Annotated in this window: 56 protein-coding genes, 1 tRNA gene and 3 pseudogenes (2 of these 60 running past the window's edge); 11 read left to right on the top strand and 49 right to left on the bottom strand. The window is 63.9% G+C overall.

Annotated features, from left to right (window positions below):
- From FOM02_RS41950 to rpsL, 32 genes are all read right to left on the bottom strand, one after another.
- On the bottom strand, positions 1-700 hold the 5' portion of the coding sequence (locus FOM02_RS41950) for a c-type cytochrome (protein WP_028146250.1). Its footprint begins 137 nt before the window's first position; 700 of the gene's 837 nt are visible here — the first part of the coding sequence; the start codon lies at positions 698-700; the stop codon falls past the left edge of the window.
- 120 nt (positions 701-820) lie between these two features.
- Positions 821-1,237, bottom strand: a complete 417-nt coding sequence (gene rplQ / locus FOM02_RS41945; RefSeq protein WP_025036979.1) for a 50S ribosomal protein L17 — start codon at positions 1,235-1,237, stop codon at positions 821-823.
- A gap of 145 nt (positions 1,238-1,382) precedes the next feature.
- Positions 1,383-2,414, bottom strand: a complete 1,032-nt coding sequence (locus tag FOM02_RS41940; protein ID WP_035729592.1) for a DNA-directed RNA polymerase subunit alpha — start codon at positions 2,412-2,414, stop codon at positions 1,383-1,385.
- A 112-nt stretch (positions 2,415-2,526) separates the two neighbouring features.
- Positions 2,527-2,916 carry a 30S ribosomal protein S11 gene (gene rpsK, locus FOM02_RS41935; RefSeq protein ID WP_007603045.1) on the bottom strand — a complete coding sequence of 130 codons (390 nt, stop codon included), beginning with the start codon at positions 2,914-2,916 and terminating at the stop codon, positions 2,527-2,529.
- A 128-nt stretch (positions 2,917-3,044) separates the two neighbouring features.
- Positions 3,045-3,413 (bottom strand): 30S ribosomal protein S13, encoded by a 369-nt coding sequence (gene rpsM / locus FOM02_RS41930; RefSeq protein WP_027564395.1) that lies wholly within the window; start codon positions 3,411-3,413, stop codon positions 3,045-3,047.
- A 187-nt stretch (positions 3,414-3,600) separates the two neighbouring features.
- Complete coding sequence (locus FOM02_RS41925) at positions 3,601-4,455, bottom strand: adenylate kinase (protein WP_027564396.1); 855 nt, start codon at positions 4,453-4,455, stop codon at positions 3,601-3,603.
- Positions 4,456-4,732: 277 nt separating this feature from the next.
- Positions 4,733-6,064: a preprotein translocase subunit SecY gene (secY, locus tag FOM02_RS41920; RefSeq protein WP_027564397.1), complete on the bottom strand. Its 1,332-nt coding sequence runs from the start codon at positions 6,062-6,064 to the stop codon at positions 4,733-4,735.
- Positions 6,065-6,215: 151 nt separating this feature from the next.
- Positions 6,216-6,701: a 50S ribosomal protein L15 gene (gene rplO, locus FOM02_RS41915; RefSeq protein WP_011088136.1), complete on the bottom strand. Its 486-nt coding sequence runs from the start codon at positions 6,699-6,701 to the stop codon at positions 6,216-6,218.
- A 73-nt stretch (positions 6,702-6,774) separates the two neighbouring features.
- Positions 6,775-6,981, bottom strand: coding sequence for a 50S ribosomal protein L30 (rpmD, locus tag FOM02_RS41910; protein WP_027564398.1), 207 nt, complete (start codon positions 6,979-6,981; stop codon positions 6,775-6,777).
- Between the two features lie 24 nt (positions 6,982-7,005).
- Positions 7,006-7,599, bottom strand: a complete 594-nt coding sequence (gene rpsE / locus FOM02_RS41905) for a 30S ribosomal protein S5 (protein WP_008136332.1) — start codon at positions 7,597-7,599, stop codon at positions 7,006-7,008.
- Between the two features lie 44 nt (positions 7,600-7,643).
- Complete coding sequence (rplR, locus tag FOM02_RS41900) at positions 7,644-8,006, bottom strand: 50S ribosomal protein L18 (RefSeq protein WP_007603036.1); 363 nt, start codon at positions 8,004-8,006, stop codon at positions 7,644-7,646.
- Positions 8,007-8,017: 11 nt separating this feature from the next.
- On the bottom strand, positions 8,018-8,551 hold the full coding sequence (gene rplF, locus FOM02_RS41895; RefSeq protein WP_027564399.1) for a 50S ribosomal protein L6: 534 nt from the start codon (positions 8,549-8,551) through the stop codon (positions 8,018-8,020).
- 16 nt (positions 8,552-8,567) lie between these two features.
- Positions 8,568-8,966 (bottom strand): 30S ribosomal protein S8, encoded by a 399-nt coding sequence (gene rpsH, locus FOM02_RS41890; RefSeq protein WP_018322269.1) that lies wholly within the window; start codon positions 8,964-8,966, stop codon positions 8,568-8,570.
- A 14-nt stretch (positions 8,967-8,980) separates the two neighbouring features.
- Complete coding sequence (rpsN, locus tag FOM02_RS41885) at positions 8,981-9,286, bottom strand: 30S ribosomal protein S14 (protein WP_018322268.1); 306 nt, start codon at positions 9,284-9,286, stop codon at positions 8,981-8,983.
- Between the two features lie 46 nt (positions 9,287-9,332).
- Positions 9,333-9,890, bottom strand: coding sequence for a 50S ribosomal protein L5 (gene rplE, locus FOM02_RS41880; RefSeq protein ID WP_018647250.1), 558 nt, complete (start codon positions 9,888-9,890; stop codon positions 9,333-9,335).
- Complete coding sequence (rplX, locus tag FOM02_RS41875; protein ID WP_027564400.1) at positions 9,883-10,197, bottom strand: 50S ribosomal protein L24; 315 nt, start codon at positions 10,195-10,197, stop codon at positions 9,883-9,885. Before rplX ends, rplE begins: the two co-directional genes overlap by 8 nt.
- The gene (gene rplN / locus FOM02_RS41870) at positions 10,197-10,565 is read right to left on the bottom strand and encodes a 50S ribosomal protein L14 (protein ID WP_027564401.1); all 369 of its coding nucleotides are present in this window, start codon (positions 10,563-10,565) and stop codon (positions 10,197-10,199) included. The genes rplX and rplN overlap by 1 nt, the downstream gene beginning before the upstream one ends.
- 84 nt (positions 10,566-10,649) lie before the next feature.
- The gene (rpsQ, locus tag FOM02_RS41865; RefSeq protein ID WP_007603028.1) at positions 10,650-10,898 is read right to left on the bottom strand and encodes a 30S ribosomal protein S17; all 249 of its coding nucleotides are present in this window, start codon (positions 10,896-10,898) and stop codon (positions 10,650-10,652) included.
- A gap of 13 nt (positions 10,899-10,911) precedes the next feature.
- A complete protein-coding gene (rpmC, locus tag FOM02_RS41860) occupies positions 10,912-11,118 on the bottom strand; it encodes a 50S ribosomal protein L29 (RefSeq protein WP_011088144.1) in 207 nt (68 codons plus the stop codon).
- 5 nt (positions 11,119-11,123) lie between these two features.
- Positions 11,124-11,537 carry a 50S ribosomal protein L16 gene (rplP, locus tag FOM02_RS41855; RefSeq protein WP_008136349.1) on the bottom strand — a complete coding sequence of 138 codons (414 nt, stop codon included), beginning with the start codon at positions 11,535-11,537 and terminating at the stop codon, positions 11,124-11,126.
- Positions 11,538-11,567: 30 nt separating this feature from the next.
- Complete coding sequence (rpsC, locus tag FOM02_RS41850) at positions 11,568-12,293, bottom strand: 30S ribosomal protein S3 (protein WP_027564403.1); 726 nt, start codon at positions 12,291-12,293, stop codon at positions 11,568-11,570.
- 18 nt (positions 12,294-12,311) lie between these two features.
- A complete protein-coding gene (rplV, locus tag FOM02_RS41845) occupies positions 12,312-12,701 on the bottom strand; it encodes a 50S ribosomal protein L22 (RefSeq protein WP_035729589.1) in 390 nt (129 codons plus the stop codon).
- Between the two features lie 10 nt (positions 12,702-12,711).
- Entirely contained in the window at positions 12,712-12,990 is a 279-nt protein-coding gene (gene rpsS / locus FOM02_RS41840) for a 30S ribosomal protein S19 (RefSeq protein WP_007603021.1), read from the bottom strand.
- A 12-nt stretch (positions 12,991-13,002) separates the two neighbouring features.
- Positions 13,003-13,836, bottom strand: a complete 834-nt coding sequence (rplB, locus tag FOM02_RS41835; RefSeq protein WP_027564405.1) for a 50S ribosomal protein L2 — start codon at positions 13,834-13,836, stop codon at positions 13,003-13,005.
- Positions 13,837-13,848: 12 nt separating this feature from the next.
- A complete protein-coding gene (locus FOM02_RS41830; protein ID WP_027564406.1) occupies positions 13,849-14,151 on the bottom strand; it encodes a 50S ribosomal protein L23 in 303 nt (100 codons plus the stop codon).
- On the bottom strand, positions 14,148-14,768 hold the full coding sequence (gene rplD, locus FOM02_RS41825) for a 50S ribosomal protein L4 (RefSeq protein ID WP_018647243.1): 621 nt from the start codon (positions 14,766-14,768) through the stop codon (positions 14,148-14,150). The genes FOM02_RS41830 and rplD overlap by 4 nt, the downstream gene beginning before the upstream one ends.
- 1 nt (position 14,769) lies before the next feature.
- Complete coding sequence (gene rplC / locus FOM02_RS41820) at positions 14,770-15,483, bottom strand: 50S ribosomal protein L3 (protein WP_027564407.1); 714 nt, start codon at positions 15,481-15,483, stop codon at positions 14,770-14,772.
- Between the two features lie 51 nt (positions 15,484-15,534).
- Positions 15,535-15,843 (bottom strand): 30S ribosomal protein S10, encoded by a 309-nt coding sequence (gene rpsJ, locus FOM02_RS41815; RefSeq protein WP_002712302.1) that lies wholly within the window; start codon positions 15,841-15,843, stop codon positions 15,535-15,537.
- Positions 15,844-15,924: 81 nt separating this feature from the next.
- On the bottom strand, positions 15,925-17,115 hold the full coding sequence (tuf, locus tag FOM02_RS41810; RefSeq protein WP_027564408.1) for an elongation factor Tu: 1,191 nt from the start codon (positions 17,113-17,115) through the stop codon (positions 15,925-15,927).
- A gap of 41 nt (positions 17,116-17,156) precedes the next feature.
- On the bottom strand, positions 17,157-19,229 hold the full coding sequence (gene fusA / locus FOM02_RS41805; RefSeq protein ID WP_027564409.1) for an elongation factor G: 2,073 nt from the start codon (positions 19,227-19,229) through the stop codon (positions 17,157-17,159).
- A 33-nt stretch (positions 19,230-19,262) separates the two neighbouring features.
- Complete coding sequence (rpsG, locus tag FOM02_RS41800) at positions 19,263-19,733, bottom strand: 30S ribosomal protein S7 (RefSeq protein ID WP_018647239.1); 471 nt, start codon at positions 19,731-19,733, stop codon at positions 19,263-19,265.
- Positions 19,734-19,748: 15 nt separating this feature from the next.
- Positions 19,749-20,120, bottom strand: coding sequence for a 30S ribosomal protein S12 (gene rpsL, locus FOM02_RS41795; protein WP_007603006.1), 372 nt, complete (start codon positions 20,118-20,120; stop codon positions 19,749-19,751).
- Positions 20,121-20,804: 684 nt separating this feature from the next.
- Here rpsL and FOM02_RS41790 point away from each other — a divergent pair.
- Positions 20,805-22,055: an FAD-dependent oxidoreductase gene (locus FOM02_RS41790; protein WP_265441035.1), complete on the top strand. Its 1,251-nt coding sequence runs from the start codon at positions 20,805-20,807 to the stop codon at positions 22,053-22,055.
- On the opposite strand, the gene FOM02_RS41785 is transcribed toward FOM02_RS41790, so the two are convergent.
- The 6 genes from FOM02_RS41785 to rplJ all read right to left on the bottom strand — a co-directional run bounded on the left by FOM02_RS41785 (position 21,971) and on the right by rplJ (position 36,274).
- Positions 21,971-24,004, bottom strand: coding sequence for an ABC transporter ATP-binding protein (locus tag FOM02_RS41785; RefSeq protein ID WP_027564411.1), 2,034 nt, complete (start codon positions 24,002-24,004; stop codon positions 21,971-21,973). The two genes, FOM02_RS41790 and FOM02_RS41785, sit on opposite strands and share 85 nt — an antisense overlap.
- Before the next feature lie 134 nt (positions 24,005-24,138).
- On the bottom strand, positions 24,139-26,199 hold the full coding sequence (locus tag FOM02_RS41780) for an FAD-dependent oxidoreductase (RefSeq protein WP_027564412.1): 2,061 nt from the start codon (positions 26,197-26,199) through the stop codon (positions 24,139-24,141).
- Between the two features lie 193 nt (positions 26,200-26,392).
- Complete coding sequence (gene rpoC, locus FOM02_RS41775) at positions 26,393-30,589, bottom strand: DNA-directed RNA polymerase subunit beta' (RefSeq protein WP_028146248.1); 4,197 nt, start codon at positions 30,587-30,589, stop codon at positions 26,393-26,395.
- 130 nt (positions 30,590-30,719) lie between these two features.
- Positions 30,720-34,838, bottom strand: a complete 4,119-nt coding sequence (gene rpoB, locus FOM02_RS41770; protein WP_027564414.1) for a DNA-directed RNA polymerase subunit beta — start codon at positions 34,836-34,838, stop codon at positions 30,720-30,722.
- 485 nt (positions 34,839-35,323) lie between these two features.
- On the bottom strand, positions 35,324-35,701 hold the full coding sequence (rplL, locus tag FOM02_RS41765; protein ID WP_018647233.1) for a 50S ribosomal protein L7/L12: 378 nt from the start codon (positions 35,699-35,701) through the stop codon (positions 35,324-35,326).
- A gap of 54 nt (positions 35,702-35,755) precedes the next feature.
- Positions 35,756-36,274, bottom strand: a complete 519-nt coding sequence (gene rplJ / locus FOM02_RS41760) for a 50S ribosomal protein L10 (protein ID WP_018322254.1) — start codon at positions 36,272-36,274, stop codon at positions 35,756-35,758.
- Between the two features lie 731 nt (positions 36,275-37,005).
- Here rplJ and FOM02_RS41755 point away from each other — a divergent pair.
- Positions 37,006-38,655: a hypothetical protein gene (locus FOM02_RS41755; protein WP_027564415.1), complete on the top strand. Its 1,650-nt coding sequence runs from the start codon at positions 37,006-37,008 to the stop codon at positions 38,653-38,655.
- Here FOM02_RS41755 and FOM02_RS41750 read toward each other — a convergent pair.
- The 6 genes and pseudogenes from FOM02_RS41750 to FOM02_RS41725 all read right to left on the bottom strand — a co-directional run bounded on the left by FOM02_RS41750 (position 38,652) and on the right by FOM02_RS41725 (position 42,073).
- Positions 38,652-39,601 (bottom strand): annotated as a pseudogene (locus FOM02_RS41750) (2-hydroxyacid dehydrogenase). The gene FOM02_RS41755 and the pseudogene FOM02_RS41750 sit on opposite strands and share 4 nt — an antisense overlap.
- A 90-nt stretch (positions 39,602-39,691) precedes the next feature.
- A pseudogene (rplA, locus tag FOM02_RS41745) lies at positions 39,692-40,383 on the bottom strand (50S ribosomal protein L1).
- Positions 40,384-40,389: 6 nt separating this feature from the next.
- A complete protein-coding gene (rplK, locus tag FOM02_RS41740; protein ID WP_027564418.1) occupies positions 40,390-40,818 on the bottom strand; it encodes a 50S ribosomal protein L11 in 429 nt (142 codons plus the stop codon).
- Positions 40,819-40,950: 132 nt separating this feature from the next.
- Positions 40,951-41,505 carry a transcription termination/antitermination protein NusG gene (gene nusG, locus FOM02_RS41735; RefSeq protein WP_027564419.1) on the bottom strand — a complete coding sequence of 185 codons (555 nt, stop codon included), beginning with the start codon at positions 41,503-41,505 and terminating at the stop codon, positions 40,951-40,953.
- Positions 41,505-41,696 carry a preprotein translocase subunit SecE gene (gene secE / locus FOM02_RS41730; RefSeq protein WP_027564420.1) on the bottom strand — a complete coding sequence of 64 codons (192 nt, stop codon included), beginning with the start codon at positions 41,694-41,696 and terminating at the stop codon, positions 41,505-41,507. Before secE ends, nusG begins: the two co-directional genes overlap by 1 nt.
- 301 nt (positions 41,697-41,997) lie before the next feature.
- Positions 41,998-42,073 (bottom strand) — tRNA-Trp (locus FOM02_RS41725).
- Between the two features lie 151 nt (positions 42,074-42,224).
- Between FOM02_RS41725 and FOM02_RS41720 the strand changes: the two genes are divergently transcribed.
- On the top strand, positions 42,225-43,448 hold the full coding sequence (locus FOM02_RS41720) for a serine hydrolase domain-containing protein (RefSeq protein WP_027564421.1): 1,224 nt from the start codon (positions 42,225-42,227) through the stop codon (positions 43,446-43,448).
- Positions 43,449-43,621: 173 nt separating this feature from the next.
- On the opposite strand, the gene FOM02_RS41715 is transcribed toward FOM02_RS41720, so the two are convergent.
- Complete coding sequence (locus tag FOM02_RS41715) at positions 43,622-44,389, bottom strand: SDR family NAD(P)-dependent oxidoreductase (RefSeq protein ID WP_027564422.1); 768 nt, start codon at positions 44,387-44,389, stop codon at positions 43,622-43,624.
- Between the two features lie 70 nt (positions 44,390-44,459).
- The gene (locus FOM02_RS41710; protein ID WP_027564423.1) at positions 44,460-45,155 is read right to left on the bottom strand and encodes a histidine phosphatase family protein; all 696 of its coding nucleotides are present in this window, start codon (positions 45,153-45,155) and stop codon (positions 44,460-44,462) included.
- Positions 45,156-45,290: 135 nt separating this feature from the next.
- On the opposite strand from FOM02_RS41710, the gene FOM02_RS41705 reads away from it, so the two are divergent.
- The 5 genes and pseudogenes from FOM02_RS41705 (at position 45,291) to FOM02_RS41685 (ending at position 48,585) form a co-directional block, all read left to right on the top strand.
- Positions 45,291-46,076 (top strand): SDR family NAD(P)-dependent oxidoreductase, encoded by a 786-nt coding sequence (locus FOM02_RS41705; protein ID WP_027564424.1) that lies wholly within the window; start codon positions 45,291-45,293, stop codon positions 46,074-46,076.
- A 602-nt stretch (positions 46,077-46,678) separates the two neighbouring features.
- Positions 46,679-47,087, top strand: a pseudogene (locus FOM02_RS41700) (DNA polymerase III subunit gamma/tau); the annotation flags it as partial.
- 105 nt (positions 47,088-47,192) lie between these two features.
- Complete coding sequence (locus FOM02_RS41695) at positions 47,193-47,513, top strand: YbaB/EbfC family nucleoid-associated protein (RefSeq protein ID WP_027561563.1); 321 nt, start codon at positions 47,193-47,195, stop codon at positions 47,511-47,513.
- 1 nt (position 47,514) lies between these two features.
- On the top strand, positions 47,515-48,117 hold the full coding sequence (gene recR, locus FOM02_RS41690; protein WP_027561562.1) for a recombination mediator RecR: 603 nt from the start codon (positions 47,515-47,517) through the stop codon (positions 48,115-48,117).
- Between the two features lie 30 nt (positions 48,118-48,147).
- Entirely contained in the window at positions 48,148-48,585 is a 438-nt protein-coding gene (locus tag FOM02_RS41685; RefSeq protein ID WP_027561561.1) for a hypothetical protein, read from the top strand.
- A gap of 126 nt (positions 48,586-48,711) precedes the next feature.
- Here the strand turns inward: FOM02_RS41685 and FOM02_RS41680 are convergent, their stop codons facing one another.
- From FOM02_RS41680 to FOM02_RS41670, 3 genes are all read right to left on the bottom strand, one after another.
- The gene (locus tag FOM02_RS41680; RefSeq protein WP_027561560.1) at positions 48,712-50,076 is read right to left on the bottom strand and encodes an AmpG family muropeptide MFS transporter; all 1,365 of its coding nucleotides are present in this window, start codon (positions 50,074-50,076) and stop codon (positions 48,712-48,714) included.
- A 191-nt stretch (positions 50,077-50,267) separates the two neighbouring features.
- Positions 50,268-50,570, bottom strand: coding sequence for a GIY-YIG nuclease family protein (locus tag FOM02_RS41675; protein ID WP_027561559.1), 303 nt, complete (start codon positions 50,568-50,570; stop codon positions 50,268-50,270).
- Between the two features lie 130 nt (positions 50,571-50,700).
- The gene (locus tag FOM02_RS41670; protein ID WP_027561558.1) at positions 50,701-51,900 is read right to left on the bottom strand and encodes a DNA recombination protein RmuC; all 1,200 of its coding nucleotides are present in this window, start codon (positions 51,898-51,900) and stop codon (positions 50,701-50,703) included.
- 171 nt (positions 51,901-52,071) lie between these two features.
- Between FOM02_RS41670 and def the strand changes: the two genes are divergently transcribed.
- The 3 genes from def to truA form a co-directional block, all read left to right on the top strand.
- Positions 52,072-52,599: a peptide deformylase gene (gene def / locus FOM02_RS41665; protein ID WP_027561557.1), complete on the top strand. Its 528-nt coding sequence runs from the start codon at positions 52,072-52,074 to the stop codon at positions 52,597-52,599.
- A gap of 204 nt (positions 52,600-52,803) precedes the next feature.
- Positions 52,804-53,739, top strand: coding sequence for a methionyl-tRNA formyltransferase (gene fmt, locus FOM02_RS41660; RefSeq protein WP_027561556.1), 936 nt, complete (start codon positions 52,804-52,806; stop codon positions 53,737-53,739).
- A gap of 112 nt (positions 53,740-53,851) precedes the next feature.
- Positions 53,852-54,364, top strand: partial view of a tRNA pseudouridine(38-40) synthase TruA gene (gene truA, locus FOM02_RS41655; RefSeq protein ID WP_027561555.1) — the 5' portion only. It continues 225 nt past the right edge of the window; only the first 513 of its 738 coding nucleotides appear in the window; its start codon is at positions 53,852-53,854; its stop codon lies beyond the right edge, outside the window.

The raw sequence follows: 54,364 nt of genomic DNA, 5'->3' as shown, positions 1-54,364 counted from the left end.
GTTTGATTTCGTCGTCGCTCCAGTTGCCGAGACCGGTCGCGGGATCCGCGGTGATGTTGGGAGATACGGATTCACCCCACGGACCCCTAAAGGTGCGACCGCCCTTGCCGCTCGCCGCGGTGAAATCGTGCACGGCGGACGGGCCTTCCGGCGTGTGGCATTCGAGGCAATGGGCGATGGTCAGGAGATAGCGGCCGCGCGCGAGCTTGTCGGAGAGCTCGGCCTCGCTCGCCTGCCTGCCGGCATAGGTCGGCACTTCCGGCTTCAAGGCGATCCTGTATTCCGGCGCCGGCGTTTCGTGGCGCACCGGCGGCACGGAGCGCAAGTACGCCGCGAGCGCGTCGAGATCGCGGGCCGTTAGCACCGTGTAGAACTCGGTCGGCATGATCGGCGCGGCCTTGGTTCCGTTCGGCTTGATACCGCTCACGAGAAACCGCTTCAGCTCGGCATCGGTCCAATTGCCGATGCCGGTGTCCTTGTCCGGCGTGATGTTGGAGCCGGTGACCTTGAAGGCGGGCTCGTCGAACGTCTGGCCGCCGGAAAGCGCGCGAGAGAGATCAAGCCCTTGCGGACCCCGCGGCGTGTGGCAGTTGTGGCAGACCATGACGCTACCAACGAGATAGGCGCCGCGCTCGGTCAGCGTCTCGCCCATGGCCGGCGCCATCAGCAGCGCGAGCGCAATTGAAACCGCAGCTCTCATGGAATCCCCCAAACGAAATCAATTCTGCAAAATCATCGTGCACAGCATGAGAAATTGCTGCGCCATACAAAAAAGCGGCGCCCAGGGGCGCCGCTTTCTGAAACTTCCATACTGGTCGGCTTACGCCGCCTCGGCTTCCTTCTCCTGCACCGGACCGGAGTCCTGGCCCTTGGCATCGACGTCGCGATCGACGAACTCGATCACGGCCATCGCGGCGTTGTCGCCGTAGCGGAAGCCGGCCTTGATGATGCGGGTGTAGCCGCCCTGGCGATCCTTGTAGCGGGTCGCGAGCGTATCGAAGAGCTTCTTGACCATGTCGACGTCGCGCAGCTCGGAGATGGCCTGGCGGCGCAGCGACAGGCCGCCCTTCTTGCCGAGAGTGACGAGCTTCTCGACGATCGGACGGAGCTCCTTGGCCTTGGGCAGCGTGGTGACGATCTGCTCGTGCTTGATCAGCGCGGCCGCCATGTTGGCGAACATCGCCTTGCGGTGCTCGGCCGTACGATTGAGCTTCCGATGAACCTTGCCGTGACGCATGTGTGTAGTCCTTACGTTAAAACTGCCGCGACGGTTCGTCGGACATGTTGCTCAGGTGGGCTACCTGCGTTCGCCCTGGGTGGTGAATAGCGAATGGCGAGTAGCGAATAGAATTACTATTCGCCATTCGCCACTCCCCATTCGATCAGTAATGATCCTCGAAGCGCTTGGCCAGCTCGTCGATGTTCTCCGGCGGCCAGCCCGGCACTTCCATGCCGAGGTGCAGACCCATCTGGGCCAGCACTTCCTTGATCTCGTTCAGCGACTTGCGGCCGAAGTTCGGGGTGCGGAGCATTTCCGCTTCGCTCTTCTGCACGAGGTCGCCGATGTAGACGATGTTGTCGTTCTTCAGGCAGTTGGCCGAACGTACCGACAGCTCGAGCTCGTCCACCTTCTTGAGGAAGGCCGGGTTGAAGGCGAGGTCCGGGATGATCTCCTGGGCGACTTCCTTGCGCGGCTCTTCGAAGTTGACGAACACGTTGAGCTGATCCTGCAGGATGCGGGCGGCGTAAGCCACCGAGTCATCCGGCGAGATCGCGCCGTTGGTCTCGATCGTCATGGTCAACTTGTCGTAGTCGAGGATCTGGCCCTCGCGGGTGTTCTCGACCTTGTAGGAGACCTTGCGGACCGGCGAGTACAGGCTGTCGACCGGGATCAGGCCGATCGGCGCGTCCTCGGGACGGTTGCGCTCGGCGGGCACGTAGCCCTTGCCGGTCGAGACCGTGAACTCCATGCGGATCTCGGCGCCCTCGTCGAGGGTGCAGATCTGCAGGTCCGGGTTGAGAACGGTGACGTCGCCGACGGTCTGGATGTCGCCGGCGGTGACGACGCCCGGGCCCTGCTTCTTCACGACCATGCGCTTGGGGCCTTCGCCCTGCATCTTGATCGAGATGTCCTTGATGTTGAGCACGATGTCGGTGACGTCCTCACGGACGCCAGCGATCGAGGAGAACTCGTGCAGCACGCCGTCGATGTGCACCGACTGCACCGCCGCGCCCTGGAGCGAGGAGAGCAGGATGCGGCGCAGCGCGTTGCCGAGGGTCTGGCCGAAGCCGCGCTCGAGCGGCTCGGCGACGATGGTCGCGAAACGCGTGGGGTCACTGCCGGGCGTGACCTGGAGCTTGTTCGGCCGAATCAGTTCTTGCCAATTTTTCTGGATCGTCACTGTTTCACCCATACAGGCCAGTCGAACTGCCGTTGCAGACACTGGCGTTGGAGAAAGGCCGCAGGCTGCACCCGCGGCTTCGTACAAAAGTCATTGCGGGCGCCGATGCACCCGCAACTTGGTATCAAACGCGCCGACGCTTGCGGGGACGGCAACCGTTGTGCGGGATGGTGGTCACGTCACGGATCGAGGTGACGGTGAAGCCCGCGGCCTGCAGTGCACGGAGCGCCGACTCGCGGCCCGAACCGGGACCGGCGACTTCGACTTCCAGCGTGCGCATGCCGTGCTCCTGCGCCTTCTTGGACACGTCCTCGGCGGCCACCTGCGCGGCGTACGGGGTCGACTTGCGCGAGCCCTTGAAGCCCATCGTGCCGGCGGAGGACCAGGCAATCGTGTTGCCCTGTGCGTCGGTGATGGTGATGGTCGTGTTGTTGAACGACGAGTTCACATGCGCAACGCCGGAGGCGATGTTCTTGCGCTCACGACGGCGAACGCGGGTGGCTTCCTTGCCCATTGATGACCTTTCCTGGAGATCTCAAACGCCGCCGTAATGCCAGCGGCTACACCTGTGAAAATGCGAGTGGCGAATGGCGAGTAGCGAATGAATCCATTCGCCACTCCCGATTCGCCATTCGCGTCGAATTACTTCTTCTTGCCGGCGATGGCCTTGGCCGGACCCTTGCGCGTACGCGCATTGGTGTGGGTCCGCTGACCGCGCACCGGCAGACCGCGACGATGACGCAGGCCGCGATAGCAGCCGAGGTCCATCAGGCGCTTGATGTTGATGCCGACCTCGCGACGTAGGTCGCCCTCGACGAGATAGTCGCGGTCGATCACTTCGCGGATCTGGAGCACTTCGGCGTCGCTGAGCTGATTGACGCGACGATCCGAGGGGATCTTCACCTTCTCGATGATGTCACCGGCGATCTTCGGGCCGATGCCATGGATGTACTGAAGCGCGATCAGCACGCGCTTGTTGGTGGGAATGTTCACGCCGGCAATACGGGCCACGGCCTTCTCTCCTGTTGCCGATCCCTCGTCAGAGATCGGGCTTTAAGTGCTTGCTTTCTCGGGCAGGTGTTCACAAACGCGAACACGACGCCCACCCCCGGTCTTCCTGGGGCCCGGCATCGTCTGAAACTATCCGACTTGGATGCGGGGCTTATTAGGGGATTCCAGGGGCTTTCGTCAACCGCTGCTAGCGCTTGGCTCGCTTTTTCGTGACCTTTTTTGGTCCCTTCTTCGAACCTTTTTTGACGGCCTTTTTGGTGGTCTTTTTGACCGTTTTCTTGGCTGTCTTCTTGGCGCCCTTCACGGCCTTCTTGGCCGCCTTTTTGGCGGTTTTGGCCGATTTGGCGGCCTTTTTAGCCGCTTTGGCCGGCTTTTTAGCCGCCTTCTTGGCTGCCTTGGCCTTCTTGGCCGGACCCGCCTTGGCCGCGCTGCGGGCATGGGTCTTGGGTTCCACCGCCCCAAGCGCCAGCAGCTGGCGGTGGATGGCACGGGTGACCTCGTCGATGGCCATCATGCCGTCGATGGTCGAGAGCTTCCGCCGCTCGGAATAGTAGTGAATCAGCGGCTCGGTCTGGCTGCGGTAGCTGGCCAGGCGCTTGGTCAGGACCTCCGGGGTGTCGTCGACCCGGACCTCCTCCCCGCGCTCCCGCATCTGGGCGACGCGGGTCTCGACGCGGCTCAGCAGCGCGCTCTCGTTGACGCGGAGCTCGATCACGGCGTCGAGCTTGAGATGCTTGTGCTTCAAGAGATCGTCCAGCGCCTCGGCCTGCGGCACGGTGCGCGGGAAGCCGTCGAGGATGAAGCCGCCCTTGGCATCCGGCTGGTCGATGCGATCGGAGATGATTCCAACCACGACGTCGTCGGGGACGAGGCCGCCGCCGGCCATGATCTCCTTGGCCTTCAGCCCGACCGGCGTACCAGCCGCCACAGCCGCGCGCAGCATCTCGCCGGTCGAGAGCTGGACGATGCCATAGCGCTGCACCAAGAGCTGCGCCTGGGTCCCCTTGCCCGACCCCGGCGGTCCCAGAAGTATAATTCTCATCGGCGTACGCCCCCCGGATTGGTGAGCGATACGTCGCGCACCCGTGTTTGAAAGTTCGATAACAGTGCAAACCATAATCGGCGCTGCACCGCTACCCATATCATAGGGGAGCGAATGCCTGGACGCCAAGAAGGCCTTTGAAATCAGTGATTGCGTCGCGGTGAGAGCTGCTCTGCCGATGCGACCGAACGTCCGGCTGGTCGCTTCCGTCAGCGCCGCGCGTTGCTCGCGCGGCGAATCGGCGGCGCTGTTGCGCCGCCTTCGCAGGACACAGCGCTCAGCGGCGGCGGCCGCGCAGCTTCGACTTGCGGATCAGGCCTTCGTACTGATGGGCCAGCAGATAGCCCTGCACCTGCGCCACCGTATCCATGGTGACGCTGACGACGATCAGCAGCGAGGTGCCGCCGAAGTAGAACGGCACCGAGGCGTAGGAGATCAGGATCTCCGGGATCAAGCAGACGATCGCGAGATAGATCGCACCCAGCACGGTGATGCGCGACAGCACGTAGTCGATATATTCCGCGGTGCGCTCGCCCGGACGGATGCCCGGGATGAAGCCGCCGTGCTTCTTCAGATTGTCCGCGGTCTCGGTCGGGTTGAACACGATGGCGGTGTAGAAGAACGCGAAGAACACGATCAGCGCGAGATAGAGCACCAGGAACAGCGGACGGCCGTGGCCGAGCTGGGTGGTGATCCACTGGAACCATTCCGGCCCGCTGCCGGCATTGAAGTTCGCGACCGTGGTCGGGAGCAGCAGCAGCGAAGACGCGAAGATCGGCGGGATCACGCCCGAGGTGTTGAGCTTCAGCGGCAGATGCGAAGACTGGCCCTCGAACATCTTGTTGCCGACCTGGCGCTTCGGATACTGGATCAGCAGCCGGCGCTGGGCGCGCTCCATGAACACGATGAAGGCGATCACGGCGACGGCCATGATGATGACGACCAGGATCAGGCCGGTCGACATCGCGCCCTGACGGCCGAGCTCGAGCATGTTGGCGAGCGCCGCGGGCAGCTCGGCGACGATGCCGGAGAGAATGATCAGCGAGATGCCGTTGCCGATGCCGCGCGAGGTGATCTGCTCGCCCAGCCACATCAGGAACATGGTGCCGCCGGTCAGCGTGATCGCGGTCGACAGGCGGAAGAACATGCCGGGGTCGCTGACGACGTTGCCGGCGCCTTCGAGGCCCACCGCGATGCCGTAGGACTGGAACGCGGCCAGGATCACCGTCAGATAGCGGGTGTACTGGTTCAGCGTCTTGCGCCCCGCCTCACCCTCCTTCTTCAGCGCCTCGAGCTGCGGCGAGACGGTGGTCAGGAGCTGGATGATGATCGAGGCCGAGATGTACGGCATGATGTTCAGCGCGAAGATCGCCATGCGGTGGATGCCGCCGCCGGCGAACATGTTGAACATGCCGAGGATGCCGCCCGCCTGGGACCTGAACACCTGCTCCCAGATGTTGGGATCGATGCCCGGCAGCGGGATGTAGGTTCCGAGCCGATAAACGAGCAGCGCACCCAGGGTGAACCAGATGCGCTTCTTCAGTTCGTCGGCCTTGGCGAACGCGCCGAAATTGAGATTGGCTGCCAGTTGTTCCGCTGCAGAGACCATCTTGGACTTTCTCCCGCCGCCTGTTGCGCCGTCATGCCCGCGGCCGGGCTACATTAGAGCGGACGCCGGACATTATCTGGGGCTCGGCTTCGATAAGTCCATCGTCCCGCATGCGTAAAGGCCCGCGAGGCGCGGGCCAATGACGCAGTTGTTACGCCGCCTCGCCTTCTTCCTTGGCAGGGGCGAGGATCTTCACCGAGCCGCCGGCCTTCTCGACCGCCGCGATCGCGGTCTTGGTGGCGCCATGCACCTCGATGTTGAGCTTGGACTTGAGTTCGCCACGGCCGAGCAGCCGCAGGCCGCCCTTGGCGCGGCGCAGCACGCCGCCCTTCACCAGGGCCTCGACGTTCACGACGCTGCCGGCGTCGATCTTCTTGGCATCGACCGCTTCCTGGAGCCGGTCGAGATTGATCTCGGCGAACTCGACGCGGAAGATGTTGTTGAAGCCGCGCTTGGGCAGACGGCGATGCATCGGCATCTGGCCGCCTTCGAAACCCTTGATGCGCACGCCCGAACGCGCGGTCTGGCCCTTGCCGCCGCGGCCGGACTGCTTGCCCTTGCCCGAACCAATGCCGCGGCCGACGCGCATACGCTTCTTGCGCGAGCCGGCGTTGTCGGCGATATCGCTGAGCTTCATCGCCCTTCTCCTTGTGTCTTGCGCATGATCGTCACCGAAGACCGGCACCCGGTTTCGGGATCATGCGCCCTGCTTACTTCTCGTCGACGATGCGGACGAGATGGTGAACCTTGTCGATCATGCCGCGCACGGCCGGGGTATCCGGCAGTTCGCTGGTGCGGCCGATCTTGTTGAGCTTGAGCCCGATCAGGGTCGACCGCTGCGAGTGATGGCGGCGGATCGCGCTGCCGGTCTGCTCGAGCTTGATCGTCTTGCTGGACTTAGCGGCGTCCTTGGCCATGGGAGTCTACTCCGAAAGCTTCCGTTAGTCGGCAGCCGCCTCGGCATCGCCGCCGATACGGCGGGACTGCAGAGTGGACACCTTGATGTTGCGGCGGGCTGCGACCGAACGCGGCGAATCCTGATGCTTCAGCGCGTCGAAGGTCGCGCGAACCATGTTGTACGGGTTCGATGAGCCGATCGACTTGGCCACCACGTCCTGGACGCCGAGCGTCTCGAACACGGCGCGCATCGGGCCGCCGGCGATGATGCCGGTACCGGCCGGAGCTGCACGCAGGTAGACACGGCCCGCGCCATGACGGCCGGCGATGTCGTGATGGAGCGTGCGGCCCTCGCGCAGCGAGACCCGGGTCAGATTGCGCTTGGCGGATTCAGTCGCCTTGCGGATCGCCTCGGGCACTTCGCGTGCCTTGCCGTGACCGAAGCCGGCACGGCCCTTCTGGTCGCCGATCACGACCAGCGCTGCGAAACCGAAGCGCTTGCCGCCCTTGACGACCTTGGCCACGCGGTTGATGTGGACGAGCTTGTCGACGAACTCGCTGTCGCGCTCCTCGCGCTCCTTGCGTTCACGTCCGCCGCCGCGTTGATCGCGTCCACCACGTTGTTCGCGTTCTGCCATTTTTCCAATCCTTCAGAGGCTTACGCCTCAATCCTCAAATTCCGTTAGAAGCTCAGCCCGCTCTCACGCGCCGCGTCGGCGAGAGCCTTGACGCGCCCGTGATAGAGATAGCTGCCGCGATCGAACACGACTTCCTTGACGCCCTTCTCGGCGGCGCGCTCGGCCAGCAGCTTGCCGACCGCCTTCGCCGCATCGATGTCGGCGCCGGTCTTGCCGCCGTCGCGCATCGACTTCTCGAGCGAAGAGGCAGAGGCCAGCGTCTCGCCCTTCAGGTCGTCGATGACCTGGGCGTAGATGTGCTTGGACGAGCGGAACACCGACAGACGCGGACGGCCGCCACCGGAGCGGCGCAGCTTCAGCCGCACACTCCGCTTGCGCCGGGCATTCGTAACCTTGGCTTTGGACATGACCGGCTCCGTTACTTCTTCTTGCCTTCCTTGCGGAAGATGAATTCGCCAACATACTTCACGCCCTTGCCCTTGTAGGGCTCCGGCGGGCGATAGCTGCGGATCTCGGCGGCGACCTGGCCGACGCGCTGGACGTCGCTGCCCGACACCGTGATCTCGGTCGGCTTCGGCACGGCGATCGTGATCCCTTCCGGGATCGGATAGATCACGTCGTGGCTGTAGCCGAGCGCGAGCTGCAGGTTCTTGCCCTGCATCGCGGCGCGGTAGCCGACGCCGGTGATCTCGAGCTTCTTCTCGAAGCCCTTGGTGACGCCTTCGACCAGGTTCGCGACCTGGGCGCGCGCGGTACCGTACAGCGCGCGGGCGCGGTTGGTCTCGGCCCGCGGCTTGACCTTGATCTGGCCGCTCTCGAGCTTCACCTCGACGTCGTCATGGACGACGAACTGAAGCTGGCCCTTCGGCCCCTTCATCTTGACGGTCTGCCCATCGACGGTCGCGGTCACACCCGACGGAACCGCCACAGGCCTTTTGCCAACTCGTGACATGGATCAAAAATCCTTCTCAGAACACCGTGAAGAGGACTTCACCGCCCACATTCGCGTCGCGCGCGCTGTGGTCGGCCATGATCCCCTTCGGCGTCGACAACACCGAAATGCCGAGCCCGTTGTTGACCCGCGGCAGGTTCTTCACCGAGGCGTAAACGCGACGCCCGGGCTTGGAGACACGTTCGATCTCGCGGATGACGGGCTCGCCGTCGAAATACTTCAGCTCGATCTCGATCTCGCTGCGGCCCGAGGAATGCTCGAGCGTAGCGTAACCGCGGATGTAGCCCTCGGACTTGAGCACCTCGAGCACGTTCTCGCGCATCTTCGAGCCGGGCGTCGAGACCTTGGTCTTGGAGCGCATCTGCGCGTTGCGGATGCGGGTGATCAGATCGCTGATTGGATCGTGCGTAGACATCTAAACGACCCTCCTTACCAGCTCGACTTGACGAGGCCCGGGACCATGCCCTTGGAGCCAAGTTCGCGCAGCGCGATACGGGACAGCTTGTTCTTGCGATAGTTCGAGCGCGGGCGGCCCGACAGCTCGCAGCGCAGGCGGATGCGGGTGGCCGACGAGTTGCGCGGCATTTCCGCCAGCTTCAACGTCGCAGCGAAACGCTCTTCCATCGGCAGCTTCTTGTCGGCGATGATCGCCTTCAACCGCTCGCGCTTGGCGGCGGCGTTCTTCACCATCCGCTTGCGCCGGTTGTTCTTCTCGACTGAACTCTTCTTTGCCATGCTTGGCTCCTGGGTATCCGCGTTTGAGAGGCTCTAGGTCAGCGTCTCACTGCCGGAACGGGAAATTGAAAGCGGTCAACAAGGCCCTCGCCTCTTCGTCGGTCTTGGCCGTGGTGCAGACGGTGATGTCCATACCGCGGGCTTCCGTGACCTTGTCGAAGTCGATCTCGGGGAAAATGATGTGCTCCTTGATGCCGAGCGAGTAGTTGCCGCGGCCGTCAAAGCTCTTCGGGTTCAGGCCGCGGAAGTCGCGGACGCGCGGCAGCGCGACCGTCACCAGGCGATCGATGAACTCGTACATGCGGGCCTTGCGCAGCGTGACCTTGCAGCCGATCGGCTGGTTCTCACGCAGCTTGAAGGTCGCGATCGCGATACGCGAATAGGTCACGATCGCCTTCTGGCCGGCGATCTGGGTCAGCTCGGCAGCGGCGGTCTCGGCCTTCTTGCGGTCGTTGACCGAATCGCCAACGCCCATGTTCAGCACGACCTTGTCCAGGCGCGGAACCTGCATCACGTTCTCATAACCGAACTTCTCGGTCAGGGCGGTGCGGATCTTCGCGTCGTATTCCGCGCGCAGGCGCGGGGTGTAAGCGGCCTCAGCCATCGATCTCAGCTCCCGAGCTCTTGGCGATGCGGACCTTCTTGCCGTCCGCCAGAATCTTGAATCCGATGCGGGTCGGCTTTCCGTCCTTGCCGACATACGCGATGTTGGACAGTTGGATCGGCGCCTCTTTCGAGATGATGCCGCCCTCCTGGGCCTGCGTCTGCTTCTGGTGACGCTTGACCATGTTGACGCCGCGCACGAGCGCGGTGCCGGCGTCGGGACGAACCTCGAACACTTCGCCGGTGCGGCCCTTGTCGCGGCCGGTCAGCACGACGACCTTGTCGCCCTTGCGGATCTTCGCAGCCATCACAGCACCTCCGGCGCGAGCGAGATGATCTTCATGTGGTTCTTGGCGCGCAGCTCGCGCGGCACGGGCCCGAAGATACGGGTGCCGACCGGCTCGGACTGGCTGTTGATCAGCACGGCGGCGTTGCGGTCGAAGCGGATGACCGAACCGTCGGCGCGGCGGATGTCCTTGCGGACGCGCACCACGACGGCCTTCATCACGTCGCCCTTCTTCACCTTGCCACGCGGAATCGCTTCCTTGATCGAGACGACAATGATGTCGCCGATCGTGGCGTAGCGGCGCTTGGAGCCTCCGAGCACCTTGATACACATGACACGGCGTGCGCCAGAATTGTCGGCCACGTCGAGGTTGGTCTGCATCTGAATCATTGATGCACCTCGTCCTCTTTCTAATTGCGCCAGCCCAGCCGGCGCTCAACATTTCCCTGAAGTCAGTCGGCTAAAGCCAACAGATCAGGCGCTTTTCTTGTGCTCGCCCCGGATCACGACCCAGCGCTTCAGCTTCGAAATCGGCTTCGATTCCTCGATCCACACCATGTCGCCCGGCTTGAACTCGTTGCTCTCGTCGTGCGCGTGGTAGTTCTTCGAACGGCGGATCGTCTTCTTGTAGATCGGGTGCGTGAAGCGGCGATCGACGCGCACCACGATGGTCTTGGCCTGCTTGTCGCTGACGACCACGCCCTGCAAAGTACGTTTCGGCATCTTCGTAAGCCTCTTACTTCTTCTTCGCGCGCGTCTGCGCGGCGACGGTCTTGATCCGGGCGATGTCACGGCGGGCCTCGCGCAGGCGCGAGGTGTTCTCGAGCTGCCCGGTGGCGCGCTGGAAGCGCAGGTTGAAGCGCTCCTTCTTCAGGTTCAGGATGGCGTCATCCTGCTGGTCGGGGCTCATCGCGCGGATGTCTTCGATCTTCATCTGTGCCATGGCCATTACTCCGCAATGCGCTCGACGAAGCGCGTCTTGATCGGCAGCTTGGCGGCCGCCAGGGTCAGCGCCTCACGCGCCGTCTGGGTGTTGACGCCGTCGATCTCGAACAGCACCCGGCCCGGCTTGACGCGCGCCACCCACAATTCCGGCGAACCCTTGCCGGAGCCCATGCGGACTTCGGCCGGCTTCTTCGACACCGGAACGTCGGGGAACACGCGGATCCAGACGCGGCCGGCGCGCTTCATGTGGCGGGTCAGCGCGCGGCGAGCGGCTTCGATCTGGCGGGCGGTGACGCGCTCAGGCTCGGTCGCCTTCAGGCCGAACTGGCCGAACGCCAACGTCGCGCCCGAAGACGCGACGCCGTGGATGCGGCCCTTATGCGCCTTCCGGAACTTCGTTTTCTTAGGTTGCATCATGGCTTTAAGCCCTCAAATTCCTGTCTGGCTTTAGGCTGCAGCCGTCTCGCGGCGCTGACGGCCACCGCGATCGCTGCTGCCGCCGGTCTCGCCTTCGGCCATTCTCTTGTCCTGGGCCATCGGATCGTGCTCGAGGATCTCGCCCTTGAAGATCCAGACCTTGACGCCGCAGGTGCCGAAGGTCGTGAACGCGGTCGCAACGCCGTAATCGATGTCGGCGCGCAGCGTGTGCAGCGGCACGCGGCCTTCGCGATACCACTCCATGCGCGCGATTTCCGCACCGCCCAGACGTCCCGAGCAGTTGATGCGGATGCCTTCCGCGCCGAGACGCATCGCCGACTGCACGGCGCGCTTCATGGCGCGGCGGAACGCTACGCGGCGCTCCAGCTGCTGCGCGATCGATTCCGCCACCAGCGTCGCATCGAGCTCCGGCTTGCGGATCTCGACGATGTTGATGACGACGTCGGACGAGGTGATGTCCGCGACCTTCTTGCGCAGCTTGTCGATGTCGGCGCCCTTCTTGCCGATCACCACGCCCGGACGGGCCGAGTGGATGGTGACGCGGCACTTCTTGTGCGGACGCTCGATCACGATGCGGGCGACGGCCGCCTGCTTGAGCTCCTTGTGCAGGATCTCGCGGATCTTGACGTCCTCGTGCAGCAGCTTGCCGTATTCCTGCTTGCCGGCGAACCAGCGGGAATCCCAGGTCCGGTTGATGCCGAGACGCAGACCGATCGGATTGATCTTTTGACCCATCGTTTTCTCCTGCGACCCTTAAGCCGCTGCTGCTTCGGCTTCGACCTGACGAACAATGATCGTCAGCTGCGAAAATGGTTTGTAGACACGGCCCGAGCGGCCACGGCCGCGGGCGGCAAAGCGCTTCATCACGAGGCCGTTGCCGACGAAGGCCTGCGCCACGACGAGATCGTCGACGTCGAGGTCGTGGTTGTTCTCGGCGTTGGCGATCGCCGATTCCAGGCACTTCTTCACGTCAACCGCGATCCGCTTGCGCGAGAACTGCAGGTCGGCGAGCGCAGCGGAAGCCTTCCGGCCGCGAATGAGCTGGGCGACCAGGTTGAGCTTCTGCGGACTCACCCGCAGCATCCGGGCGACCGCCTTGGCCTCGTTGTCGGCGAGGCTCCGTTCGCGCTTAGGTTTGCTCATCGTTTAATCCTCAAGCCTTCTTGGCTTTCTTGTCGCCGGAGTGGCCATGGAAGGTCCGGGTCGGCGAGAACTCGCCGAACTTGTGACCGACCATTTCCTCGTTGACGGCCACCGGCACGTGCTTCTGACCGTTGTAGACGCCGAAGGTCAGGCCGACGAATTGCGGCAGGATCGTCGAGCGACGGCTCCAGATCTTGATGACGTCGTGACGGCCGGACGAACGGGCGGCATCTGCCTTCTTGAGCAGAGAACCCTCGACGAACGGGCCTTTCCAGACTGAACGAACCATGTCCGGCGTTCCTTACTTCTTCCGCTTGTGGCGGCTTAGGAGAATGAATTTGTTGGTCGACTTGTTGGAGCGGGTCTTCTTGCCCTTGGTCGGCTTGCCCCACGGGGTGACCGGGTGGCGGCCGCCCGAGGTACGACCTTCACCACCGCCGTGCGGATGGTCGATCGGGTTCATCGAAACGCCGCGATTATGCGGCTTGCGGCCCAGCCAACGGTTGCGGCCGGCCTTGCCGATCGAGGTGTTCATGTGATCCGGGTTCGACACCGCGCCGATCGTGCCGCGGCAACGGCCGTGCACCAGACGCTGCTCGCCTGAGTTCAGACGGATGATGACGTAGTCCTGGTCGCGGCCGACGAGCTGGGCGTAGGTGCCCGCCGAACGAGCGAGCTGGCCACCCTTCCCGATCTTGACCTCGATGTTGTGGATGATCGTGCCGACCGGCATGTTGCCGAGCGGCATGACGTTGCCCGGCTTCACGTCGACATAGTTGCCGGCGACGATGGTGTCACCCACGGCCAGGCGCTGCGGCGCCAGGATGTAGGCCTGCTCGCCGTCCTGATACTTGATCAGCGCGATAAACGCAGTGCGGTTGGGATCGTACTCCAGCCGCTCGACCGTCGCGGGCGCATCGACCTTGTCACGCTTGAAGTCGACGATACGCAGCGTCTGCTTGTGACCGCCGCCGCGGAAACGCACGGTGATGCGACCGGTGTTGTTGCGACCGCCCGAGGAGTGCTTGCCTTCGGTGAGCGCCTTGACCGGCTTGCCCTTGTAGAGGGCCGAACGATCGACCATGACCAGCTGGCGCTGGCCCGGCGTCGTGGGATTGAATGTCTTCAGTGCCATCGTCGTACGACCTTACAGACCGGTGGTCACGTCGATCCGATGGCCCTCTTCGAGGGTCACGATCGCGCGCTTGGAGTTCGACTGCGAACCGAGATTGCCGCGGAAGACCTTGGTCTTGCCCTTGCGGACCAGCGTGTTGACGCTCTTGACCTTGACGTCGAACAGCTTCTCGATCGCTTCCTTGATCTGCGGCTTGGTCGCCTTCGCGGCCACCTTGAACAGCACCTTGTTGTGCTCCGAGGCGATCGTGGCCTTTTCGGTCACGACCGGCGACAGGATCACGTCGTAGTGGCGAGGCTCGATGTTCTTGCTCATTTGAAGCGCGCCTCCAGCGCATCGATGGCGGCCTTGGTCAGAACGAGCTTCTGACGGCGCAGGATGTCATAGACGTTGATGCCCTGGATCGGCAGCACGTCCATGTTCGGGATATTGCGGGCCGCAGCGGCAAAGCCGTTGTTGAGCTCGGCGCCGTCGATGATCAGCGCGTTGGTGAGCCCCAGGCCCGAGAAGTGACCGAGCAGCGCCTTGGTCTTGGCGGCTTCCAGCGCGGCCTTCTCGATCACGACGAGATCGCCGTCCTTGGCCTTGGCCGAGAGCGCATGCTTGAGCGCGAGCGCGCGGACCTTCTTCGGCAGGTCGGTGGCGTGCGAACGCACCACCGGACCGAAGGCACGGCCACCGCCGCGGAACTGCGGCACGCGGGCCGAGCCGTGACGAGCACCGCCGGTGCCCTTCTGCTTGTACATCTTCTTGCCGGTGCGCCAGATCTCGGCGCGGCCCTTGGCCTTGTGCGTGCCGGCCTGGCGCTTGTTGAGCTGCCACTGCACGCAGCGCGCGATGATGTCCTCGCGCGGCTCGAGACCGAAGATGGCGTCGGACAGCTGGACGGAGCCGGCTTCCTTACCTTCGAGGGTGGTGACCTTCAGTTCCATCTCACGCCTCCTGCGCAGCCGGAGCGGCTTCCGCGTCGCCAGCAACCTTGAACTTGCCGGGCTTCGGAGCTTCCTTCGGCAACGGCTTCTTGACGGCGTCGCGCACGCGGATCCAGCCGCCCTTGGAGCCGGGAACGGCGCCTTCGACGAGGATCAGGCCGCGCTCGACATCGGTCTGGACGACGCGAAGGTTGAGCGTGGTGATGCGATCGACACCCATGTGGCCGGGCATCTTCTTGTTCTTCCAGGTCTTGCCGGGGTCCTGACGACCACCGGTCGAACCGATCGAGCGGTGCGAGATCGACACACCGTGCGTGGCGCGCAGACCGCCGAAGTTCCAGCGCTTCATACCGCCGGCAAAGCCCTTACCGACCGAGGTGCCGGTGACGTCGACGAACTGGCCGACGACGAAGTGATCGGCCTGGATCTCGGCGCCGACCGGGATCATGGCATCCGCGGTGACGCGGAATTCCTCGACCCGGCGCTTCGGCTCGACCTTGGCGACCGCGAACTGGCCGCGTTCGGCCTTGGGCATGTAAACGGTCTTGCGGGCACCAGAACCGAGCTGGAGCGCGACGTAACCGTTCTTCTCTTCGGTGCGGTGGCCTACGACCTGGCAATTGCCGAGCTTCAGCACGGTCACGGGGATATGTTCGCCGGCCTCCGTGAAGACCCGCGTCATCCCGACCTTTTGTGCGATCACTCCGGAGCGCATCGGCTTGCTTCCTGTTCTTTCTGTCCGCTTACGCGAACGGGATCCAAAATCTTAGAGCTTGATCTCGACGTCGACACCGGCGGCCAGGTCGAGCTTCATCAAAGCATCGACGGTCTGCGGGGTCGGATCGACGATGTCGAGCAGGCGCTTGTGAGTGCGCATCTCGAACTGCTCGCGGCTCTTCTTGTCGACGTGGGGCGAACGGTTGACGGTGAACTTCTCGATGCGGGTGGGCAGCGGAATAGGTCCGCGGACCTGCGCGCCGGTGCGCTTCGCCGTGTTCACGATCTCGCGGGTCGACGTATCGAGGATACGATGGTCGAACGCCTTGAGACGGATACGAATGTTTTGGCCGTTCATTGCCGTGGTCTCTCTTCAGTGGGTGGCGAATAGCGAATAGCGAATGTCACCACTCGCTACTCGCCGTCCCTATTCTCGTAATTACTCGATGATCGAGGCGACGACGCCGGCGCCGACGGTGCGGCCACCTTCGCGGATCGCGAAACGGAGCTTCTCTTCCATCGCGATCGGCACGATCAGGTGCACTTCCATCGCGATGTTGTCGCCCGGCATCACCATCTCGGTGCCTTCCGGCAGGTGCACGACACCGGTCACGTCGGTGGTGCGGAAGTAGAACTGCGGACGGTAGTTGGTGAAGAACGGGGTGTGGCGACCGCCCTCTTCCTTGGTGAGGATGTAAGCCTCAGCCTTGAACTTGGTGTGCGGCTTGACCGAACCCGGCTTGCACAGCACCTGACCGCGCTCGACGTCTTCGCGCTTGGTACCGCGGAGCAGAGCGCCGATGTTGTCGCCGGCCTGACCCTGATCGAGCAGCTTGCGGAACATTTCGACGCCGGTGACGGTGGTCTTCTGGGTGGCGCGGAGACCAACGATCTCGATTTCCTCGCCGACCTTGACGATGCCGCGCTCGACACGGCCGGTCACGACGGTGCCGCGGCCCGAGATCGAGAACACGTCTTCAACCGGCATCAGGAACGGCTGGTCGATCGGACGCTCCGGCTGCGGGATGTACGAGTCGACGTTCTTCATCAGCTCGAGGATGGCGTCGTGGCCGAGCGCCTTGTTGGAGTCCTCCAGAGCGGCCAGCGCCGAGCCCTTGATGATCGGGATCGTGTCGCCCGGGAATTCGTACTTCGAGAGCAGCTCGCGGACTTCGAGCTCGACGAGCTCGAGCAGCTCCGGATCGTCGACCATGTCGCACTTGTTGAGGAACACGACGAGCGCGGGCACGCCGACCTGGCGGGCGAGCAGGATGTGCTCGCGGGTCTGCGGCATCGGGCCGTCAGCGGCCGACACGACCAGGATCGCACCGTCCATCTGGGCGGCGCCGGTGATCATGTTCTTCACGTAGTCGGCGTGGCCGGGGCAGTCGACGTGGGCGTAGTGGCGGTTCGGCGTCTCGTACTCGACGTGCGCGGTCGAGATGGTGATGCCGCGCGCCTTCTCTTCCGGCGCCTTGTCGATCTGGTCGTACGCGGTGAACGTCGCACCGCCGGCTTCGGCGAGAACCTTGGTGATCGCCGCGGTCAGCGACGTCTTGCCATGGTCGACGTGACCGATGGTGCCGATGTTGCAGTGCGGCTTGTTACGTTCAAACTTTGCTTTGGCCATTTGACTCTCCGTTCAATCGTCAGCTTTCAGACCGACGACAATCAGGCAAACTTCTTCTGGACTTCTGCCGACACGTTGGCCGGCGCTTCTGCGTAGTGGTCGAACTGCATGGTGAAGGTCGCGCGACCCTGGCTCATCGAGCGTAGGTTATTCACGTAACCGAACATGTTCATGAGCGGCACCATCGCGTTGATGACGTTGGCGTTGCCGCGCATGTCCTGCCCCTGGATCTGACCGCGCCGGGAATTCAGGTCGCCGATGACCGAGCCGGTGTAGTCTTCCGGGGTCACCACTTCGACCTTCATGATCGGCTCGAGCAGGACGGACTTGCCCATCTGCAGCGCTTCGCGGAAGCAGGCGCGCGAAGCGATTTCGAAGGCGAGCGCCGACGAGTCGACGTCGTGATACTTGCCGTCGACGAGCTGCACCTTGACGTCGACCACGGGGAAGCCCGCGACCACGCCGGACGAGAGCACGCTCTCCAGGCCCTTTTCGACGCCGGGGATGTATTCCTTCGGCACCGCGCCGCCGACGATCTTCGACTCGAACTCGTAGCCCTTGCCGGCTTCGTTCGGCTCGACAATGAACGACACGGCCGCGAACTGGCCGGTACCGCCGGTCTGCTTCTTGTGGGTGTAGCTGTGCTCGACCCGCTTGGTGACGCGCTCACGGAACGCAACCTGCGGCGCGCCGATGTTGGCGTCGACCTTGTAGGTGCGCTTGAGGATGTCGACCTTGATGTCGAGATGGAGTTCGCCCATGCCCTTGAGGATGGTCTGGCCGGACTCGTGGTCGGTCGACACGCGGAAGGACGGATCCTCCGCGGCGAGCTTGGCCAGTGCCACGCCCAGCTTCTCCTGGTCGGCCTTGGACTTCGGCTCGATCGCGATCTCGATGACCGGCTCGGGGAATTCCATCTTCTCCAGGATCACCTGCTTGTCGGGATCGCACAGCGTGTCACCGGTGCGCGCTTCCTTCAGGCCGGCCAGCGCGACGATGTCGCCGGCATAGGCTTCCTTGATGTCCTCGCGGTTGTTCGCATGCATGAGCAGCATGCGCCCGATGCGCTCCTTCTTCTCGCGGGTCGAGTTCACGACGCCGGTGCCGCTCTGCAGGATACCGGAGTAGATGCGGCAGAAGGTGATGGTGCCGACGAACGGGTCGTCCATGATCTTGAACGCGAGCAGCGCCAGCGGCTCCTTGTCGTCCGCCTTGCGCACGACTTCGTTGCCCTTGTCGTCGGTACCCTTGATCGCGGGCACGTCGAGCGGCGACGGCAGATAGTCGACGACGGCGTCGAGCAGCGGCTGCACGCCCTTGTTCTTGAAGGCCGAGCCGCACAGCACGGGATAGAACGCGCCGGTCAGCACCGCCTTGCGGATCAGGCGCTTCAGGGTCGCCTCGTCCGGCTCCTTGCCGTCGAGATAGGCGGCCATGGCGTCGTCGTCGAGCTCGACGGCGGCTTCCACCATCTTCTCGCGGTATTCCTTGGCCTGGTCGACGAGGTCTTCCGGAATGTCGACATAGTCGAACTTCGCGCCGAGCGATTCATCGTTCCAGACGACGCCCTTCATCTTCACGAGGTCGACGAGACCCTTGAAGTTGTTCTCGGCACCGATCGGCAGCTGGATCGCGACGGGCTTGGCGCCCAGACGGTCGACGATGTCGGCCAGACACTTGAAGAAGTCGGCGCCGATCTTGTCCATCTTGTTGGCGAAGACGATGCGCGGAACCTTGTACTTGTCGCCCTGGCGCCAGACGGTCTCGGTCTGGGGCTCGACGCCCTGGTTGGAGTCGAGCACGCAGACGGCGCCGTCGAGCACGCGCAGCGAACGCTCGACCTCGATGGTGAAGTCGACGTGGCCGGGCGTGTCGATGATGTTCAGGCGCTTGCCGGCCCAGAACGCGGTGGTCGCAGCCGAGGTGATCGTGATGCCACGCTCCTGCTCCTGCTCCATCCAGTCCATCGTCGCGGCACCTTCGTGCACTTCGCCGATCTTGTGGCTCTTGCCGGTGTAATAGAGGATGCGCTCGGTCGTCGTGGTCTTGCCGGCGTCGATATGCGCCATGATACCGAAGTTACGGTAGTCCTCGATGGCATGTTGGCGGGGCATGGGGTGTTCCTTGCGAGTCCGTTTGTTTCGCCGTTACCAGCGATAGTGCGAGAAGGCGCGGTTGGCTTCCGCCATCCGGTGCACGTCTTCACGCTTCTTGACGGCGTTCCCCCGGTTATTCGATGCGTCCAAGAGCTCCGCCGAGAGCCGCTCGGTCATCGTCTTCTCGTTGCGCTCGCGCGCAGCCGCGATCAGCCAGCGAATGCCAAGCGCCTGCCGGCGGGTCGAGCGAACCTCGACCGGAACCTGGTAGGTCGCGCCGCCGACGCGGCGGGAGCGAACCTCGATCGTCGGCATGACGTTCTCGAGCGCCTGCTCGAACACGCCGAGCGGGTTCTGCTTGGTCTTACTCTCGATGATACCAAACGCACCATAGACGATGCCTTCGGCGACCGACTTCTTGCCGGCGTACATCACCGAGTTCATGAACTTCGTGACGATGATGTTCCCGAACTTCGGATCCGGGAGAACTTCGCGCTTTTCCGCTGAGTGGCGACGAGACATTGAGCTGGTTCCCGCTTACTTCGGACGCTTGGCGCCGTACTTCGAACGACGCTGCTTACGGTTCTTGACGCCCTGGGTATCCAGAACGCCGCGGAGGATGTGGTAGCGCACGCCGGGCAAGTCCTTGACGCGGCCGCCGCGGATCATGACCACCGAGTGCTCCTGGAGGTTATGGCCCTCGCCGGGGATGTAGCCGATCACCTCGAAGCCGTTGGTCAGGCGCACCTTGGCGACCTTACGAAGCGCCGAGTTCGGCTTCTTCGGGGTCGTGGTGTAGACGCGCGTGCAAACACCGCGCTTCTGCGGCGACTGCTGCAGCGCCGGCACCTTCTTGCGCGACTTCTGCACTTCACGCGGTTGAGCGATCAGCTGGTTGATCGTCGGCATCCTGGCCTTACCCTTTGTTCTGTCGCGGCCCCTTCCGGGCCCGCTGTCTTGGCGCGGTCCGTCGCCGGAACCGCAAATTCTTCTCGGGCCACCTGCCCGACGAGGCCGCCTTTTGCGGAACAATCCGCACAAAGCGAAATTGCGCCAACCGCTCCATCAACGAGCGGAAAGCGCTTCGACGCCACAGAGGACCGCGATATTGAGGCCGATCAGCGTAAAGCTGCGGCCTGCGCACCGAGGTCATGCATCCGAATTCGATCTCAAGAGAACGAGCTCAAGAGAACTAAAATCGCACTGGCATTGCCTAGCTATGATCGACAGCGTTTGAGCGGCATTCGTCGAGGTTGGTGCCCGCTTAATCGATCCCCGAGATATGGTCCCTGGCGATCAACGGGTGGCCCGTTCCGACGTTGGCGATGCTCACCGCCTGTCGTTAAGTGAGGCGCTTTCTATAAGTGAGAATCGCTCAAGTCAAGGTGAAACGACAGTCAGAAAACGCTTCTCGCGACTGTCGAAATCGCTGTTTGTCGCACTCACCGCGTCATCCGGATATGGGCATGGGTTTCCTGTTCCGCTACCCCAGCGACCCATTTACATCCGGGCGAAATATACTTTTATATCTCTTGCTAAGGCTTTTTTTCCTGTTGATGCGGCAATCTGCCGCCTTCGGCAGAGATTTACGCCATGCGGTACACCGACATTGCCATCATCGGCGGGGGTTTGTCCGGCTCGACCACCGCTGCGATGCTCGGCCGCGCCGGCATTTCGACAGCCCTGATCGATCCGCATGAGAGCTATCCGGCGGATTTTCGCGTCGAGAAACTCAGCGGCCATGTCCAGGTCGAGCGATTCCTGAAGACCGGAATCGGAGAATCGGTGCTGCGCCGCGCCACCTTTGCCGGCGAGAACTGGATCGCGCGTTTCGGCCGTCTGCTCGACAAGGCGCCGAGCCGGCAGTTCAACATCCTCTACGATTCCCTGGTTGGCGCCGTCCGCGACGAGATCCCTGCGAGCGTCGAGCGCATCTGCGCCAAGGCCGTTGCGGTCGAGACCAGCCCGGAGCGGCAGCGGGTCTCGCTCTCCAATGACGAGACGATCTCGGCCCGCCTCGTCGTGCTCGCCAATGGCCTCAATGTCGGCCTGCGCCACCAGCTCGGCATTGCGCGGAAGGTCGTCAGCGCCTGCCATTCGATCTCGATCGGATTCGACGTGGTGCCGGCGGGGCGGAATTCGTTCGATTTCCCCGCATTGACCTATTTCTCGGAGCGGCCGAGCGACCGCATTCCCTACATCACGCTGTTTCCGATCGGCCCGCGGATGCGCGCCAATCTGTTCGTCTACCGCAGCTTCGACGATCCCTGGCTCGGCGAGCTGCGTCGCAGGCCAGCCGAGACGCTGAACGCCGCCCTACCCCGGCTCAAACACATCACCGGCCCATTCGACATTCCCGGCGAGATCAAGATCCGCCCGGTCGATCTCTATGTGAACGATGCAAGCGGCCAGCCCGGCCTCGTATTGGTGGGCGATGCCTTCGCGACCTCCTGCCCCGCCGCAGGCACCGGCTGCGACAAGGTCTTCACGGACGTCGAGCGGCTCTGCAATGTCTACATCCCGCAGTGGCTCGCCTCCGACGGGATGGATGCGGCGAAGGTCGCCGCGTTCTATGCCGATCCCGTCAAGCGGGCCTGCGACGAATGGTCGGCGGCGAAGGCGTTCGATTTCCGCTTGGTCTCGACCGCGACAGGCCCCTATTGGACGGCACAGCGCTGGGCGCGCTTCATGGCCTGGTCGGTTCAGGGGCTCTTGCGGCCGCTCGGAGGTGCCTTCGACCTGGAACCGAACTTCCTCGGTCACTCCTCCTCGTCGTCCTCGTCCTCATCATCCTCAAGGTCGTCGTCTTCCTCGTCGTCATCCTCGCTGTCGTCATCGGCCTGAGCCGCAGCGCTGTGCGGCTGGTGCATCTGGTCGTTCCACAGCTTGCGATAGGTGCCGTTCTTCGCGAGCAGCTCGGCATGCGGGCCGCGCTCGATCGCCCTGCCCCCTGAAATGACGATGATCTCGTCCATCTCGACCACCGAGGTCAGGCGATGCGTCGACCAGATCATGGTGCGGCCCTTGGCGACCTTCAGCAGAGTGCGATTGATCGCCGCTTCCGTGGTCTGGTCCAGCGCCGAGGTGGCCTCGTCGAGCAGCAGCACCGAGGGATTGCGGATGATCGCGCGCGCGATCGCGATGCGTTGGCGCTGGCCGCCCGACAAGGTGTCGCCGCGCTCGCCGACCGGGGTGTCGTAACGCTGCGGCAGGCTCATGATGTAGCGATGGATCTCGGCCTTTTTCGCCGCCTCCTCCACCTCCTCGTCGGTCGCGCCCTCCTTGCCGAGCCGGATGTTCTCGCGGATCGACATGTTGAACAGCATGTTCTCCTGGAACACGACCGCCATGCTCCGGCGCAGCGAATCCAGCGTCACCTTGCGGACGTCGACGCCGTCGATGGTGACGCGCCCCTCATCGGGCACGTAGAGCCGCAGGATCAAATTGAGCAGCGTGCTTTTGCCCGAGCCCGAGGGCCCGACGATGGCGATGCTCTTGCCGACGTTTAGCTTGAGGCTGAGATTGTCCAGCACCGGCGTCTGGCTGCCTTCGTACTGGAAGGTGACGTGGTCGAAGGTGATGTCGTTGGTGATGCGCGGCAGGTCGGGCGCGCCCGGCCGATCGGCGCCGCGGGTCGGCTCGTCGAGCAGCTCCTGGATGTGGCGGATCGCGGCGGCCGAGGAGATCGACACCGGGATGAAGTGCATCACATGGGCGATGTTGTAGGAGACCTCCCAGAACGCGCTCTCGAAGGTGACGAAGGTGCCGATGGTGATCTGGCCCTTGGTCGCCAGATAGGCGCCGATCGCGAGCACCACGAGATGCAGCATCAGCACCGAGATGGTGACCGTTCGCTCCACCATGGTCGACAGGAACGCCGCGGAGGCGATCTTGTTGCGGGTCTCGTCGTTGCGGAAGCGGAAGAAGCCGAACATCTTGCGCTGCAGGCTGAACGCCTTGATCACGGCCTGCGCCGCCACGTTCTCCTGCACCATGCCGAGCAGCGCACTCTCGTTGAGCTTCTGCTCGTAATTGGCCTGCACCGCCTTCGGGGTGAGGATGCGCGGGCCGATCAGCGTGATCGGGAACACCAGCAGCGCGACGACGGCGAGCTGCCAGTTCAGGAACACCATTAGGACAATGCCGGCGACCAATTCCAGAAACGGCAGCGCCGCGCTGTTGGCGAAGGTCTTGACCGAGCCTTCGAAGGCCGAGAGGTCGACCGAGAAGCGCGACAGGATCTCGCCGCGCTTGGTGCGGCCGAAATAGGCCGCCGGCAGGTCCTGGACGTGCTCGAACAGGCGCTTGCGGACGTCGGAGATGATGCAGGCGGCCAGCCGCGCGTCCCAGCGCTCGTACCAGACCGCGACGATAGAGGTGAAGATGCCGGCGGCCGCGAGCACGCCGAGGATCTTGTACAGCGCCTGGAAATCCTCCTCGCCGAGCGCGTCGTCGATCAGGTATTTCAGGCTGAGCGGCATGATGACGTTGAACAGCGTCTCGACGACGACGCCGAACGCCACGAACGACAGCATCCGCTTGTAGTTGGCGAGGAAGGGCTTGATGAAACCCAGGATGGTCGCGAGCGCGCCGGCCGCCTCGCGCGCGGTAAAGACGACGAGGTCCTCGTCCTCATCGTCGTCATCGAGCTCCAGCTCGTCATCCTCCTCGTCTTCATCGTCCTCGTCGCCTTCGAGGTCCGGCTTGGCGGCGGCGGCGAGCTTGTCGTCGAGCTCGGTCGCCTCTTCGGCGGCGAGCTTCTGTTTGTCGGGCGAGAGAGGCTTGGACGCCATGATACCAACCGATGCTGACGGCCGGCATGACCGCAGAGAAAGCAGGAAATAGCGGAGAGCCGCTATTGCACCGATTCTATGCGATCAAAATGAATTCGGCAAAACAATTGGCGAATTCACCCGATCCTTGAGCGCTAGTCGTCGTCCTCGTCCTCGACCTTGTCGAAGAACGAATAACGCAAGCTGTCGGCGTCGGCGTACCACTGGCCCGGGCCCTTGCCCGCGGCGAGCGTCGCCTCCCAGAGCGCGTCGGTGCAGTCCTTGCGGTGCATCGACAGGTCGAAGCCGTTGCCGAAGAACAGCTCGGACCATTCCCACCAGGTGCCGAGCTTCTTGACCCCGCGCAGGAGGTCGTAGCGGTCGATCACCACCGAGGCCATGTCCGAGGTGATCGAGCCGAACACGAGTCCGGTCTTGACCACGCGGTTGAGCTCGCGGATCGCGCGGACCACCTGCTTCGGGGACACGTGGCAGAGGCTGGTCTCGAACACGAAGTCGAAGCTGCCATCCTTGAACGGCATGTCGGTGATCGAGCCGAGCTTGTTGTACTTCTTCAGCGCCTTCGGCGTTTTCGCATGGATGGCGCGGTTGCTTTCGATGCCCCAGGCATCGATGCCGCGCTCGCGCAGCGCGCCGACCAGCTCGCCGCTGGCCGAGCCCGCGACCAGGAGCTTTGAGCCCTTGGCCTTGCCCCAGACGATGCCGATCAGCTTGGACAGGTAATCGGGATCGGTGAAGTGCTTCCAGGCTTCGTGATAGGGACCGAGGCCGCGATAGTTCTCGAAATAGTCGCGATCGATCTTGTCGGAGACCTGCGCCTCGCCCTGCGCGCGCTCGCGGCGCAGGCGCATCATCTCGGTCAGGATGATGTCGGTCGCGGCATCCGAGGAATCGAGCAGGCCGTTCAGCGTGGAGTCGAACAGATAGTCGCCGACCACCACGATGCCGGGATGTTCCTTCGGCTCGGGGCGATGGTTGGTCATGACGTCGCGCACCGGCAGACCGCCCGGCAGCGCGTTCACCGACGACAGCCAGCGGTGGATCTTGCCTTCCAGGAAATGCGCGCGGGCATCGCCGAGCGAGGCGGGCAGCGATTTCAGCGCGGCGTCGATCAGCTCCTGGTCCGAGAGGTTGGCGAAGGCCAGCGCATCGGAGCCGGGAATGAGCCAGTTCAACACGCCGTGCTTGCCGACGTCGTGGCGCGCGCCCTCGTTGTAGACGCAGCAGCCGCCGAAGGCCTCCGACATGAACCAGGCGCCGGGAATCTTCTCGCCCCAGAACGGGGCGTCGAACAGGATCGAGACACGCAGATAGTGCGCGGGACGGTCGAAATAGGAGACGTGCTTGACCATCGACTTGCGCAGCTGCTCGCCTTCCCACCCCATCGTAGCGAGCCAGGAATGCGGCAGGCAGACCAGCACGAGGTCGAAGTCGCGCGTCTCCGGACCCTTGCCATTCATCATCTTGAGCTGATAGCGGCCGGTCGGCGCCTTGCCGACGGTGAGCACGCGGTGATTGAGCTGGATGTCGGCGTTGACCTCCGACTGCAGGCACTCGATCAGCTGCTCGTTGCCGTTCTGGATGGAGTAGAGGCCGATATAGCCGTCGACATCCATCAGGTAGTTCTTGAGCGCGTTGAGGCCGTTGGTGTTGTGGCTCTCGGTGGCGATATCCGAGCGCGCCATCACCTTGAAGAAGCGCTTTGCGGTCTCGTCCTCGACCTCCTCGTCGAGCACCTGCTCGGCGGTCTTGTAGGCCCAGGGGTTCTCGTTGTCGTGCGCGCCGACGCCCTCGTAATATTCGATCGGCGACATCATTTCGGCGCAACGGTTGCGGAACGCCTCGATCGCAGCGGCGGTCTTCGCACCGTATTTGCGGCGCATGCCGGGCACGTCGTCGAGCAGCTCGCCGCCGAACTGCACCTGCTCGGCGTCCATCGGGATGGTCTGAAGTCCGAAATGCTGGATCAGCTCGCGCAGCGGGTCCGGGCCCGTCATCGAGTAGTCGTAGATCTCGGCAACGCCGGCCTCGTACATCGCGGGCGCGGAATCGAATTTGCGCGTGACGATCTTGCCGCCGAGCCGGTCGGACGCCTCGAAGATGGTGATGCGGCAGAGGTCGCCGAGCTTACGCTTTAGATACCAGGCACTCATCAGCCCGCCGGGGCCGCCGCCTACGATTGCGAGATCAAGCATGTCAGTTCCGTGGTCTCCGGCCCTGCCCCCGTCACGGGATCCACCGGTCTAAGCTGCCCTAGCAGAAGCGCTTTTGCGCCTGAAGGAAAGATGAACAAAGGTTGATCCCGCACCGCAACAGGGAAACAAAGCAGCAAAAAGGCCGGCTTGCGCCGGCCTTTTCATTGTCCTCGGTATTCTTACGGATGAACGATCATTCCGCGGGCGGCAGCGCAGGAAGCTCCGCTTCCGGCGCCGGCGACACGACGGCCGCCTGCTTCTCGCGCTCGTCCAGGATCAGCTTGTCGCGCTTCATCGCGACTTCGCGGATCTTGGCCATGGAGGCGCCGGTGCCCGCCGGGATCAGCCGGCCGACGATGACGTTCTCCTTGAGGCCTTCGAGCGGATCGATCTTGCCGTTGACCGCCGCTTCCGTGAGGACGCGGGTGGTCTCCTGGAACGATGCCGCCGAGAAGAAGGAGCGGGTCTGGAGGCTCGCCTTGGTGATGCCGAGCAGAACCGGCGTACCCGTGGCGGGCTTCTTGCCCTCTTCCTTGGCCTTCTCGTTCAGCGCGTCGAACTCGATCTTGTCGACCTGCTCGCCGGAGATCATGTCCGTATCGCCCTGGTCGGTGACTTCCACCTTCTGGAGCATCTGACGGACAATCACCTCGATGTGCTTGTCGTTGATGAGCACGCCCTGGAGCCGGTAGACCTCCTGGATCTCGTTGACCAGATAGGCCGCGAGCTCCTCGATGCCCTTGACCGCAAGGATGTCGTGCGGCGCCGGGTTGCCTTCCACGATGAAGTCGCCCTTTTCGACGACGTCGCCGTCCTGAAGGTGGATGTGCTTGCCCTTCGGGATCAGGTACTCGCGCGGCTCCTCGGTCTTGTCCATCGGCTCGATCGAGATGCGACGCTTGTTCTTGTAGTCGCGCCCGAACCGGATGGTGCCCGCGATCTCGGCGATGATCGCCGCATCCTTCGGACGCCGTGCCTCGAACAGTTCCGCCACCCGCGGCAGACCGCCGGTGATGTCACGCGTCTTGGCGCTTTCGGTCGAGACACGGGCGAGGATGTCGCCCGGATTGACCTTGGCTCCGACGTCGACCGAGAGAATGGCGTCGACCGACAGCATGTAGCGGGCATCGCCGCCACGGGCGAGCTTGAGCACCTTGCCGTCCTTGCCCTTGACCACGATGGCCGGACGCAGGTCCGAGCCGCCGCGGGTCGAGCGCCAGTCGATGACCACGCGCTTGGCGATGCCGGTGGCCTCGTCGAGCGTTTCCGAGATCGACTGCCCCTCGACCAGGTCCTCGAAGCCGATCGTACCTTCGACTTCGGTGAGGAGCGGACGAGTGTAGGGATCCCACTCGACGACGCGCTGGCCGCGCTTGACCATGTCGCCCTCGTCGACGTGCAGGCGCGAGCCGTACTGGACGCGGTGCGTCGCACGCTCGGTGCCGTCGGCATCGACGATCGCCACCACCATGTTGCGCACCATCGCGATCAGGTGACCTTCGCTGTTGCGGGCGATGGCCTTGTTCCTGATCACGATCTTGCCGTCGAAGCTGGCTTCGACGAAGGACTGCTCGTTGAGCTGCGCCGCACCGCCGATGTGGAACGTGCGCATGGTGAGCTGGGTGCCCGGCTCGCCGATCGACTGCGCCGCGATGACGCCGACGGCTTCACCGTGGTTGACCGGCGTGCCGCGGGCGAGGTCGCGGCCGTAGCACTTGCCGCAGATGCCGTTGACGAGCTCGCAGGTCAGCGCCGAGCGGATCTTCACCTCCTGCACACCACCCTGCTGGATGGCTTCCAGATGGCTCTCTTCCATCAGCGTGTCGCGCTTGATGATCACCTTGCCCGAGCTGTCACGGATATCCTCGCAGGCCGTGCGTCCGAGGATGCGCGAGCCGAGCGAAGCGACCACGGTGCCGGCATCGACGATGGCGCGCATCTTGATGCCGAGCTTGGTGCCGCAGTCGGACTGCGTGATGATGCAGTCCTGCGCGACGTCGACGAGACGACGGGTCAGGTAGCCCGAGTTCGCGGTCTTCAACGCGGTGTCCGCGAGGCCCTTGCGGGCGCCGTGGGTCGAGTTGAAGTACTCGAGCACCGAGAGGCCTTCCTTGAAGTTCGAGATGATCGGCGTCTCGATGATCTCACCCGACGGCTTGGCCATCAGGCCGCGCATGCCGGCGAGCTGGCGCATCTGGGCCGGCGAACCGCGGGCACCGGAGTGGGCCATCATGTAGATCGAGTTGATGTCGGCATCGGCTCCGCTCGCCGTCTTCTTGGTGGCGGAGATCTCCTTCATCATCGCCTTGGCGATTTCTTCCGTGGCCTTCGACCAGGCGTCGACGACCTTGTTGTACTTCTCGCCGTGGGTGATCAGGCCGTCGTTGTACTGCTGCTCGAAATCCTTCGCCAGCGTACGGGTGGTGTCGACGATCTTCCACTTGCCGTGCGGCACGACCATGTCGTCCTTGCCGAACGAGATGCCGGCCTTGAACGCGTTGTAGAAGCCGAGCGCCATGATGCGGTCGCAGAAGATCACCGTCTCCTTCTGGCCGCAGTGGCGGTAGACCTGGTCGATGACGCCAGAGATCTCGCGCTTGGTCATCAGCTTGTTGATGATCTCGTAGGTGACGCGCGGGTTCTTCGGCAGCAGGTTGCCGAGCATGACGCGGCCGGCGGTGGTCTCGATCCAGCGCTTGGAGATCTTGCCGGTCTCGTCCATGCCTTCCCACCGGTACTTGATCTTGGTGTGGAGGTGGATGACCTTCGCATGCAGCGCGTGCTCGAGCTCGGCCATGTCGCCGAACACCTTGCCCTCGCCGGGCAGGCCTTCGCGCATGATCGAGACGTAGTAGAGACCGAGCACGATGTCCTGCGACGGCACGATGATCGGCTGACCGTTCGCCGGATGCAGGATGTTGTTGGTCGACATCATCAGGACGCGCGCTTCCAGCTGCGCTTCGAGCGACAGCGGGACGTGCACGGCCATCTGGTCACCGTCGAAGTCGGCGTTGAAGGCCGAGCAGACCAGCGGGTGAAGCTGGATCGCCTTGCCCTCGATCAGCACGGGCTCGAACGCCTGGATGCCGAGACGATGCAGCGTCGGGGCGCGGTTGAGCAGCACCGGATGCTCGCGGATCACCTCGTCCAGGATGTCCCAGACCTCGGGCCGCTCCTTCTCGACCAGCTTCTTGGCCTGCTTCACGGTGGTGGACAGGCCCTTGGCGTCAAGCCGCGAATAGATGAACGGCTTGAACAGCTCGAGCGCCATCTTCTTCGGCAGGCCGCACTGATGCAGGCGCAGCTCGGGACCGACCACGATCACCGAACGGCCCGAATAGTCGACGCGCTTGCCGAGCAGGTTCTGACGGAAGCGTCCCTGCTTGCCCTTGAGCATGTCGGCGAGCGACTTCAGCGGACGCTTGTTGGCGCCGGTGATGACGCGGCCGCGGCGGCCGTTGTCGAACAGCGCATCGACCGCTTCCTGAAGCATGCGCTTCTCGTTGCGGATGATGATGTCGGGCGCGCGCAGCTCCATCAGCCGCTTCAAGCGGTTGTTGCGGTTGATGACGCGGCGGTAAAGGTCGTTGAGGTCAGAGGTCGCGAAGCGGCCGCCGTCGAGCGGCACCAACGGACGCAAGTCCGGCGGGATCACCGGAACCACGGTCATGATCATCCATTCCGGCTTGTTGCCGGAGTGGCGGAACGCTTCGACGATCTTCAGGCGCTTGGCGAGCTTCTTGTGCTTGATGTCGGAGTCGGTCTCCTGCATCTCGACGCGCAGCGTAGCCTCGAGCTTCTCGAGGTCCATGCCCTTGAGCAGCTCGCGGATCGCTTCGGCGCCGATCATGGCGGTGAAGCTGTCCTGGCCGTACTCGTCCTGCGCCTTCAGATACTCGTCTTCCGACAGCAGCTGACGGTCCTTGAGCGCGGTCAGACCCGGCTCGAGCACGACGTAGTATTCGAAGTAGAGGATCCGCTCGAGATCCTTCAGCGTCATGTCCAGCAGCAGGCCGATGCGCGAGGGCAGCGACTTCAGGAACCAGATGTGAGCGACCGGAGCGGCGAGCTCGATATGGCCCATACGCTCGCGCCGGACGCGCGACAGCGTGACCTCGACCGAGCACTTCTCGCAGATGATGCCCTTGTACTTCATGCGCTTGTACTTGCCGCACAAGCACTCGTAGTCCTTGATCGGCCCGAAGATGCGGGCGCAGAACAGGCCGTCGCGCTCGGGCTTGAAGGTACGGTAGTTGATGGTCTCCGGCTTCTTGATCTCGCCGTAGGACCAGGACAGAATCTTCTCTGGGGACGCGATCGAGATCCGGATCTGGTCGAAGACCTGAGCCGGCGTCGTCGGGTTGAAGAGATTCATAATTTCTTGGTTCATCGTCTTCTCCTCGCGTGCCGGTCGCCTCCGGCCGCAAATTCGAAAATCACTCGAGCAGGGCGCCCTGCCCTCAAGGCCTCAGGCCGGGCGCCGATGCCCGGCCGTCGAAGGCCGGGCATGAAAGGTCGAATTACTCGGCCGCTTCCGACGTCGGCGCCGGTCCCATCTTGGAGTTGTGCAGGTCGACGTTGAGGCCGAGCGAGCGCATTTCCTTGACCAGCACGTTGAACGATTCCGGAATACCGGCCTCGAACGTGTCGTCGCCGCGCACGATCGCCTCGTACACCTTGGTGCGTCCGGCGACGTCGTCCGACTTCACCGTCAGCATCTCCTGGAGCGTGTACGCCGCGCCGTAAGCCTCGAGCGCCCACACCTCCATTTCGCCAAAGCGCTGGCCACCGAACTGCGCCTTGCCGCCCAGCGGCTGCTGGGTGACGAGCGAGTACGGACCGATCGAACGCGCATGGATCTTGTCGTCGACCAGATGGTGCAGCTTGAGCATGTAGATGTAGCCCACCGTCACCTTGCGATCGAACGCATCGCCGGTGCGGCCGTCATAGACGGTCGACTGACCCGAAGCGTCCAGACCAGCCAGCTTCAGCATCTCCTCGATGTCGGCTTCCTTGGCGCCGTCGAACACCGGGGTTGCGATCGGCACGCCGCGGCTGAGGTTGTGGCCGAGCTCAAGCAGCTCGTTGTCGTTGAGCGTCTTGATGGTCTCGTCCTCGCCGTAGACCTTCTTCAAGGTTTCCTTCAGCGGCTTGATGTCCTGCTTCGACAAATAGGCATCGACCGTCTGGCCGATACGCTTGCCGAGGCCGGCGCAGGCCCAGCCGAGATGGGTCTCGAGGATCTGTCCGACGTTCATGCGCGAGGGCACGCCCAGCGGGTTGAGCACGATGTCGGCGTGCGTACCGTCTTCGAGGAACGGCATGTCCTCGATCGGCACGATCTTCGACACCACGCCCTTGTTGCCGTGGCGGCCGGCCATCTTGTCGCCGGGCTGGATCTTGCGCTTCACCGCGACGAAGACCTTGACCATCTTCATCACGCCGGGCGGCAATTCGTCGCCGCGCTGGAGCTTCTCGACCTTGTCGAGGAAGCGCTGTTCAAGCCCCTTCTTCGACTCGTCGTACTGCTTCCGCATGGCCTCGATCTCGGCCATCAGCTTGTCGTTCGGCGAAGCGAACAGCCACCACTGCGACTTCGGGTACTCCTCGAGCACCGCACGGGTGATCTTGGTGTCCTTCTTGAAGCCCTTCGGACCGGCAATGCCCTGCCGCCCCTCGAGGAGCTCGGCAAGACGGTTGTAGACGTTGCGGTCCAGGATCGCCTGCTCGTCGTCGCGGTCCTTGGCCAGACGCTCGATCTCTTCCCGCTCGATCGCCAGCGCACGCTCGTCCTTGTCGACGCCGTGACGGTTGAACACGCGCACTTCCACGATCGTGCCCTGCACGCCCGGAGGAACGCGCAGCGAGGTGTCGCGAACGTCGGAGGCCTTCTCGCCGAAGATGGCGCGCAGGAGCTTCTCTTCCGGCGTCATCGGGCTTTCGCCCTTCGGCGTGATCTTGCCGACCAGGATGTCGCCGGCACGCACTTCCGCGCCGATGTAGACGATACCAGCTTCGTCGAGGTTCTTCAGCGCTTCTTCCGAGACGTTCGGAATGTCGCGGGTGATTTCCTCAGGTCCGAGCTTGGTGTCGCGGGCCATCACCTCGAACTCCTCGATGTGGATCGAGGTGAAGACGTCTTCCTTCACGATCCGCTCGGAGAGCAGGATCGAGTCTTCGAAGTTGTAGCCGTTCCACGGCATGAACGCGACGAGCACGTTCCGGCCGAGCGCGAGCTCGCCGAGATCGGTCGACGGACCGTCGGCGATGATGTCGCCCTTCTTGACGATGTCGCCGACCTTCACCAGCGGACGCTGGTTGATGCAGGTCGACTGGTTGGAGCGCTGGTACTTCATCAGACGGTAGATATCGACGCCCGACTTGGTCGGATCGAGATCTTCCGTGGCGCGAATGACGACGCGGGTCGCGTCGATCTGGTCGATCACGCCGGAACGGCGCGCCGCGATCGCGGCACCCGAGTCACGGGCAACCACGCCTTCCATGCCGGTGCCGACGAACGGCGCCTCGGCGCGAACCAGCGGCACCGCCTGGCGCTGCATGTTCGAGCCCATCAGCGCGCGGTTGGCGTCGTCGTTCTCGAGGAACGGGATCAGCGCCGCGGCGACGGAGACGAGCTGCTTCGGCGACACGTCCATGTAGTCGACCTTGTCCGGCGTCACCGGCAGAACTTCGCCGGCGTGACGGCAGACCACGAGGTCTTCGGTGAAGCGGCCCTTCGGGTCGAGCGGCACGTTCGCCTGCGCGACCGTGTAGCGGCCCTCTTCCATCGCCGAGAGGTACACGACCTCGTCGGTGACGCGGCCGTCCTTGACCTTGCGGTAAGGCGTCTCCACGAAGCCGTACTTGTTCACGCGCGCGAAGGTCGCGAGCGAGTTGATCAGGCCGATGTTCGGACCTTCCGGCGTCTCGATCGGGCAGATACGGCCGTAATGGGTCGGATGCACGTCGCGGACTTCGAAGCCGGCGCGCTCGCGGGTCAGACCGCCCGGTCCAAGCGCCGAGAGACGACGCTTGTGGGTGATCTCCGAGAGCGGGTTGGTCTGGTCCATGAACTGCGAGAGCTGCGAAGAGCCGAAGAACTCGCGCACGGCGGCAGCCGCGGGCTTCGCGTTGATCAGGTCCTGCGGCATGACCGTGTCGATGTCGACCGAGGACATGCGCTCCTTGATCGCGCGCTCCATACGCAGGAGGCCGATGCGGTATTGGTTCTCCATGAGCTCGCCGACCGAGCGCACACGGCGGTTGCCGAGATGGTCGATGTCGTCGATCTCGCCCTTGCCGTCGCGCAGGTCCACCAGAGTCTTGATGACCGAGAGGATGTCTTCCTTGCGCAGCGTGCGCTGGGTGTCGGGCGCATCGAGGTCGAGGCGCATGTTCATCTTGACGCGGCCGACGGCGGAAAGGTCGTAACGCTCGGCGTCGAAGAACAGCGACTGGAACATGGCCTGCGCCGATTCCAGCGTCGGCGGCTCGCCCGGACGCATCACGCGGTAGATGTCGAACAGCGCGTCCTCGCGCGTCATGTTCTTGTCGGCCGAGAGCGTGTTGCGGATGTAGGGGCCGACATTGACGTGGTCGATGTCGAGCAGCGGCAGCTCCTTGTAGCCCTGCTCGTTGAGCGCCTTCATCAGCTTGTCGGTGATTTCCTCACCGGCTTCGGCGTGGATCTCACCCGTCTTCGGGTTGACGAGGTCCTCGGCGACGTAGTTGCCGACCAGCTCCTCATCGGCCATGCGCAGCGCCTTCAGCCCCTTCTCCTGGAGCTGGCGGGCGGCACGGACGGTGAGCTTCTTGCCGGCCTCGAGCACGACCTTGCCGGTGTCGGCGTCGATCAGGTCGTTGACGGTCGAGTAGCCGCGGAAACGGTTGGCGTCGAACGGAACGCGCCAGCCTTCCTTGGTCCGCTTGTAGAGAATCTTCTTGTAGAACGTGGACAGGATCGCTTCGCCGTCGAGGCCGAGGGCGAACATCAGCGACGTCACCGGAATCTTGCGGCGACGGTCGATACGCGCATAGACGATGTCCTTGGCGTCGAACTCGATGTCGAGCCAGGAGCCGCGATACGGGATCACGCGGGCGGCGAACAGCAGCTTGCCCGAGGAATGGGTCTTGCCCTTGTCGTGGTCGAAGAACACGCCGGGCGAACGGTGCATCTGCGAGACGATGACGCGCTCGGTGCCGTTGACGATGAAGGTGCCGTTCATCGTCATGAGCGGGATGTCGCCCATGTAGACGTCCTGCTCCTTGATGTCCTTGACCGACTTCGCACCGGTTTCCTCGTCGATATCGAACACGATGAGGCGCAGCGTCACCTTGAGGGGAGCCGCGAAGGTCATGCCGCGCTGGCGGCACTCGTCGACGTCGTATTTCGGCTGCTCGAACTCGTAGCGGACGAATTCCAGCATCGAGGTGCCCGAGAAGTCGGAGATCGGGAACACCGAGCGGAACACCGCCTGCAGACCCTCGTCGAGGCGGCCGCCAGTGGGTTCATCGACCATCAGGAACTGGTCATAGGACGCCTTCTGAACCTCGATGAGGTTCGGCATCTCGGCGACTTCCTTGATGTGTCCGAAGAACTTGCGAACGCGTTTGCGACCGGTGAATGTCTGCTGCGCCATCGTGGCCTCTCATTTCGTCGCCCGCTCTGGGCGCGCCGTCCGGAACGCGGCTGCCACCGCTTCCCGGGTTGAATTTTTCGAACCCGTTTTGGGGGGTCGGAAACTCAGTTTCAGGCGGGAATGTCCTGAATCTGTTCTTCAGACCTTCAAAACGCAAAACGACGCGCGGGGCGCTGCTGCGCGCCCGCCCGTCACAACGATCGTCTTCACGGACTGCAAAAGCCCGAAATAGCCTGCTCTCCCAACGGCTTACAGGGAAATCCGGCCTCCCTGCCCACCGCGCTTTCGTGCTGTCGACCCGATATGGGGCGACAATAGTGTAGATTCGAGGGTTAAACCCGCAAATCCCCACACTTTTTCGTGTTCGGCCTACGTCGGGGCGTTCCGTCGCACGCCTTTTGCATCCGGCCCGCCCCCTTGGAGGGTGGACCAAGATCCCGGGCTGAGCCGATGCTCGCCCGGGATCCCGTACCAGTAAGCCGTGCTTACTTGAGCTCGACCTTGGCGCCAGCCTTCTCGATCTGGGCCTTGATCTTCTCGGCTTCTTCCTTGTTCACGCCTTCCTTCAGCGGCTTCGGAGCACCCTCGACGAGGTCCTTTGCTTCCTTGAGGCCGAGACCGGTGATGGCGCGGACTTCCTTGATGACCTCGATCTTCTTCTCGCCGGCAGAGGCGAGAACGACCGTGAACTCGGTCTTCTCTTCCGCCGGAGCGGCGGCAGCGCCACCACCAGCCGGGCCGGCCACGGCGACAGCCGCGGCAGCCGAAACGCCCCACTTCTCTTCGAGGAGCTTCGCCAGTTCAGCGGCTTCGAGCACGGTGAGGCTCGAGAGGTCGTCAACGATCTTCTGCAAGTCAGCCATTGTTCAGTTTCCTTACGTGTATGTCTGGTTCGGGTTTGAGTTTTGCGAAGGGCGTCAGGCCGCTTCGCCCTTTGAGGCATGAGCCTGGATGACGCGCGCGAGTTTGCCCGCGGGCGCGTTGGCGAGCTGAGCCAGCTTGGTCGCCGGGGCCACAAGCAGGCCGACGATCTTGCCGCGCAGTTCATCAAGCGACGGCAGCGAGGCAAGTGCCTTCACGCCGTCGACATTCAGGACGGTCTTCCCCATCGATCCGCCGACGATGACGAACTTTTCGTTCGCCTTGGCGAATTCAATGGCGACCTTTGGCGCCGCTACCGGATCGTTCGAGGTGGCGATCACGGTCGGCCCCTTCAGCATGGGGCCGATGGCAACGACGTCAGTGCCTTCAAGAGCAATTTTGGCGAGACGGTTCTTCGAGACCTTCACCGCAGCGCCCGCCTGCTTCATCTGCTGGCGCAGCTTCTGCATCTGGGCGACGGTGAGGCCGGAATATTGAGCAACGACCGCGACGCTCGTGGTCTTGAAGACCTCATTGAGCTGTTCGACCGCTTCCTTTTTTGCCGCTCGTTCCACAGCAAGCTCTCTCCGGTTGGCGGTCATCGCGAAAAGCGGGACCGCCGGGTTGCACCCATCGTCCCGCCCAAACCTGAACCTCCGGGCCAAAACCCTTCGGACGCGCCGGGCAAGACGACAATTCAAAGCCTGCCCTCCGGGAACCCCTTAGAGGTCCACGGCGTGTCGAGGTCCGAACCAGACCCGTTTCGCAAAGCCAGCCCTTAAAGCTGAGTGCGAAGTGAAATCCGGTCTTCACCCGTCTATGCAGGCCATGCGATTAAGCCGTTGAGAAATCGAAATTCCCCGCGGGCGCCTGCAGTCTTGGACAGGACAAGGTCAGCCGGCGAACCGCCCGACCTCTGCCCGCATCCCTTCCGGCCGACAGTCTTTCCTTCCTTTTCGGGCAAATCCTCGCGGACGTCCTGAAAAGGAATGAGCTCCTGCCGTGTCGGGTTTTCGGAATGCGTGCACGAACGCGCCAGCCGAGGCCGGCACGTCCGGAAGCGGTTCTTTAACCGCTCTCTGCCGGCTTGCCAAGAGCAAAATTCGCACCAGTTCCGATCCGATGCCGGTGGGACTGGAACCCCGCGCCAAAGGCGTGGTCCCGCCGAGGGTTAGCGAAGTCTTTTCGCACAATGCCGCATCGGAATGCACGCCTTACGGATCAGGCAAGGCTTCTCAGCTATGGGTTGAGCTTCGCACCCTCTTCTCCTCCAAGTTCCCTCTGAAGCGCAAATCGACAGGGATCAATGATCCGGCACACCGTCACCCTGCTCCTCGGACTGGCGATCCTCGCGGCGGCCTATTGGGTGCTGGCAAGCTGGCCGATCATCGCGCTGGTCTTCTTCTTCCTCGTGCGGGATGTCGCTGGCGGCCTCAACGTCCTCTGGTTGGCCGTCATCGTCGGAATGATGGCTTTTGGCGCGACCCGAAGACATCCCGGGCTCGTCGCGGCGCCGCTGCTGTTCTTCGCGGCCTGGTTCGGCGTCTCCGTCGTGGACCGCTACAAGGCCGAGGCGGAGACCGATCCGTCCCTTGCCGTCCGGACCATACCGGCGGAACTGAAGGACATCCGCACCGTCACCCTGGTCACCCGCGGGGTCCGGGGCTGCTGCGGACAGGTCTCGCTGCTGGCCGATCATCTGGTCGATCGCTATGTCCATGCCGCCGATGACGAGAAAGGCCATATCGGACCGATCCAGATGACCGAGCTTGCCGCGGCCAAGGATTGCACCGCTGAGGAGCTCCGCCGGTCCGAACTGCTGCAACGCGCCGGCCGGATCGGCGAATGCCTGAAGACAACGACGATCGACAGCATTCCCGACGGGCTCGTAGTTAGGATGCAGCCCAGGCCCTACTATCCCATGGTCGGTTGCTGCACCGTCGGCACGCTCAATGTCCGGCAGAACGGCGAGGAGCGCGTCGCGGCGACCTGGCACTCCGGCCGGCGCGTCGTGCGCAGCTACGCCCCGCTATTCGGGAGGCCGAACGCACCCGATCCGACCGTGTCGGTGTGGTCGGGATTCGCGGGCGGTCCATCGCAGATGGTCTGGATCGGCGGTCCCACCTTCACCGCCGAGGACCTCGCGGCCGCGGCCTACGGCATCGACTGGGCTGCACCGCCGAAGACACCCGACGTCAGCATCGCCGAGCTGATCCGCCGCGCGGTCGAGATTTCCAAGGGCCCCACCCGCACCGCCGCCCTCGACATCGCGCTGGCCGTGCAGGCCAAGGGCGGCGTCAATGACGAGCTGCTCCGCATGATGGCCTCCTTCATCGAACTGTCGAGCAGCCACAGCCCCGCCTATCAATCGATCCAGAAATTCTGGTTCAAGCTTGATCCCGGCCGGCAGCGCCAGTTCATCGACCTGATCGTGGCGCGCATGAAGGACCCGGCCATAGGCTTCGACTACAATCGCGCCGAGCTGCCGTTCCACTGGGATGCCGCGAAATTCCCCGGCATCCCGGATCAGGCGCTGCTCGTCTTTGAGGAACGACGCGACCTGAAGACCTGGCAATATGAGCTGGCGCTGCGGCTCGCGGCCAAGGCCGCCTTCGGATCGGATCAATATGCTGCCGAGCAGCGCCAGCGCTTTGGCTTGATCCGGGACGATTCCAGCGACGCATTCAGCAGCCGCGCGCTGGCGTTCAAGCGCGTCTACTTTCTGGGCAATGACGAGCAGCGCGAATTCTACGCCGACCAGCTCGATCGCGTTCCTGATGCGATGCTCGAACAGTTCCTGATCGCGACCGGCTGGCATCGCAGCCCGCATGAGCCGAACGCGACGGTTACGACCCGGATGCTGCGCGAACGCGCCGCGGCCCGCATCGCGGCGGTGAAAGACGACAAGCTCAGGCGCGATCTCCAGGAGAGATTCCGCCTCGATCGCGCCAGCTAGGTCTTGACCGCGTAAGGCAGCGGCTTGCCCGCGAAGAATGCGGTGAGGTTCGCCAGCACGCAGTTCTGCATGGCGACGTGCGAGTCCAGGGTATGGCCGCCGATATGCGGGGCGAACACGACGTTGGGCAGCGCGGTCAGCGCGTCGGGGGCGTGCGGTTCCTTCTCGAAGACGTCGAGGCGGCGCCGGCGATGGTCTTGTCGGTGAGCGCCGCGACCAGGGCCTTCTCGTCGATGACAGAGCCGCGGGAAATATTGACGACATAGCCATCCGCGCCGAGGCGCTTCAGGATATCGGCGTTGACGACGTGCTGGGTCTCGGCCCCTGCCCGGACCGCGATCATCAGCACGCTGCACCAGTCGGCCAGCGCCTCCAGCGACGGGAAATACTGATACGGCAGATCGTATTGGGTGCGGCTGAAATAACCGACCTCGCTCTCGAAGGCGGCGCAGCGCGCGGCGATCTTGCGGCCGATCTCGCCCATGCCATAGACGCCGATGCGGCGGCCGGGCATGCCGGCCTGCGGCCGCATCATCGGCGACTGTTTTGACGCGGCCCAGTCGCCGCTGCGGACATATTGGTCGGCCACCAAGATCCGCCGCGTCGTCGCCAGCATCAGGGTCATCGCGATGTCGGCGACCGAGGCGGCATTGGCGCCCGGGCTGTGACCGACCGCGATGTTGCGGCTAGCTGCCGCCTTCAGATCGACACCGTCATAGCCGGTACCGTAGCAGACGATGGCGCCGAGCTTCGGAAACAGGTCCATCGCCTCCGCGCCAAGCGGCGAGCCGCCAGCGGTCAGCATCGCACGGATGCCGCCGAGCTCGTCGGCCGGAAACACCTCGTGCGCCGGCTTGCCACCGGTGTCGAGCAGCTCGAACTGCTCGGCGAAGCGCGCCATCATCGTCTTCGGAAAGCGCGAATAGATCAGGACCTTGTCAGCCATTGTTCTTGTTTCCGGTGAATCCCGCAGACAAACGAAAGGGGCGGAATCGGTTGCCCAATTCCGCCCCTCGCCTCATGCAATTTCCAAACCTCAGCCGAGAATAGTGCCCGGCTCGACCTTCACGCCCGGGCCCATCGTCGAGGACACCGCAACGCGCTGGATGTAGGTGCCCTTGGAGCCGGCCGGCTTCGCCTTCGAGACAGCATCGGCCAGAGCCTTGATGTTCTCGACCAGCTTCTCCTCGGAGAACGAGGCCTTGCCGACGCCGGCCTGCAGGATGCCGGCCTTCTCGACACGGAACTCGACCGAGCCGCCCTTGGCACCCTTCACCGCACCGGTGACGTCCATGGTCACGGTGCCGATCTTCGGGTTCGGCATCAGGCCGCGCGGGCCGAGCACCTTACCGAGACGGCCGACCAGCGGCATCATGTCCGGGGTGGCGATGCAGCGGTCGAAATCGATCGAGCCGTTCTGCACCTTCTCGACCAGATCCTCGGCGCCGACGACGTCGGCACCGGCGCCTTGGCTTCATCGGCCTTGGCGCCGCGGGCGAACACACCGACGCGGAGCGTACGGCCGGTGCCGTTCGGCAGGGTCACGACGCCGCGGACCATCTGGTCGGCGTGACGCGGATCGACGCCGAGATTGATCGAAACCTCGATGGTCTCGTCGAACTTCGCTTTCGCGCGCTCCTTGACCATCTTGATGGCGTCCGCGAGCGGGTAAAGCTTTTCGCGGTCAATGCCTTCGCGGGCTTTGTTCAAACGCTTTCCGATTGCCATGACCGCTTACCCCGCAACTTCCAGACCCATCGAACGGGCGGAGCCCTCGACCATCTTCATGGCCGATTCGATGGTGTCGCAATTCAAGTCCTTCATCTTCTTCTCGGCGATCTCGCGCACCTGCGCCTTGGTCACCTTGCCGGCCTTGTCACGGCCCGGCGCCTTCGAGCCGGACTGGATCTTGGCGGCCTGCTTGAGGAAGTAGGACACCGGCGGCGTCTTCATCTCGAAGGTGAAGGAACGGTCCGCATAGATGGTGATGATCACCGGGATCGGGGTGTTCTTCTCTTCCTTCTGGGTCTGGGCGTTGAACGCCTTGCAGAACTCCATGATGTTGAGACCGCGCTGACCGAGCGCGGGACCGATCGGGGGCGAAGGATTCGCCGCACCGGCCGGGACCTGAAGCTTCAGGTATCCGGTCACTTTCTTTGCCATGTATCACTCCTGTTGTGCCGGCTAGGCCGGCGGTTTCAGGTTCGTGGTCTGGGTCGGATGCGGCTGGCAACCGCCCTCTCCCTCCCACGGCCTCTCTTTGCGCAAGACCTTACGGCTTTGCGCGCTACCCGATCAGACCTTCTCGACCTGACCGAATTCCAGTTCGACCGGCGTTGCGCGGCCGAAGATCGACACTGCGACCTTCACGCGCGAGCGCGCCTCGTCGATTTCCTCGACCACACCCGAGAACGAGGCGAACGGGCCGTCGGCCACGCGCACGTTCTCGCCGATCTCGAACGACACCGACGCCTTCGGCCGTTCCACGCCCTCCTGCACCTGGTGCAGGATGCGCATGGCCTCGGCTTCCGAGATCGGCATCGGCTTGTTTTCCGCGCCGAGGAAGCCCGTGACCTTCGGGGTGTTCTTGATCAGATGAAACGCCTCGTCGGTCAGCTTCATCTTCACCAGCACGTAGCCCGGGAAGAACTTGCGCTCGGCGTCGATCTTGCGGCCGCGGCGCACTTCCGTGACCTTCTCGGTCGGAACCAGCACCAGCTCGAACAGCTCCTCGAGCCCGCGCTGCTTGGCCTGCTCGCGGATCGATTCGGCGACCTTCTTCTCGAAGTTCGAATAGGCGTGGACGATGTACCAGCGCTTGTCGGTCAATTGAGCGGTTGCTGTTGCCATCAGTGAATGCCCAAGAGGAAGGTGATGAGATAGCGGATGATCTGGTCGGCGGCGAAGAAGAAGACCGAAGCCACGGCGACCATCACGAACACCATGATGGTGGTGATCGTGGTCTCACGACGGGTCGGCCAGGTGACCTTGGCGGTCTCCGAGCGCACTTCCTGCAAGAACTTGAACGGGCTGACTGCCATCGCTTGAATGTCCAACGTCCGTCGCCAGACGCGCATGAATTTCGGGGACCCGAACAGCCGCCGTTGGCCCAGCCCTCTGTCGCGAAGGATGAGCCGGAAACCGGGCTCGATTGTTCGGGGATTTAAAGCCGCGCCGGATATCCGCATCTCAACGGGCCGGCTGCGAGTGCCGGGTAGATACTGCGGATGGGGCCAAAGGTCAAGGTGTGGCCGAGCCCGGATGCCCGCGGCAACCGCGCGCGGACCTGATCCGGATCAATGGGTTACCCGACCTGCCTCTATCCTGATTGGCTGGATGGACTGGCAGGAGTGGCAGGGCTCGAACCTGCGACCCCCGGTTTTGGAGACCGGTGCTCTACCAATTGAGCTACACTCCTACGGACCCTCGCGTCGCCACGCGGATCAGGGGCGCTTTCAAGCACAGGGGGCGGCTGGTTTGCAAGGGTGAAGCGCGCTGGCTTCGCTTGTTTGTGCCGCGCCTTCTGGGTCACAGTCCGTTCCCGATAATAATGTCCCCCGGGAGTGACCATGACCGCGACTGCCGCCGCCCGCCCCTCGACCGCGCCGAAAACCCCGCCTCTGCCCGAGGCCAAGCCCGAGACGCTGGGCCTGTCGCGGCCCCGTCTCCAGGCGATGTCGGATGCGTTCAAGCGCGAGATCGACAAGGGAACCGTGCCCGGCGTGACTGTGCTGGTGGCGAGGGGCGGCCAGGTCGGCTGGTTCGAGGCGCTCGGCAAGCAGAGTCCGGCGGGGTCCGCGCCGATGGCGCTTGATTCGATCTTCCGCATCTTCTCGATGACCAAGCCGATCGTCTCGGTCGGCATCATGGCGCTGGTCGAGGACGGCCATCTGCTGCTCGGCGATCCCGTTGCCAAGTTCATCCCGGAGTTCGCCGATCAGAAGGTCGCCGTCGTCAGCGGTGGCAAGCTGGAACTGGTTCCGGCCCGGCGGCCGATGACGGTGCAGGATCTGCTTCGCCACACCTCGGGCCTGACCTACGAGCACCAGGGCGACGGCCCCGTGCACAAGCTCTACCAGGAATCCCGCGTCCGCAGCCGCAAGATCACCAATGCCGAGCACGCCGCGCTGGTGGCGAGCTTCCCCCTCGTCTGTCAGCCCGGCGACGAGTTCAACTACAGCCGCTCCACCGACATCCTCGGCCGCATCATCGAAGTCATCAGCGGCAAGTCGCTCGGCGCGTACCTCGCCGAACGCATCCTCGCGCCGCTTCAGATGACCGAGACCGGCTTCTCGACCGCTGAGACCAATGCCAACAGGCTCGCCGAGGCTTTCGCATCCGATCCCTGGACCGGCGACAAGGTCGCGCTGTTCAACATGCTCGAGCAGCCGGTGATGGAATCCGGCGGCGGCGGTCTGGTCTCGACCACGATGGATTATGCCCGCTTCGCGCTGATGCTGCGCAATGGCGGCACACTCGACGGCAACAGGATCATCGGCCGCAAGACGCTGGAGCTGATGGCATCAGATCATCTCGGGCCTGATGTCGTTACCAACGGCACTCTGCTCTCGCCCGGCCACGGCTTCGGCCTCGGCTTCGCCGTCCGCCGCGAGGCCGGCATCGCGCCCTTCCCCGGTAGCGTCGGCACCTATTTCTGGAGCGGCATTGCGGGCACGTTCTTCTGGATCGATCCGAAGGAGGATCTGTTAGCGGTGTTCATGAGCCAGGGCCCGGGACAGCGTGATTTTACGCGGACCTTGGTGCGCGATCTGGTTTACGCGGCGGTGGAGTGAAGGGGCGCCGCATCTCCACCCTCACTGTCATGCCCCGCGAAGGCGGGGCATCCAGTACTCCGCGGCAGCAGTTCGTTCACACCATTTCCGCTGCGGAGTACTGGATCGCCCGCCTTCGCGGGCGATGACACCTGTTGTTGGGTCAGCTGCGTGGCCCTTCCCGCTCTATCGCGTCAACTGATCGTCGCACCGCCGTCGATCACCATGGTCTGGCCGGTCATGAAGTCGCCGGCCTTTGAGCCCAGGAACACGGCGGCGCCCGCGATCTCGTCGGGGATGCCGATGCGGAGCAGCGGCGAGCGCGAGGTCGAGGCCTTCAAATTCTCCGGATTGTCCCACAGCGCCTTGGCGAAATCGGTCTTGATCAGGCCGGGCGCGATGCAGTTCACGCGGATGTTGTGCTTGCCGTATTCGCAAGCGAGGTTGCGCGCGAGCTGCATGTCTGCGGCTTTCGAGATCGCGTAGGCGCCGAGGATGGTCGAGCCTTTCAAGCCGCCGATCGAGGAGACGATGATCACCGAGCCGTCCTTGCGCTCGATCATCTGCGGCACCACCATCGAGATCAGCCAGTTGTTGGCGACGATGTTGTTGTCGAGAATTTTTCTGAACTGATCGTCGGAGATGCCGGCGAGCGGACCGTAATACGGATTCGACGCGGCGTTGCAGACCAGCACGTCGATCTTGCCGAAGGCGCGGTTGCTCTCGTCGACGAGGTTTTGCAGATTCTCTTTCGATGAGATGTTGGCGGCGATCGCGACCGCGGTGCCCTTGCCGTACTTGTCGTTGATGTCTTTGGCGACCTGCTCGCAGACGTCGGCCTTGCGCGAGGAGATCACGACCTTGGCGCCGTGCTCGGCCATGCGCTCGGCGATCGCAAGCCCGATGCCGCGCGTCGATCCCGTGATGACGGCGACTTTCCCCTTCATGTCGAACAAGGTCATGCTTTCCTCCCAAGGTACGATTTGATTTGGCCTGAAGTCTACGCCGCGTCCGCTTGCGCGGACAGCGGTCTCAGGCGAGCTTCTTGACTTCCGGTCCCGCCGGCTGATGCATCGCCGCGTGCGCATCGTCCGCGATCCACGGCTGCTGGTTCACCATCGGCAAGCGCCAGACGCTGCGCTCGGGGCTGGCGAAATAATCGAGCCGCGTCACCGAGACGTTGTCGATATCGAATGCGAGCCCTTGCTCCGGCAGGTCGCCGAGCGCAAGGCCGACCGCCGCCTTGATGGTGCCGCCATGGGCGACCGCGATGATATCCTGGCCAGCCGCCTCATTGTTGATCCGCTCGATGGTGCGGCGCGTGCGGTTGTAGAGATCCATGAAACTTTCGCCGCCGGGTGCCGGCTCGTTGATGTCGGCGAACCAGCTCGTGCCGACCGGGCGGCTGGCGACGAACTCGGCGCGGTTCATGCCCTGCCATTTCCCGAGATTTTGCTCGGCGAGATCCGCCTCCCACTTCATCGACGCCGGCTTCGGGAAGCCCGCCGCCCAGATCGCTTCGGCGGTCTGGTGCGTCCGCATCAGATTGCTCGAATACCAGACCGCGTGACGTGGCAACACCTTGGCAACAGCGTTGAACACATAGGTGTCGCTGGTGTCGCAGGCGATATCGCTCTGCCCGTAGATGTTGCCGCCGTCATTGCGCACCGGCGCATGACGAACCCACCACCACCGCGTCGTGACGACCTTCTTGCCGGAGCCGGACATCATCGAAACCCTTCCATCCCGTGTGATGTCGCTGTACGTCAGTAGCGAACGTGTCTCAAGACACTTTACCGTTTCAAATTCTGTTTGAAATTCCGTCGCGCGGCAAGCGTCGTGCACGAACCCAGGGAGAAGCGCATGGGCCGCCTGCAAGGCAAATCCGTCATCATCACCGGCGCCGGCAGCGGCATCGGCCGCGCCGCCGCACTCCTCTTCACCAAGGAAGGCGCAAGGCTGATCGCAGTCGATCGCACCGAGGCGGTGAAGGAGACCGTCGACGAGGTGAAGAAGGCCGGCGGTGTCGCGGAAGCGATGGTCGCGGATGCCGGCTCCGAAAAGGACGTCATCGCGGTGATCGACAAGGCCGTGAAGACGCATGGAAGGCTCGACGTGATCTGGGCCAATGCCGGAGTCTCCGGCGGGCTCGTTCCGCTTGCCGAGCAGACCGTCGAGCACTGGCAGGAGATCTTGCGCATCAACCTGATCGGGCCGTTCCTCGCGGTGAAGTACGCGATGCCGCACATGGTGAAGCAGCAGTCCGGCGCGATCGTGCTCACGGCGTCCGTCGCGGGCCTCAAGGCCGGCGCCAGCGGTCATCCCTATGCGGCGAGCAAGGCCGGCGTGATCTCGCTGGTGCAGACCACCGCCTATTCGCTCACCGGCACCGGCGTGCGCATCAATGCGGTGTGCCCCGGCCTGATCGAAACCGGCATGACCAAGCCGATCTTCGATCGCGCCAAGGAGCGGGGGACTCAAGACAAGATCGGCCAGCTCAATCCGCTGAAGCGTCCGGGCCAACCGCATGAGCTCGCCGCGATGGGGCTCTTCTTGGCGAGCGACGAGGCCTCGTATGTGAATGGGCAGGCATTCCCGGTGGACGGCGGTCTGACGGCGTCGATGCCGTATACGGGTAAGCCGGTTTAACAAGGACAGTCTCGTGTCCCTGACGCGGTGCGGCGCCATAAGCGCGTTCACGCGCGTCTTCGACGCGCTATGGTGCCGCTCCGCAGAGCCGGGACCCAAAGTGCCACAAGCATGGGCCCCGGCTCTGCAGCGCACCGCTGAAGAAGCGCTGCGCTGCGTCCGGGGCACGAGACCTGAGTTTTCGTCCACACCTTGTTCCAACATCGTCATTGCGAGCGCAGCGAAGCAATCCAGAATTATTCCGCACTGGCAGTATCCATTCCGGCATCCTGAGGTGCGAGCGTAGCGAGCCTCGAAGGATGAACGGCCTAGGTGCAGCTGGGCTGTCGCCCTTCGAGGCCTCCGCTTCGCTTCGGCACCTCAGGGTGACGGTCACGGGGTGGTGCTCGCCGCAACGTTAGCATTTCGATCTTCAATTGCAGACACACCTTCGCATCCTCGCGGCGCATTTCGCCCGAGCTTTGCCTCGATACCTCACCCTCGATTGAAAGAGGGCGCAGGGAAGACCAGGTGCCGGCCGGGCACCCACGGTCCACTGTGCGAAAGGTGGCAACAAAGAATTTGCACAGCCAGTCACCCAGTTCACCCACTCGTCGCGCTCGCCGGGGCAGAAGCGCGACATCATGACCAAGAGCGCGCTCGAGGGGCGACATGCGCCTCGTCCGTTTCGAGGAGGGCCGGCTCGAAGTCGCGCTCGAGCCGAACGCGTCAAAGACCATGATCTCCGAGCTCGCACGCAAGTTCGAGATGTGGACCGGCCGCCGCTGGACCGTGATCGTCTCCAACGAGCAGGGCCAGCCGACGCTGCGCTCGGTGAACCAGGCCGCCAAGCAGGAGCATGCCCGCACCGCGGAAGCCGATCCGCGCGTGCAGGAGGTGCTATCGCGTTTCCCCGGCGCGAAGGTCGTCGAGGTCCGCAGGCTTGCCCCCGAGGCGCCGGAATCCAATATTAACGCCGACTACGGCAGTGACGATCCGCCCGACGGTTCCGACGCCGACGACGATCTTTGAGCATGATCCGGAAAAGTGTGCAGCGGTTTTCCGAGAGATCATGCTCGAACAATAAAGCAAAAGCGCGCTTCATCGCGCTTTGGCCAGTTTGAAGGACGAGCACCCATGGCTGATTTTCTCGGCATGATGAAGCAGGCGGCCCAGCTGCAATCCAAGATGCAGGAGATGCAGGAACAACTCGGCAATGTGGAGGTCGAGGGCATTTCTGGCGGCGGTCTCGTCGCCGTGCGCATGACCGCCAAGATGGACGTCAAGGGCGTCAAGATCGATCCCTCGCTGATGAAGGCGGAAGAGCGCGAGGTGCTGGAAGACCTGCTCGTCACCGCCTTTGGCGATGCCCGTCGCAAGGCGGAGACGGCGATGCAGGAGAAGATGCAGGCGCTCACCGGCGGGCTCGGCCTGCCGCCGGGGCTGTTCGGCCAGTAAGATGGGCGCGGTTGCAGGTCCCGAGATCGAGCGGCTGGTCCAGCTTCTCGCGCGGCTGCCGGGCCTTGGCCCGCGCTCGGCGCGGCGCGCGGCGCTGCATCTGATCAAGAAGCGCGAAGCGCTGATGATGCCGCTGTCCTCGGCCTTGCAGGTCGCGCTCGACAAGGTCCAGGTCTGCAAGACCTGCGGCAACATCGACACCCAAAATCCCTGCACGGTCTGCACCGATCCGAAGCGCGATCCCGCCATCATCGTGGTGGTCGCCGACGTCGCCGATCTCTGGGCGCTGGAGCGGGCCAATGCGACGCAAGGGCGCTATCACGTGCTCGGCGCGACCCTGTCGCCGCTCGACGGCGTCGGTCCGCAAGACCTCACCATCGACGCGCTGGTCGCGCGGGCCCATGCGGCAGAAGTGCACGAGATCATCCTGGCGCTGAATGCCACCGTCGACGGCCAGACCACGGCGCATTACATCACCGACCTGCTCCAGGACGCCAACGTTAAAGTAACCCGGCTCGCGCACGGTGTGCCCGTCGGCGGCGAGCTTGATTATCTCGATGAGGGTACGCTATCGGCCGCGATGCGGCAGCGGACCCTGTTCTAGCTATCCTACAGACCTCACGGAACGGACGACATGACGAAACTTTTCGCCACACGGCTGGCTTTGGCCCTGACGATGACGATGCTGGTAACCCCGGCCGTCTCGGCGCAGCAGGGCGACGAGGCGCCGCCGGCGCCCAAGCCCGGCAAGCCGATCAACAACGGCGACGTGCTCTCGGGCGAGCTGAACGCGATGAAGGTGCGCGACGTCAAGAACGCCGGCAAGCGGGTTGCGATGTACCAGATCACCTCAGAGCCGCGCCGCCTGCCGGCGCCGAACGGGCTGTGCAATCTCGAGACCGGCCCTGAGACCTTCCAGCTCGTCACCTCCAGCGACGCGCAGGCCGCGCAGCTGAAATCGTTCGTCGGCAAGGAGATCTCGGTCAAGGTCGACGAGGTCGCCTGCGCCAGCGATCCCGGCCAGATGAGCGAGGCCGTGATCACGAAGTGGAGCCTGATCAGGAAGCAGTAAGCGGCACGCGAGATGCCGTAGGGTGGGCAAAGCGAAGCGTGCCCACCACCTGTTTCTAATTCATGGCGTGATGGTGGGCACGGCGCGTTGCGCCTTTGCCCACCCTACGAGACTACGGCGGCAGCGTCACACCCGCACCGGCCCGAGCGCCTCGAAATGCCCGCGCTTCTGCAGCCAGGCCAGCAGCATCAGGCTTGGGATCGCCACCAGCACGCAGATCACGAAGAACAGTGCCCAGCCGGTCGTCTCCGCCACGAAGCCGGCACCGGACGAGAGATACGTCCGCCCCACCGCCGCGAGCGCGGTGAGCAGCGCGTATTGCGTCGCCGTGTGGAGCGGGTTCTGGCACAGCGCCGAGAGATAGGCGACGAAGATCACCGTGCCGATGGCGCTGGTGAAGTTCTCTGCGCAGATGGCGAGCGCCAGCGCCCATTGATTGGTGCCGACCACGGCGAGCCAGGAGAAGGACAGGTTGGCGAGCGCCTGCACCACGCCGCCGATCCAGAGCGATGTCGCCAGCGAATAGCGCCGCGCGACAAAGCCACCGGCGAAGCCGCCAATCAGCGTCGCTGCGAGGCCGACGCCCTTGACGATCGCCGCATAGTCGTTGCGGGTGAAGCCGAGGTCGATCACGAACGGCGCCGTCATCGTGCCGGAGAACGCATCGGTGAACTTGAACAGCACGACGAAGGCGAGCGCCGCGAGCGCATCCTTGCGCGATAGGAACTCCGAGAAGGCGCCGATCGCCGCATGCAGCACGCGCGTGAACGCGGTCTCGGCCTGTGTCACGGCTTCCGCCCGCACCGATTGCTCCGGCTCGGTCGCGGCCAGCGCCGTGATCGTTCCGATCAGCACCATCGCTGCCATCACTACATAGCCCCACATCCACGCAGAGGGGCGCGGGATGCCGGTGTCCTCGAAGCCGGAGACGATGAACAGCGCGCCCGCGGTCGAGACCAGCATGCCGATGCGATAGGCCGCAACGTAAGCGGCCATGCCGGCGGCCTGCTCGCTCTCGGGCAGGCTCTCGACGCGGAAGGCGTCGACGACGATGTCCTGCGTCGACGATGTCGTCGCCACCAGCAGCGCGCCGAGCGCGACGTAGAACGGCGAGCGCGCGGGATCGGTCATCGCCAGCAGCAGGATCGCGATGATCAGCAGCAATTGCGAGAACACCAGCCAGCCGCGCCGCCGTCCGAACGCGCGCGTGAACAGCGGCACATGCAGCGCGTCGACCAGTGGCGCCCACAAAAATTTCAGCGTGTAGGGCGTGCCGACCAGCGCGAACAGCCCGATGGTCTTGAGATCGACCCCAGCCTCGCGCATCCAGACCAGCAGCGTCGATCCCGACAGCGCCAGCGGCAGCCCGGAGGAGAAGCCGAGGAACAGCACGATCAGCACCCGCCGTTGCAGGTACACGGCCAGGCTCTCGCGCCAGGAGGTCGCAGGGGCGGGGCTAGCGGCGGGGGAGGTCACCTCGGGTGCAGTCATGGGGTGGTGTTAGCAGATTCTGGGGAAAAAGACTCTGGTGTGCGGTGAGAGGGGAAAGCCCGCGGCACCCTCAGTGTCATCGTCCGCGAAGGCGGACGATCCAGTAAACACCAGCGTCTCGGTTCAACCACAATCGCCGCGGCGTACTGGATACCCCGCCTTCGCGGGGTATGACAGCGCGGCGAGGTATGTCATGGTGGGCCGGCGATCCCGGGATAAGGATCATCCCAGTTTGGGTTGTGCTGCTCGATCAGTCGAATCTTCCAAGCCCTGTTCCACTTTTTGAGCCGCTTCTCCCGCTTGATCGCGTTCTCGGGATCATCGAATTGCTCGAAGTAGACAAGCCGGGCGACGTCGTACTTTTCAGTGAAGCTCTCGATGAGTTTGGACTTGTGCTGCGTCACGCGGCGGATGATGTCGTTCGTGACGCCGATATATAGCGTTCCGCCGATCCTGCTGGCGAGAATGTAGACGTAGTAATGGCGTGCGCTCATGCCAGCCTTCACCCCTGTCATCGTCCGCGAAGGCGGACGATCCAGTAATCACCAGCGTCTCGATTCAATCACGACTGTCACGGAATACTGGATGCCCCGCCTTCGCGGGGCATGACAGTGTGCCTCTATCTCACTCCCCCGCCTGGAGCTTCCGCGGAAACAGCTCCGGTGCGCCCGTCGCCACCAGCCGCGGGCCTTCCGGCGCATCGGTCTTGCTGAAATCGAGCTCCTCGATTCTCCCCGCGCGCTTCTCGATCTTGTCGGCGGAGATCAGCACCTGGCGGACGTCCTCGTTCACGTCGGCAAAATGCTTTTGCAGCTTCAGCACACGGTCGCGCAGGCGGCCGAGATCGTCGCCGAGCTTGATCACCTCGGTGCGGATCTGGTCGGCGGCATCGCGCATGCGCGCGTCCTTCATGATCTGCTGCATCACCTGGATCGCCAGCATCAGGAGCGAGGGCGAGACCAGCACGACGCGAGCGCGATAGGCCTTCTGGATCACGTCGTCGAAGCCGTCGTGTATCTCGGCATAGACCGATTCCGACGGCACGAACATCAGCGCCATCTCCTGGGTCTCGCCGGCGACGAGATATTTTTCCGCGATGTCGCTGACATGCTTCATCACGTCGCCGCGCAGCCGCTGCGTGGCCACGCGCCGCTCCTCGTCGGTGCGGGCGTCGTGCAGCGCGGTCATCGCCTCCAGCGGAAATTTTGCGTCGATGCAGAGCGGGCGCTGGTCGGGCAGGAACACGACGCAGTCCGGCCGCTTGCCGGTCGAGAGCGTGAACTGGAACTCGTAGGAGCCTTTCGGAAGTCCGTCCTGGACGATCGCCTCCATCCGCGCCTGGCCGAAGGCGCCGCGCGACTGCTTGTTGGCGAGCACGTCGCGCAAGGTGGTCACCTGCGTGGTGAGGTCGGTGAGGTTCTTGTGCGCGTTGTCGATGATGCCGAGCCGCTCGTGCAGCGCGCGCAGGCTCTCCATGGTGTTGCGGGTCGAATGTTCCATGGACTGGCCGACGCGGTGGGTCACCGAATCGAGCCGCTCGTTGACCGCCCGCGCCATCTCGGCCTGACGGCCGGCCAGCGCCTGGGTCATGGCATCGACCCGGCCGGAGGCCTCAGCTTGGGCGTGCAGCACCTGGGCGAGGCGCTCCTCGAGCTCGTCGGCACGGATCGCATGCGCCATGGCAAGTTCCGCGCCGCGCCGTCCCGAGCGAGTGATCACGACCGCAATCACAACCAGCAGGATGAGGACCAGCGCGCCGAAGCCGATCAGCGCATCGATGGTGCGCACCGGCCAGTCGCCAGCCATGAAAATGATCTCGCTCATGCCAGCCCTTCTAACCGATTCGCGCTCGGTCGCGAACGAAGGGGGAACGATTTCGGTAAAGAACTCCTTAGGTTTTATGGTTAACGAAACCTGAAGTTTTATCGTGAGCGGAGCGTGAGCCGGGTTCCTGGCCGCATTGACCGCATCCGGCGCGCGGCTTAAATCGCCGCCATGGCCCTACGAGAAATCATCATCCTGCCCGACAAGCAGCTGCGCCTGGTCTCCAAGCCGATCGAGAAGGTCACGCCGGAGATCCGCAAGCTTGCCGACGACATGTTCGAGACCATGTACGACGCGCCCGGAATCGGGCTTGCGGCGATCCAGGTCGCGCAGCCGCTGCGCCTGATCACCATGGACCTCGCCAAGCCCAACCAGGACGGCGAGACCAAGCCGGAACCGCGCGTGTTCATCAACCCCGAGATCATCGCCTCCTCCGAGGAGCTGTCCACTTACGAGGAAGGCTGCCTGTCGATCCCCGAATATTACGAGGAGGTCGAGCGCCCTGCGAAGGTGCGCGTGCGCTTCACCGATCTCGACGGCAAGCTGCATGAGGAGGACGCCGAAGGCCTCTACGCCACCTGCATCCAGCACGAGATCGACCATCTCAACGGCGTGCTGTTCGTCGACTACCTGTCGAAGCTCAAGCGCGACCGCGTGATGAAGAAGTTCGAGAAAGCCGCCAAGCGCGCGGGCGAGTGAGTCTCTAATGCTGCTCCGCATTCCCTGCGCTCCCTCCCCCCTTGCGGGGGAGGGCGGGGGAGAGGGGTAGCCCCGGCGGAAGTCCATCCGTCATCTGAATTACGTGCGTGCCGCGAACGCTTGTGCCGAGAGAGCGCGTCGTGTGGCACCCCTCTCCCTAGCCCTCCCCCGCAAGGGGGGGAGGGAACGCAGCGAGTTCTGTTGATGCCCCTCCGCCTGATCTTCATGGGCACGCCCGATTTCTCCGTGCCGACGCTGCTCGAGCTGGTCGCGCACGGCCACGAGATCGCGGCCGTCTACACCCGTGCGCCGAAACCGGGCGGACGGCGCGGGCTGCAATTGCAGCCGACCCCGGTCGAGGAAGCCGCGCGAAAGCTCGGCGTGCCCGTGCTGACGCCGAAGACGCTGAAGACAGAGGAAGCGCTGGAAGAGTTTCGTGCGTTCGACGCCGATGCCGCCGTCGTCGTCGCCTACGGCATGATCCTGCCGCAGGCGATCCTCGATGCGCCAAAGCTCGGATGCTACAATCTGCACGCTTCGCTGCTGCCGCGCTGGCGCGGGGCGGCGCCGATCAACCGCGCGATCATGGCAGGCGATGCCGAGAGCGGCGTGATGGTGATGAAGATGGATGTCGGCCTCGACACCGGCGACGTCGCCATGGCCGAGCGGCTTCCGATCACTGACACCATGACCGCGCTCGATCTGCACGATCGCCTCTCCCGCCTTGGCGCCGACCTGATGGTGCGTGCCATGGCCGGGCTCGACCGCGGCGGGCTCCAGCTCAAGCAGCAGAGCGAGGACGGCGTCACCTATGCGGCCAAGATCGACAAGGCCGAGGCACGGATCGACTGGACCAAGCCCGCACGCGCCGTGCTCCGCCACATCCACGGCCTGTCGCCGTTTCCCGGCGCATGGGCCGAGCTTGACGGTGTCAGCGAGAACGCGCGCGTCAAAATCCTGCGATGCGAATTGGCGAAGGGCGTGGGTTCACCGGGCGCGGTGCTCGACGATCACCTCACCATCGCCTGCGGCGAGGGCGCGATCCGCATCATCGAGCTCCAGCGCGAAGGCAAGGCCCGCATGCAGGCCGCGGACTTCCTGCGCGGCGTGCCCTTGAGGGCGGGAGCTAAATTCACCTAGTCAACTCGTCATACGCGGGCTTGACCCGCGTATCCATCTTCTAACAAAACTCCTTCTTGGGCGATGGATTGCCGGGTCAAGCCCGGCAATGACGCCGGATAAAGCTGGATCGATGCCCCGATACAAGCTCACCATCGAATATGACGGCGCGCCGTTCTTCGGCTGGCAGATCCAGGACACGCTGCCGTCGGTGCAGGGCGCGCTGGAAGCGGCGGTGAAGGCGATGACGGGCGCGGATCTGCGCGTGCACGGCGCCGGCCGCACCGATGCCGGCGTGCATGCGCGCGGCCAAGTCGCGCATGTCGATGTCGAGAAGCAGTTTCCGCCAGGCCGTTTTCGCGACGGTCTCAATGCGCATCTGCGCCCGCATCCGATCGCGGTGCTCGAGGCCGAGATCGTTCCTGATACATTCGAGGCGCGCTTCTCCGCCGTGAAACGGCATTACCGCTACCGCGTCATCAACACCCGCGCCAATCTCGCGCTCGATGTCGGCCACGCCTGGCGCGTGCCGCGCAAGCTCGACGCCGATGCGATGCATGCGGCAGCAAAACGCCTGCTCGGCAAGCACGATTTCACCACCTTTCGCGACACCGAGTGCCAGGCCAAGTCGCCGGAGAAGACGCTC

Source organism: Bradyrhizobium sp. SEMIA, from assembly GCF_014844175.1.
GTDB classification, from domain to species: Bacteria; Pseudomonadota; Alphaproteobacteria; order Rhizobiales; family Xanthobacteraceae; genus Bradyrhizobium; species Bradyrhizobium arachidis.
This window is presented reverse-complemented; position numbering and strand designations above follow the sequence as displayed.

Excerpts from the sequence above, each read along its gene's own strand:
- def (WP_027561557.1), top strand. The coding sequence starts at position 52,072 with ATGGCCCTACGAGAAATCATCATCCTGCCCGACAAGCAGCTGCGCCTG.
- rplP (WP_008136349.1), bottom strand. The coding sequence starts at position 11,537 with ATGATGCAACCTAAGAAAACGAAGTTCCGGAAGGCGCATAAGGGCCGC.
- rpsS (WP_007603021.1), bottom strand. The coding sequence starts at position 12,990 with ATGGTTCGTTCAGTCTGGAAAGGCCCGTTCGTCGAGGGTTCTCTGCTC.
- fmt (WP_027561556.1), top strand. The coding sequence starts at position 52,804 with ATGCCCCTCCGCCTGATCTTCATGGGCACGCCCGATTTCTCCGTGCCG.
- FOM02_RS41925 (WP_027564396.1), bottom strand. The coding sequence starts at position 4,455 with ATGAGAATTATACTTCTGGGACCGCCGGGGTCGGGCAAGGGGACCCAG.
- FOM02_RS41685 (WP_027561561.1), top strand. The coding sequence starts at position 48,148 with ATGACGAAACTTTTCGCCACACGGCTGGCTTTGGCCCTGACGATGACG.
- FOM02_RS41705 (WP_027564424.1), top strand. The coding sequence starts at position 45,291 with ATGGGCCGCCTGCAAGGCAAATCCGTCATCATCACCGGCGCCGGCAGC.
- rplV (WP_035729589.1), bottom strand. The coding sequence starts at position 12,701 with ATGAGCAAACCTAAGCGCGAACGGAGCCTCGCCGACAACGAGGCCAAG.
- FOM02_RS41755 (WP_027564415.1), top strand. The coding sequence starts at position 37,006 with ATGATCCGGCACACCGTCACCCTGCTCCTCGGACTGGCGATCCTCGCG.
- FOM02_RS41780 (WP_027564412.1), bottom strand. The coding sequence starts at position 26,199 with ATGCTTGATCTCGCAATCGTAGGCGGCGGCCCCGGCGGGCTGATGAGT.
- rpmD (WP_027564398.1), bottom strand. The coding sequence starts at position 6,981 with ATGGCCAAGGACGCCGCTAAGTCCAGCAAGACGATCAAGCTCGAGCAG.
- rpsQ (WP_007603028.1), bottom strand. The coding sequence starts at position 10,898 with ATGCCGAAACGTACTTTGCAGGGCGTGGTCGTCAGCGACAAGCAGGCC.
- rplL (WP_018647233.1), bottom strand. The coding sequence starts at position 35,701 with ATGGCTGACTTGCAGAAGATCGTTGACGACCTCTCGAGCCTCACCGTG.
- FOM02_RS41785 (WP_027564411.1), bottom strand. The coding sequence starts at position 24,004 with ATGGCGTCCAAGCCTCTCTCGCCCGACAAACAGAAGCTCGCCGCCGAA.
- rplF (WP_027564399.1), bottom strand. The coding sequence starts at position 8,551 with ATGTCACGAGTTGGCAAAAGGCCTGTGGCGGTTCCGTCGGGTGTGACC.
- rpsL (WP_007603006.1), bottom strand. The coding sequence starts at position 20,120 with ATGCCGACGATCAACCAGCTGATCGCTCAACCGCGTGAAGTGCAGAAG.
- FOM02_RS41720 (WP_027564421.1), top strand. The coding sequence starts at position 42,225 with ATGACCGCGACTGCCGCCGCCCGCCCCTCGACCGCGCCGAAAACCCCG.
- FOM02_RS41790 (WP_265441035.1), top strand. The coding sequence starts at position 20,805 with ATGCGGTACACCGACATTGCCATCATCGGCGGGGGTTTGTCCGGCTCG.
- rpsC (WP_027564403.1), bottom strand. The coding sequence starts at position 12,293 with ATGGGTCAAAAGATCAATCCGATCGGTCTGCGTCTCGGCATCAACCGG.
- rplD (WP_018647243.1), bottom strand. The coding sequence starts at position 14,768 with ATGGAACTGAAGGTCACCACCCTCGAAGGTAAGGAAGCCGGCTCCGTC.
- rpoB (WP_027564414.1), bottom strand. The coding sequence starts at position 34,838 with ATGGCGCAGCAGACATTCACCGGTCGCAAACGCGTTCGCAAGTTCTTC.
- FOM02_RS41830 (WP_027564406.1), bottom strand. The coding sequence starts at position 14,151 with ATGAGCAAGAACATCGAGCCTCGCCACTACGACGTGATCCTGTCGCCG.
- rpsK (WP_007603045.1), bottom strand. The coding sequence starts at position 2,916 with ATGGGCAAGGAAGCCACCCGCGTTCGCCGTCGTGAGCGCAAGAACATC.
- rpsE (WP_008136332.1), bottom strand. The coding sequence starts at position 7,599 with ATGGCAGAACGCGAACAACGTGGTGGACGCGATCAACGCGGCGGCGGA.
- tuf (WP_027564408.1), bottom strand. The coding sequence starts at position 17,115 with ATGGCCAAAGCAAAGTTTGAACGTAACAAGCCGCACTGCAACATCGGC.
- FOM02_RS41680 (WP_027561560.1), bottom strand. The coding sequence starts at position 50,076 with ATGACTGCACCCGAGGTGACCTCCCCCGCCGCTAGCCCCGCCCCTGCG.
- rplC (WP_027564407.1), bottom strand. The coding sequence starts at position 15,483 with ATGCGCTCCGGAGTGATCGCACAAAAGGTCGGGATGACGCGGGTCTTC.
- rpoC (WP_028146248.1), bottom strand. The coding sequence starts at position 30,589 with ATGAACCAAGAAATTATGAATCTCTTCAACCCGACGACGCCGGCTCAG.
- rplB (WP_027564405.1), bottom strand. The coding sequence starts at position 13,836 with ATGGCACTGAAGACATTCAATCCCACGACGCCGGGCCAGCGCCAGCTG.
- FOM02_RS41670 (WP_027561558.1), bottom strand. The coding sequence starts at position 51,900 with ATGAGCGAGATCATTTTCATGGCTGGCGACTGGCCGGTGCGCACCATC.
- rpmC (WP_011088144.1), bottom strand. The coding sequence starts at position 11,118 with ATGGCACAGATGAAGATCGAAGACATCCGCGCGATGAGCCCCGACCAG.
- FOM02_RS41695 (WP_027561563.1), top strand. The coding sequence starts at position 47,193 with ATGGCTGATTTTCTCGGCATGATGAAGCAGGCGGCCCAGCTGCAATCC.
- FOM02_RS41715 (WP_027564422.1), bottom strand. The coding sequence starts at position 44,389 with ATGACCTTGTTCGACATGAAGGGGAAAGTCGCCGTCATCACGGGATCG.
- FOM02_RS41940 (WP_035729592.1), bottom strand. The coding sequence starts at position 2,414 with ATGGGTGAAACAGTGACGATCCAGAAAAATTGGCAAGAACTGATTCGG.
- secY (WP_027564397.1), bottom strand. The coding sequence starts at position 6,064 with ATGGTCTCTGCAGCGGAACAACTGGCAGCCAATCTCAATTTCGGCGCG.
- rplN (WP_027564401.1), bottom strand. The coding sequence starts at position 10,565 with ATGATTCAGATGCAGACCAACCTCGACGTGGCCGACAATTCTGGCGCA.
- rpsN (WP_018322268.1), bottom strand. The coding sequence starts at position 9,286 with ATGGCAAAGAAGAGTTCAGTCGAGAAGAACAACCGGCGCAAGCGGATG.
- rplE (WP_018647250.1), bottom strand. The coding sequence starts at position 9,890 with ATGGCTGAGGCCGCTTACACCCCGCGCCTGCGCGCGGAATACGACGCG.
- rplO (WP_011088136.1), bottom strand. The coding sequence starts at position 6,701 with ATGAAGCTCAGCGATATCGCCGACAACGCCGGCTCGCGCAAGAAGCGT.
- fusA (WP_027564409.1), bottom strand. The coding sequence starts at position 19,229 with ATGCCCCGCCAACATGCCATCGAGGACTACCGTAACTTCGGTATCATG.
- FOM02_RS41710 (WP_027564423.1), bottom strand. The coding sequence starts at position 45,155 with ATGTCCGGCTCCGGCAAGAAGGTCGTCACGACGCGGTGGTGGTGGGTT.
- nusG (WP_027564419.1), bottom strand. The coding sequence starts at position 41,505 with ATGGCAACAGCAACCGCTCAATTGACCGACAAGCGCTGGTACATCGTC.
- rpsJ (WP_002712302.1), bottom strand. The coding sequence starts at position 15,843 with ATGAACGGCCAAAACATTCGTATCCGTCTCAAGGCGTTCGACCATCGT.
- rplQ (WP_025036979.1), bottom strand. The coding sequence starts at position 1,237 with ATGCGTCACGGCAAGGTTCATCGGAAGCTCAATCGTACGGCCGAGCAC.
- rpsG (WP_018647239.1), bottom strand. The coding sequence starts at position 19,733 with ATGTCTCGTCGCCACTCAGCGGAAAAGCGCGAAGTTCTCCCGGATCCG.
- rplR (WP_007603036.1), bottom strand. The coding sequence starts at position 8,006 with ATGTCCAAAGCCAAGGTTACGAATGCCCGGCGCAAGCGGAGTGTGCGG.
- rplX (WP_027564400.1), bottom strand. The coding sequence starts at position 10,197 with ATGGCTGCGAAGATCCGCAAGGGCGACAAGGTCGTCGTGCTGACCGGC.
- FOM02_RS41675 (WP_027561559.1), bottom strand. The coding sequence starts at position 50,570 with ATGAGCGCACGCCATTACTACGTCTACATTCTCGCCAGCAGGATCGGC.
- rpsH (WP_018322269.1), bottom strand. The coding sequence starts at position 8,966 with ATGTCTACGCACGATCCAATCAGCGATCTGATCACCCGCATCCGCAAC.
- rplK (WP_027564418.1), bottom strand. The coding sequence starts at position 40,818 with ATGGCAAAGAAAGTGACCGGATACCTGAAGCTTCAGGTCCCGGCCGGT.
- recR (WP_027561562.1), top strand. The coding sequence starts at position 47,515 with ATGGGCGCGGTTGCAGGTCCCGAGATCGAGCGGCTGGTCCAGCTTCTC.
- secE (WP_027564420.1), bottom strand. The coding sequence starts at position 41,696 with ATGGCAGTCAGCCCGTTCAAGTTCTTGCAGGAAGTGCGCTCGGAGACC.